Origin of the sequence: Microbaculum marinum, assembly GCF_037855135.1 — a bacterium.
In the GTDB taxonomy this organism is placed as follows: domain Bacteria; phylum Pseudomonadota; class Alphaproteobacteria; order Rhizobiales; family Tepidamorphaceae; genus Microbaculum; species Microbaculum marinum.
Genome location: NZ_JAZHOF010000006.1, coordinates 355,223 through 412,893, shown reverse-complemented (window position 1 = coordinate 412,893; position 57,671 = coordinate 355,223). Strand labels below are relative to the sequence as shown.

Sequence of the window (57,671 nt, the reverse complement as noted above, 5' to 3'; positions counted from 1 at the left end):
GGCGACGGCGAAGAGCATTTCGCCACCTTCCTGGTCTGGTCGCGCGACGGCGGTCGCCGGCAGGCGCTGGAGATCCTCGGCGCGATGACCGCCGTGCTCGACGAGGCGGCGCTGTCGCTGACCGGCCACAGCCTGATCGACCTGCGCGTCGAGCGCACCGAGGCGCGGCGCCAGTCCGACGGGCGCACCTGGCGCGGCCTGATGCGCCTGCGCGCGGTGACCGAGATGGCGTAGGCGCCATGCGCCCTTCGACCTGCCAATAACTCATCCGGAGAACCAGATGACCGCCCAGAAAGGCAAGGACCTGCTCCTGAAGATCGATTCCGACGGGGCCGGGAGCTTCGTGACGGTGGCGGGGCTGCGCACCCGCACGCTGGCGTTCAACGCGCAGGCCGTCGACGTGACGGACATGGAATCGGCCGGCCAGTGGCGCGAGCTGCTGGACGGCGGCGGCATCAAGCGGGCCGGGCTGTCGGGCGCCGGCATCTTCCGCGACGCCCAGTCCGACGCGCTGCTGCGCCAGCAGTTCTTCGACGGTGCGGTCCGCGACTTCCAGGTGACGATCCCGGACTTCGGCACCATCGAGGGACCGTTCCAGATCACCGCGCTGGAATTCGCCGGCCGCCACGACGGCGAGCTGACCTTCGACATGGCGCTGGAATCGGCCGGCGAACTGGCCTTCGAGGCCGCGTAGCGGCGGCGGGACGGCGGGGGGCGGCAGCGCCGGTCCCGGATTACGCCTTCGGCTTCATCCAGGCTACAGGCATGACCGATGAGGACACGCATATGCCCAACCGGATACGCGGAGAGGTGTCGGCGACGCTCGGCGGGCGCAGCTATACGCTGTGCCTGACGCTCGGCGCGCTTGCGGAGCTGGAGTCAGCGCTCGCCGCGGGCGACCTGATGGCGCTGGCCGAACGCTTCGAGGCCGGCCGGCTGTCGGCGCGCGAGGCGCTTGCGGTGATCGGCGCGGGGCTGCGCGGCGCCGGCCACGAGATCTCCGACGCCGAGGCCGCGGCGATGCCGATCGACGGCGGGGCGGCGGGCTACGTGCGGCTGGTGGTCGAACTGCTGGAGGCGACATTCGGCGCCGCCGGCGGCAGCGACCCCGGCGAGACGGGCAGGGGAGGCGTCGCGACCCCGGAAAACCCTACGCGGGCGGGTCCGAGCCGCGAACCGCCGGGGGCTTCCCGTGGGCCGAGCTGATCGGATACGCGGTGGCCGGCCTTGGACTGAGCCCGCGGGAGGCCTGGGCGTCGACGCCGCGCGAGCTGTCGCTTGCCCTCGCCTGGCGGTCGCGGGGACGCAGCGAAGCGCCCGGCCGGGGCGACCTGGAAGCGCTGATGGCGCGGTTTCCGGACTGATCGGGGGTCGGAGACGCGCCGATACCTGAAGGGAACGTTCGCAGGATCAGGCCGTTTGCCTCCGGCAACCAGAAGGCACCGCCATGTCGGAACAGTCGCAACCTCACAACCTGGAGGAAGTCGTCGAGCGCATCGACGATGCCGGCAACGGCACCGACCGGGTCAGCGTCGCCGACATGATCGAAGCGCTCGGCAAGCGGTCCTTCGGGCCGCTGATGCTGGTGCCGGCGCTGATCGTGTTCTCGCCGGTCGGCGGCATCCCGGGGCTGCCGACGGTGATGGCGGTCATCATCGCGCTGGTGGCCGGGCAACTGCTGGCGGGCCGCAAGAGCGTCTGGCTGCCCCGGTTCCTGCTGTCGCGCAGTTTCGGCCAGACGCGGCTGGCGCAGGTGTCCCACTTCACGATGAAGGGGGCGTCCTACGTCGACGCGGTGGTCGGCCCCCGGCTGACATTCCTCACCGACCCGCCACTGGACAGACTGATCGCCGCGTTCGTGATCGCGCTCTGCCTGGTGATGCCGGCGATGGAACTCATTCCATTTGCCAACAGCACCACCGGCGCCGCGATCTCGGTCTTCGCCCTGGCGATCGTCGCCCGCGACGGGCTGCTGGCGCTGGTGGCGATCGCGATCACCGGCGGCGTCGGCTGGCTCGGCCTGTCGTTCCTGCTGTCCTGATCGCCGGGCCGGCGTGTGCACGTCCGCGCCGCGCCGCCCACACCAGTCGATACCGCCCGTCCGCATCTGCAGGGAGACCCGAGGCATGCCCGAATTCTTCTCCGAGGAGCCAGACGGGATCTTGAGTGTCGAACTCGATGCCGATTTCTCCTCCTTCCGGCACGACATCGGCGAGGCGACGCGGCTGGCCCGCAGGTTCGGGACCGCCCTGTCGAGTGCCTTCGAAGGCGCAATCGTGAAGGGGCGGTCGCTGTCCGACGTCCTGAGGGATCTCGCCATCCGCCTCGCCAGACTGGCGCTCGATGCGGCGCTCAAGCCCCTGGCCAGCGGACTGTCGTCGGCAATCGGCGCGGCGCTCCAGGGCGCGCTGCCGTTCGCAGACGGCGGCATCGTCAAGGCCGGCAACGTTGCCGGAGGCGCCGTGCAGGCCTTCGCCAGCGGCGGCATCCTTGCCGGGTCCTCGGGCGCCATTCTCCGGGAGCCGCTGGCGTTCCCGCTGCGCGGCGGCTTCGGACTAGCCGGCGAGGCGGGGCCGGAAGCCATCCTGCCGCTGCGGCGGGGCCCCGACGGGCGGCTCGGCGTGGCCGCCGCGGGCGGACAGGGGCAGGCGCCCGTCCACGTGACATTCAACATACAGACGCCGGACGTCGACGGCTTTCACCGGGCCCGCGGCCAGATCGCCGCGGACCTGTCGCGGGCGCTGGATCGCGGATATCGCAACCGCTGACGCCCCGGCGCACGGCGGTCGCATGGCCGAAATATGGCGAAAATCGTTATTTTTCAAACGGGTAACATTCCGTGAAGCGGTGTGCGGAACGTTGCTGGCAGCATCGGCGTTGTAAGGCCAGCAGCGTTCCAAATCCGATAAAGACTTCCGACAGCCTGTGTCCGGCGTGGGAGGTCGAAGACCAGGAGGTTACCATGAAACTGCACATCAATCCGAACCGCTTCCTCGCCACCTCGGCCATCGTGCTGGCGCTTGCGGCGCCGGCCTATGCGCAGACGCAGACCGACGCCAACGAGACCCCGCCGGCCGCAGTGGAGCAGTCGGGCGAGCAGTCGACCGGCGCCGCCACCGGCGCGCAGACCGGCCAGGACAACACCGGCACCATGACCGGCACCGACACGTCGGATGCCGCCGGCGACATGAAGAGCACGGACCAGACCGCGTCCGACACCAACATGGATTCCGATGCGCCTGAGCTGAAGAACACCATGACGGACAAGCCGGCCGGTGCCGACACCGCCGATGCGTCGAACATGATGGACGACGGCCTGCCGACCGAGCCGATCCTTGCCGAGCAGCAGCCCGGCCAGCTGGTCTCCGACGAGATCATCGGAACCGATGTGCGCAACGCGCAGGACGAGTCGATCGGAACCATCGACGCGCTCGTCATCGACGACAACAACCGCGTCATCGCGGCCGTCGTTTCGGTCGGCGGCTTCCTCGGCCTCGGCGCGAAGGACGTCGCCGTGAACTGGAAGGAATTCACCTTCCAGCCGGAAGAGGAGATCGCCGTCGTGTCGCTGAGCCGCGAGCAGCTCGAGGACGGGCCGGTCTTCCGTGACCGCGACGACGTCCAGGCCGAGCTCGAGGCCGACCAGCAGCGCCAGGAGATGAACACGCAGCCGAATGCTGCGACCCCTGCCGCGCCGGCCGCGCCCGCGGACACGACGAACCAGTAATGGTCCCCAAACGGCTCGCCTTCGAGTAGCCCCCATACCGGCGAGCCGCAGACTCGGGCGGCGGTCACAAGCCTCCTCTCAGACCGCCGCCCGGTCGCCATCGAGACCGGCCTTCCCCCGAAGGCCGGTCTTTTTGCGTCCTGACGTGCTGTGAACGGAGCGCCGCCAAATGGGATTTCACGAAATCCGTTTTCCCTCGGGGATATCGCGTTCGGCGTCCGGTGGTCCCGAACGCCGCACCCAGGTGGTGACGCTGGGATCGGGGCACGAGGAGCGCAACCAGCAATGGGCGGATTCGCGCCGGCGGTACGATGCCGGCAGCGGAATCAAGACCGCCGACGAGCTGCATGCCGCCGTCGCCTTCTTCGAGGAGCGGCGCGGCCGCGCATACGGCTTCCGGTGGCGGGACTGGTCCGACTACAAGTCATGCGCTCCACTCGGGACGCCGGGGCCCGACGACCAGACGATCGGGACGGGTGACGGGACGACCGCAACGTTCCAACTCGTCAAGACCTATGGCGGCGCGCACCTGCCCTGGGTACGAACGATCACCAAGCCGGTCTCCGGAACCGTGCGGGTCGCCGTCGACGCGGTGGAGCAGACCGAGGGAGCCGATTTCTCGGTGGACGCGACGACCGGCCAGGTCACCTTTTCCTCGCCCCCGGCGGCCGGCCTCGCCGTCACCGCCGGCTTCGAGTTCGACGTGCCCGTGCGCTTCGACACCGACCGGCTCGATATCGACCTGGCGGGCCTGCGCCACGGCGACATTGCACGGATCCCGGTGATCGAGATCCGGGTCTGAGGCAGCGGCCGGGGCGTCCGTTTCACACGTCCCACCAAGCGGATCCATTCGATGAAATCCCTGTCCCCCTTGCTGCAGGCGCACCTCGCCGGCCCCGTCACAACGTTGTGCTGGTGCTGGAAGGTGGTGCGCACCGACACAACCGTCCTCGGTTTCACCGACCACGACCGGGCCGTGGCCGTGGACGGCACGACATACGAGGCGGCGACCGGGTTCGTCGCGACTGAGATCGACTCGAGCCTCGGGCTGTCGGTCGACACTCTCGACGTCGAGGGCGCCCTGTCCTCGTCCGCGATCGGCGAGGCCGACCTCAGGGCCGGGCTCTACGACGGCGCGGCGATCGAGGTCTGGCGGGTCAACTGGGCCGATCCCGACCAGCGGGTGCTGATGCGGGCCGGCACGATCGGCGAGGTGCGGCGCGGCGAGCTGGCCTTCACGGCGGAGTTGCGCGGCCTCGCCCAGGCCCTCGACCAGGCGCTCGGCCGGACCTACCGGCGCACCTGCGACGCCGATCTCGGCGACGCGCGTTGCGCGGTCGACCTGGACGATCCAGCGTTCAAGGCCACGGCGACGGTCGTCTCCTGCATCGACGACCGCGTCCTCACCGTGGCGGCATTCGCCGAGGGGGATTTCGCGCCCGGATGGTTCCGGCACGGGCGGCTGACATGGACCGGAGGCGCCAATGCCGGCCAGTCGGTGGAGGTCCGCGAGCATACGGTCGAGGCGGCCGGCATCGTGCTGACGCAATGGCAGCAGGCCGCCTTCACGATCGAGCCCGGCGACACGTTCACGGTCACGGCCGGGTGCGACAAGACGTTTGCGACCTGCAGGACGAAGTTCGCCAACCGGGCGAACTTCAGGGGGTTCCCGCACATGCCCGGCAACGACCGGGCATTTTCCTACGTGGTCGGCGATTCAGGCGAGAACGATGGCGGAAGCTTCTTCAGTTGACCGAAATCGTAGCCTGGATGGAGCGTCAGCGAAATCCGGGTTCACCGCTCCCGGATTGCGCTGCGCTCCATCCGGGCTACAGGCCACCACGCGCGCGGCGATCGTCGCCGAGGCGCGGAGCTGGATCGGTACGCCGTACCGTCACCAGGCGAGCCTGAAGGGCGCCGGCTGCGACTGCTTCGGCCTGGTGCGCGGCGTCTGGCGCGCCTTTCACGGCGCGGAGCCGGAGGAGGTCCCGCCCTATTCGCGCGACTGGGGCAGCGTCAGCGGCAAGGAGACGCTGATCGAGACGGCGCGGCGGCACATGATCGAGATCGATCCCGGCGCGATGCTGCCGGGCGACGTGCTGGTCTTCCGGATCCGGCGCGGCACGGTGGCCAAGCATACCGGAATCGTTTCGGCGCCGGGCCGCTTCATCCATGCCCAGGAGCATGTGCCGGTCTGCGAGGTGGCGCTGTCGGGCTGGTGGCGACGGCATGTCGCCGCCGCGTTCGCGTTCCCGGCGGGGGACCTAGGCTGATCCCCCGCAGGTCGGGCCGCTACTGGTAGGTCACCAGGGTTCCCTGCAGAATGCAGGAGAGCTGAGCGATGTCCTCGGTGCCGTTGACATAGACCCTCATCTCGTCGCCGACGGGCGCGAAATAACGCATCTCGCTGCGCGCCACGTAGTAGTCGACGGCCGCGTTCGTGCCGGCGTGGACGGGCTGGAGATGCTCGTACTCCTGCAGGGTGACGCCGCCCTGGAAGGAAAAGCGGTAGGCATCGCCGGCGAAAATCCGCGCCTGGCAGCTCAGCCCCGCGATCTCCAGCCGCTTCTTCTTCTTGTTCGGGGTCTGGCCCAAGCTGACGTAGCAGGTGTGCTGGCTGCCGGAGCAGTTGCTGTGGCCACTATAGGCGACCGGCTTGCGCAGAACCTCCTCGGAGGTCAGGCCGCCGGCAGCCGCGCCGGGCGGAGCTGCAAGAAGCCCCGTCAAGGCGAGGCCGGCAAGCGCCAGAGGACCGGCGCGACGGCGGGAAGTGCTGGTGTGGGAGGCTACAGACATCTCGTTTTCCTGTTTCTCGATTGGTTGGACGGGCGGCTGTCTAGTCCGCCCGTGTCGCCCCGAGATGTCTCCAGTGTTTCCGTCTTGTTTCCCTGCGGAAGGTGCTGCGGCCGCGCGCCCGCCCTGTCAATTCCAGTCCGAAGGCTCCCGACCCATGGCGACGCTTCTTCTCTCCGCAGCCGGCACGGCGCTGGGCGGGCCCGTCGGCGGCGCCATCGGCGCGCTGATCGGCTCGGCGATCGACAACGCCGCGGTGGCGGCGCTCGGTCCGACGCCGCACAGGGAGGGGCCGCGGCTGACCTCCGTCGACATCACCGCGTCGTCGGAAGGGGCGGCGATCACCCGGCTCGCCGGCCGCTCCAGGGTGGCCGGCCAGATGATCTGGGCGACCCGCTTCCAGGAACTGGCGGTGACGACCGGCGGCGGCAAGGGCCTCGGCGGCACCAGCACCACCCAGTACAGCTACTACGCCAACTTCGCCGTGGCGCTCTGCGAAGGCCCGGTCGCCCGCATCGGCAGGATCTGGGCCGACGGCCGCGAGGTCGATCACGACTACGGCGACGTGGTGATCCGCAAATACCTCGGGACCGAGGACCAGGACGCGGACTCGCTGATCGCGGCGAAGGAGGGCGCCGACAACGCGCCGTCCTACCGCGGCATCGCCTACGTGGTCTTCGAGTCGATGCTGCTGACCGAGTACGGCAACCGCATGCCGATCATCACGGCGGAGGTGTTCCGGCCGGTCGGCGACCTGGAGCCGCTGGTGCGCTCGGTGGCGATGATCCCGGGCACCACGGAGTTCGGCTACGACCCGCTGACGCTCGGCAAGACGGCCAAGGCCGGCTCCTACGTCACCGAGAACCGCACCACCAAGGTCGCGGTCTCCGACTTCGTCGGCTCGCTCGATACGCTGCAGGACCTCGCCCCGAACTGCGACAGCGTCACGCTGGTCGTCGCCTGGTTCGGCACCGACCTGCGCTGCGGCCAGTGCGAGATCGTGCCGAAGGTGGAGAACCGCGAGAAGGTCACGGTCTACTACGGCGCCCCCTATCCGTGGGTGGCGGCGGGGCAGAACCGGCTGACCGCCGACCTCGTCAGCCAGATCGACGGGAAGCCCGCATTCGGCGGCTCGCCGAACGATGCCTCGGTGATCGCGGCGATCCAGGAGATCAGGAGCCGCGGCCTGAAGGTGATGCTCTATCCGTTCGTGATCATGGACGTGGCGGCCGGCAACGACCTGCCGAACCCGTATTCCGACGACGCCGCGGAGACCGGCCAGCCCGTCTATCCGTGGCGCGGCCGGATCACCTGCGCGCCGGCGCCGGGGTTTGCCGGCAGCGTCGACCAGACGGCGGCCGCGGCGAGCCAGGTATCGGACTTCGCCGGCTCGGCGACGGCGGTGCATTTCGCCGCCTCGTCCGGCTTTACCGTCGCCTACACCGGACCGGCGGAGTGGCGCTACCGCCGGTTCGTCCTGCACATGGCAACGCTGGCGAAACTTGCCGGAGGCGTCGACGCCTTCACCATCGGCTCGGAGATGGCGGCGCTGACCGCGGTACGGGACGGGGCGGGCGGCTATCCGTTCGTCGCGACCCTGGTCGACCTCGCCGGCGAGGTCCGCTCGATCCTCGGCGGCGCGACGGCCATTTCCTATGCGGCGGACTGGTCGGAATTTCACAGCCATCGGCCGGACGACGGCTCGGGCGACGTGCACTTCCACCTCGATCCGCTGTGGGCCGACGACGACATTGACTTCGTCGGCATCGACAACTACCTGCCCGCCGCCGACTGGCGCGACGGCACCGACCACCTCGACTTCGACAGCGCCGGGCCGACCTCGATCCACGACATCGGCTATCTGAAGGCCAACATCGAGGGCGGCGAGCACTACGACTGGTTCTATGCCGGCCCGGCCGACCGCGACGGGCAGATCCGCACCCCGATCACCGACGGCGGGTACGGCAAGGACTGGGTGTTCCGCAACAAGGACATCCGCAACTGGTGGCTGAACGCCCATCACGACCGGCCCGGCGGCATCGAATCCGCCACCCCCACGGCCTGGGTTCCGCAGTCCAAGCCCGTCTGGTTCACGGAACTCGGCTGCCCGGCGATCGACAAGGGGCCGAACCAGCCGAACGTGTTCCACGACCCGAAGTCGTCGGAGAGCCACGTGCCGCACTACTCGACGGGCGTGCGCGACGATGCCGCCCAGCGCGCCTACCTGCAGGCGGTGCTCGAGTACTGGGCCGACCCGGACAACAACCCGGCCTCGGGCCTCTATGACGGCCGGATGATCGACGTCTCCCGGACCGCCATCTGGGCCTGGGACGCGCGGATGGCGCCGAGCTTCCCGCAGGACGACGCGGCCTGGGCGGATGCGGCGAACTGGGACACCGGCCACTGGATCTCCGGCCGTCTCGGCAGCGCGCCGGCGCGCGAGACCGTTGCCGACCTGATGGGCCAGTACGGCTTCGCCGCCTTCGACGTTTCGGCGATGGCCGGCGTCGTCGACGCGGTGATCGTCGATCGCATCCTGTCGGCGCGCGGCGTCGTCGAGGCAATCGGCCCGGCCTACCTGATGCAAGCGCACGAGAGCGAGGGGCTCATCCGGTTCCGCTCGCGCGCCGGCGCGCCGGTGGCCGCCGACCTGACGCTCGACGACCTGGTCGAGGCCGAGGCGACGGGGGGATCGGAGCGCTTCGCCAAGACCCGCGCCCAGGAGACCGAGCTGCCGGACGTGCTCAAGCTCTCGCACGGCGAGCCGGCCAACGACGACCAGCCCGGCGAAGTGGAGGCGCGGCGCACCGCTGGCGGGTCGCGGCGCGTCCGGCAGCTGTCGCTGCCGGTGGTGATGGGCGAACAGGCGGCGCGCGCCGTCGCCGAGACGCTGCTGCACGACGCCTGGGCGGGCCGCGAGGGGCTGGAACTGTCGCTGCCGCCGTCGCTGCTGGCGCTCGATCCGGGCGATGTGATCCGCTTCATGGCCGATCCGGCGCTCGGTCCGCAGACCTTCCGGATCTCGGAGATTGCCGACGGAGCGGGCCGCCGCCTGCGCGCCGCGATGACCGAGGCGAGCCTGTTCGCGCCGGCCGCGATGCCGCGCCGCTCGCGGCCCTCGCCGGTGGTGCCGGCGCTCGGCACGCCGCTGTCGGTGTTCGTGGACGGGCCGCTGCTCAGGGACGGCGACGACGAGGCGGCCGGCTACGTCGCGGCCTACCTCTCGCCGTGGCCGGGCGGCATCGCCTTCTACCGCAGCCCGGAGGACACCGGCTTCGCCCTCGACACGACGCTGCCGCGCGCCGCGCGGATGGGTGAGCTGGCGTTCGATTTTTACTCCGGGCCGGCCTGGCGCTGGGACCGGACCGGCGAACTCACCGTCGACCTGTATTCCGGCGCGCTGGCCTCGGCCACCGAACTGCAGGTGCTCGGCGGGACAAACGCGCTGGCGATCGGGAATGCCGACGGCGAATGGGAGATCGTCCAGTTCCGCTCAGCCGAGCTGGTCGCACCCGACCGCTACAGGCTGACGATGCTGCTGCGCGGCCAGCGCGGCAGCGAGCACGCCATGCGCGATCCGGTCGCCGCGGGCGCGCGCGTGCTGGTGCTCGACGAGGCGCTCGGGCAGCCCGACCTGTCGGCCGACGACCTCGGCCTGCCGCTCACCTGGCGCATCGGCCCGGTCAACCGCGACGTGTCCGACGCCTCGTTCGACCAGAAGACGGTGACGGCGCAGGGCAGGGGTCGCCGGCCGCTGGCGCCGGTGCACCTGCGCGGCAGGCGCGACCATGCCACCGGCGACTGGCGGCTGACCTGGATCCGGCGCACCCGCATAGGCGGCGATTCCTGGAACCGGCCCGAGGTGCCGCTCGGAGAGGAGAGCGAAGGCTACGTGCTCCAGATCCTCGACGCGCCGGGCGGCAGCGTCGTTCGCAGCGTGACCCTGTCGGAACCGGAATATCTCTACACCGCCGCCCAGCAGGCCGCCGACTTCGGTTCGGCGCAATGGAACGTGCCGATGCGCGTCTCGCAGGTCTCGGAGGGCTTCGGCGCGGGCATACCGGCGGAAACGCTGGCATTCGACCATTAGCGAGGAACAACATGGCTGAAACCGCCCGCCTTCGTCTTCCGCAGATCGCCGCCGCGCAGGCGCAGAAGCACGTCACCCACAACGAGGCGCTGGTGGCGCTCGACTCGCTGGTGCAGATCAGCGTGCTCGACAAGGACCTCGACACGCCGCCGGGCAGCCCGGCGGAGGGCGACTGCTACATCGTCGCGACCGGCGGCAGCGGCGCGTGGACCGGCTGGGACGGCCGCATCGCCCGCTACGAGGACGGCGGCTGGCGCTCGTTCCTGCCGGGCGCCGGCGGCGGGGAAGGCTGGCTCGCCTACGTTGGCGACGAGGCGGCGTTCTACGTGCTGGACGGCGCCGGAGACTGGGTGCCGCTGGCAGCCGCGCTGGGCCTCGGGAGCCTGGCCGGCCAGGACGCCGACGACGTGGCGATCAGCGGCGGCAGCATTAACGGAATCGCCGACCTCGCCGTCGCCGACGGCGGCACCGGCGCCTCCGATGCGGCCGGCGCGCGGACCAATCTCGGGCTCGGCACCGCGGCGGTGGCGAACACCGGAACCGCCGGGGGGACCGTTCCCCTGCTGAATGCCAGCAACGTCTGGTCGGCCTCGCAGCTCGTCGACAACGGGACCAGCCTCCCCGTTGCCATACGGCAGTACGACAGCGGGCCGGCGGGCGGGCCGTATGTCTCCATCGAGCGCCGGTCCGACAGCCCGGCGGCGACGGACGGGCTCGGCGGCATCAATTTCCGCGGCCGCAGCAGCAGCAATGCGATCCGCGACTACGCCCGCGCCCAGGCGATCATCGTCGATCCGGCGAACGCGGCCGAATCCGGGGAACTGCAGCTGCAGACGGTCCTGTCCGGGACGCTTGCGGCGCGCCTCGTCGTCGGCGCCGGGATCTACACCCCCGGCGCCACCGGCGGCGACCTGGGCGCCGGGACGATCAATGCCGGGGCGGTCTACGACGACGGCGCGCTGCTGACCTGCATGGCGCTGCAGGACGAGTTCCTCGAGCACGGGACCGTCGATCTGGAGGCCTGGGACGCCATGGTGCCGGATATCGAGGTTCCCGACACCGTCGAGGAGGTGCCCGTCGTCGACGAGGTGGAGGCCGAAGTGGTGGTCCGCGACGCGGACGGATCGTTCGTCCGCCGGGTCGAGACGGCCAGGGTCCAGCGCGTCGCACTGGTCCCGGTCTACGACGCGGACGGCAACGGCGTCGACGCGATCGAGGAGGCGGTGACCGAGCCGCTCGTCAGGTCCGGCCGCAGGATCAGGCGCCGGCACGAGGTGGCGCACCTGTTCGCGCGCATGCTCGACGACGGCTTCGACCCGCGCGATCCCGCCCAGTATGTCGCCAGGCTCCGGGCCGACCGGGCGCTGCCGGGCATGCCGCGGCGGGACGAGTGGACGCATAACGGCCTGTCGGTCGGCGAACTGACGAGCCGCAAGTGGCTGGCGCTGGAACTGCTGGCGCTGGTCGTCTGCAACCACGAGGAGCGGCTCACGGCGCTGGAGAGCGCGCCGGAGCGTTGAGGCGTCGACCGCCCGGAGCTTGCGGAGCAAAACGCCCGCACCGGTCCGTCCGGGCCACCCTGTCACGGCCGGTTTCCGGCGTCCGATCAGGACGTTACGTCATGCTCGCCGCTTCCCCTGGGTCAGGTCGGGCAGGACCATCTATCGGGCGAAAATAAGTCAGTATTGCTGCCCTATCCTCGTCACATTCCCCGGACAAGTCGCCCGCACGCCCGGCCCCGAATGGCCGGGCAAGTTGTGTGTGTAACCAGCAATGGATCCCTAAATGGTCAAACTCATGCTGGGGCGAATTGGGGTATTTGTCCCTGCCTTGGCGGCGATAGCGATCGCCGTCCTGGCGTCCGGCGTGCCGGCTTCGGCGCGCGTCATCGATGGCGACCCGTCCGTGGTGTCGCCGAGTGGAGTGGAGCCGCAGGGTGCGGCGGCAGAGTCGTCCGCTTCGACCGCGTCCGCGGGTGTCTCGTCCTTCGGAGGCGGCGGCGGCAAGCAGACGCTGTCGATCGCCAGCCGCTATCTGGGCGGCAACCCGACGGGACGCTCGTCGCAGTGGTGCGCGGACTTCATGAACCTGGTGGAGCGCAAGGCCGGTCGTGACGGTTCCGGCTCGCGGCTCGCCCGCTCCTACCTTGGCTACGGCCAGAAGGTGTCGAAGCCGCAACCCGGCGACATCGTCGTGCTGTCGCGATCCGGCGGCGGCCATGTCGGCTACTTCATGGGCTGGAAGGACGGGCAGATCGAACTGCTGTCCGGCAACCACAGCCGCAAGGTCGGCGTCGGCACCTATCCGACGTCGCGGGTGCTCGGCTACCGCCGACCCTGACGCCCGCCGATTTTCCGGAACGTTTCGAAAGGCCGCCCCGATCGGGCGGCCTTTTTTGATTCCAGAGGAGGAGTCCATGGTCCAGGAGACATTCGACAAGGCGATGCCGCACCTGTTCGGCCACGAGGGAGGCTATGCCGACCATCCCTCCGATCCCGGCGGGGCGACGAAATACGGGATTACCCGGGCGACCCTGGCAGCCTGGCGCGGGCGCAGCGTCTCGAAGACCGACGTCAGGCGGCTGACCCGCGAGGAGGCCGCGTCGATCTACCGGGCGCGATACTGGGCGGCGGTGAAGGCCGACGAACTCCCGGCCGGCGTCGACTATTGCGTGTTCGATGCCGCGGTGAATTCCGGACCCGCGCGCGCGGCGAAATGGCTGCAGGCCGCAGCCCGCGTGCGCCAGGACGGGGTGGTCGGGCCCGCGACGCTGGCGGCCGTGCGCTCCGCGGGTGCGGGACGGCTGATCGAGGACATCTGCGACGTCCGCCTCGCCTTCCTGCGCGGGCTGAGCGGCTGGGCGGTGTTCGGCCGCGGCTGGGAGCGCCGCGTCGGCGACGTGCGCCGTCTGGCGCGGCAGATGGCGGAGGCGTCCGGGAGGGTCGAGGCGCCCGCGACAACCGCTGCGACCCTGCCCGATCCGGATCCCGCAGGGCTGGATCCCGCAGGGCCGGATACCGCAGGGCCGGATACCGGCGGGTCGGGTCGCGGGCTGCTGGCGGCGCTCGCCGCGTTCCTGCGGGCGATCCTGACGGGAGGCCGGTCATGATCGGCGCGCTCGCCCCCTTCATCGGCCCGGTGCTGGAGATCGTCGAGCGGGTGATCCCCGACCCCAAGGAGCGCGCCCGCATCGAGGCCGAGCTGAAACAGGCCGCCGCCGACGCGGAGGCTCGCATGGCGGAGGCGCAGGCGGCGATCATCACCGCCGAGGCGCAGGGCTCGCCCCTACAGCGCAACTGGCGGCCGGTGTTCATGGTGGTCTGCATGGGCCTGCTGGTCTGGCATGCCGTTGCCGTTCCGATCCTGGCGGCGGCGCTCGCCGTGCCGCTCGACGAGGTGGTCGGGCTGAAGGCCGTGCCCGAGGGCCTGTGGACCCTGCTGGTCGTCGGCATGGGCGGGTATATCGGCGGGCGGTCGCTGGAGAAGGTGTTCGCGGGCAAGGGAGGGTGAGGGCGATGCGCTCACACAGAACCCGGCCTACCGCGCAGGGCCTTCGAACAATACAAAATGTCGGCACGTCGTTCAGAACAAACTTCCGTCGGCCATATAGGATGACCGATGTGGTATTCAGTTTGGGAAACACAACGATTGGAGGCGTTTTCCACGGCAGCTCCGAAGACGCCGGTAGCGCCCTGGCGATAAGCGGCCGAATAATATTCAATCTGTCAGACGAGTTCACCGATCCCGTAGACATCCGCGAGAAACTCAAAGAAGAGGGTTTGGGTGAACTGACCGACTATCAGGGAAACATCTGGTCCGGCAATCCATACGCCATCGTGGACGAATGGCTGGGTTCGATAAACGGGCGGGTCGCGAAGGATCGTTCCAACAGCATCTACAAGTATGGCACATAGTGGCGTCCGAAGACCGGTTTGGAGTCGCGTGGTCCGTTATATGGCGGCGGCATTCTGCTTGCTCGTGCTCGCCTACGTGACACTCGGAACCTGGGCATCAGGCAGCGTGTGTATTCAACTGCCTAACGGACTGCTTCTCGGCCGCGAGGCGCTCGTCGATCCGTACACGCCTTATTGGCAACCAAACGTCATCCTGAAATATCCCGACGGAACGCCCGTCCTTTCGGACTGGGTAGACTCCTTCTACTTCACTGAAACGACCGTGTGGGGGGGTACCCTGAACGGCGTGCTCAAAGGCCTTGGCGGCGACGGCCGCGACCATCCCGCATACCGCGAGAGCGTCTTTTTCGCGTATCGGCCCGACGCAGGCCTCGTCTATCTGCACGAAGATCCCGACACCTACGAGAGACTGAAGCAGGAAGCCGGACAGATAATCTGGGTCTTGGGGCCGGAGGTGCACACGAATTTGCTGGGAACCTTCCTGAAGCTTGTGGAAGATCCCGCCAGCAGACGCAAGTTCTGCCCTCTGCCCATCCTGCCGGACCGGCGGCGCGGGGTGCATTGATCGCAGGCCGATCCGCCACGCCGCTATCCCCCGCCATTGGCACCGTTCGCCCGCCGCGCTACCTTCCCGCTCCGCCCCATCGGGTCGCGACCCATTCCCACCTCGCGGAGCGCTTTCCCTTGAACGTCACCGAAGCCGTCCGTTCGCGTTTGTCCTGCCGCGCCTTCCTCGACACGCCCGTGCCGGAATCCGTCGTCCGCGAGATCCTCGATGCGGCGCGCTGGGCGCCGTCGGGCGGCAATCTGCAGCCGTGGCGCGTGCATGTGCTGACCGGGGCGCCGCTGAAGGACCTGATCGAGCGGATCTCGCCGCGCTACCACCTGCTGCCGAAGGGGGAGGGGCCCGACTACCAGGTCTATCCGCATCCGCTGCGCGAGCCCTACCACGGCCGCCGCTTCAAGTGCGGCGCCGACCTCTACGCGGCGCTCGGCATCCCCCGCGAGGACAAGGCCGGTCGCTACCGGCAGTTCGCCCGCAACTTCACGTTCTTCGGGGCGCCGGTCGGCATATTCGTCTCGATCGACCGGCAGATGGGGCCGCCGCAATGGGCCGACGCCGGGATGTTCGTCCAGACGATCATGCTGCTGGCGCGCGAGCACGGCCTGCACAGCTGCGCGCAGGAGGCCTGGACCTACTGGCACGAGACGGTGGCGCAGGTCCTGGACCTGCCCGACGAGCTGATCATGTATTGCGGCATCGCGCTCGGCTACGCGGACATGGACGATCCGGTCAACGGCTGGCGCACGGAGCGCGCGGCCGTCGACGAGCTCGCCGAGTTCCGGGGCTTCGAGGCGGCGCCGGCGGAATGAGCCCGGACCCGGCGATCGGCGGCTGGCTGAACGTTCCGTTCATCGGCGGTTCAGGCAGGCCGCACTAGGGTCCGCGCCATGAAACACGTCCTCACGATCATGGTAGCCGTCCTGGCGATAGCCGCGGCGGGTTCCGTATCCGCGAGCACCGGCGGGGCCCTTGCGTGCCCGACCGGGCTCGGCGACACTTGCGCCGCCGCCGGGGCGGAGGCGGCTAATCCGCTCGGCCCCCGCCCGGCGCCCGTGCAGCTTGCCGCCGGCAACTGCGGGGCGGCCGCGGCGGCCGCCGCCGCCGCGCAGGGCGGTCAGGTCATCGGCGCGCCGCGGGCGGTGCAGCAGGGCGGCCAGACCGTGTGCGTGGTGACGGTGCTGATCAAGGATCCGACGGGTCAGCGGCCGCCGACCCGCCGGCAGGTCACGGTTCCCGCCAACTGACCGGCCGGTTCGCCCGGCCGGGCGGCGAGGCGGGACCGAAACTGGGATGAGATCGCGATGCGCATTCTGGTCGTCGAGGACGACAAGGACCTGAACCGCCAGCTCGTCGAGGCGCTGACCGAGGCGGGATATGCCGTCGATTCGGCGACCGACGGCGAGGAGGGCCACTTCCTCGGCGACACCGAGCCCTACGACGCGGTGGTGCTCGACATCGGCCTGCCGCAGATGGACGGCATCAGCGTGCTGGAGAGCTGGCGCGAGGAGGGCCGCAACATGCCGGTCCTGCTGCTGACGGCGCGCGACCGCTGGTCGGACAAGGTCGCCGGCATCGACGCCGGGGCAGACGACTACGTCGCCAAGCCGTTCCACATGGAGGAGGTGCTGGCGCGGGTCAGGGCGCTGCTGCGCCGCGCCGCCGGCCACGCGTCGTCGGAGATGGAGTGCGGGCCGGTGCGCCTCGACACGCGCTCCTCGCGCGTCACCGTCGACGGCACCTACGTCAAGCTGACCTCGCACGAGTTCCGGCTGCTCTCCTACCTGATGCACCACCAGGGCAAGGTGGTCTCCCGCACGGAGCTGGTGGAGCATCTCTACGACCAGGATTTCGACCGCGATTCCAATACGATCGAGGTATTCGTCGGGCGCCTGCGCAAGAAGCTCGGTACCGACATCATCGAGACGGTGCGCGGCCTCGGCTACTCGATCAACGCCCCGGCCCCGAACGCCTCCGCCGCGGCGGACTGACGGCCCCGTTGGTCGAACGTTCGCCATTGCAGCGTGCCTGCCGCTCTTCGCCGGGGTCCCGGGATGTGCCTTCGGCACCCGATCGACCCGTCGAGGGTCGATCAGGTGTACCCCCCTCCCCGACCCTCCCCCGCAAGGAGGGAGGGGGCGGATACGGCAAGTGGCGCGAGTCGGTGCCGGTGCCTTCCAGGTCTGTCTTCGAACATCGACATCCCGCCGGCCGTATCGCGAGGCGGTTGCCCCACAATTCTCCCTCCCCCCTTGCGGGGGAGGGTAGGGGAGGGGGGTATCGCGTGGCTGGCCCTCGACGGGCCAGGCAGGCGTCCGACCCCGGAGCTTTCGCCACGCCGGGGCGACCATGACACCGGGGCGACCATGACCCCTTCTTCCCGAAGACAGCCCGTGTCGCTGGCGCTGCGGCTGTTCGTGATGGCCGCGGTCTGGAGCCTCGCGGCGCTTGCGATCGCCTACCTGGTGCTGATCACCTTCTACCGCGCCGACCGGGAGCGCAGCTTCGAGGCGATCCTCAACCTCCACCTGTTCAACGTCGTCGCGGCGATCCAGCAGGACGAGGTCGGCCAGATCTACGGCAATCCGCAGCTCGGCGACCCGCGCTTCGAGAGCTTCCTGTCGGGCTGGTACTGGCAGGCGATCCGGCTCGGCGACCGGGACCAGGTGATCACGTCGCCGTCGCTGGCGAACGGTCGCCTCAACCTGTTCAACGTCGAGGAGACGCCGTTCGACGCAAACTTCCAGCGCGTCATGGACATCGACGGGCCGAACGGTGAGCGGCTGCGGGCGATGGAACAGCTGGTGCTGTTCGACCGCAGCGGCGACCGGCTCGCCTTCGCGGTGGCCGCCGACCTCGACGTGGTGGAGGCCGACGTCGCGCGGTTCCGCAACCGGCTGCTGGCGGTGTTCGCGCTGCTCGGGATCGGCCTTGTGGCGATCTCCGTCGTGCAGGTGGCGATCGGCCTGAGGCCGCTGCGTGCCGTCGGCCGGGCGCTGACGGCGATCCGCGAGGGCAGGACGGAACGCATTCCCGGCTCCTATCCGCGCGAGATCGCGCCGCTCACCGAGGAGGTCAACGCGCTGATCGAGGCAAACGCCAAGACGGTCGAGCGCGCCCGCACCCATGTCGGCAATCTCGCCCACGCGCTGAAGACGCCGCTCTCCGTCATCACCAACGAGGCCCGCGCGGCGAAGGGGCCGCTGGGGGAAAAGGTCGTCGAACAGGCGGGGCTGATGCGCCACCAGATCGACTACTATCTCGACCGCGCGCGGGTCGCCGCGACCGGCGGCGTGGTGACCACCGTCACCGAGGTCGAGCCGCTGGCGGCGACGTTCGGCCGGGCGATGGCCAAGATCTACGCCGACCGCGGCGTCTCGATGGACGTCGACATCGAGCCGGGGCTGAGGTTCCAGGGCGAGAAGCAGGATCTCGAGGAACTGTTCGGCAACCTCGTCGACAATGCCTTCAAGTGGGCGAGGTCGCAGGTGCGGCTGTCCGGTCGCAGGATCGCCGACGCCCCGAAGGAGGGCGCGAGGGACGGCGGCGCGGGCGGGCGCGCGATGATCGAGATCGTCGTCGAGGACGACGGGCCCGGCCTGACCGCCGACCAGCGCAGCGAGGCGACGCGGCGCGGCAGGCGGCTCGATGAATCGCAGCCGGGCTCCGGGCTCGGCCTGTCGATCGTCCGCGATCTCGCCGACCTCTACAACGGCAGCTTCGAGCTGTCGGCCTCGCCGCTCGGCGGATTGCGCGCGCAATTGCGCCTGCCTTCGGCGTGACGCCATGCTGACGCCCCATTTGGGCTGAAATTCCACCCCGGGGCCGCAATCTGCGGCGCAGCCGTCCCCATCGCCGTCGCCTTCCCGGCCGGGCGGCGGACGGACGCTTTTCCGGAGTTTCTCGATCCATGCACCTGACGAAACTGGCGGCCATCGCCGTGCTCGGCGCTTCGCTGTCGGCCTGCGACTCCGGACGCAGCACGCCGGGGCCGGGCGCCGCGGCAGCGGGCGCAGGCATCGGGACGCAGGCCGGCGGCCGACCCGAGGCGGGCCGCGGCACCGTCGCCGGAGGCCTGATCGGCAACCGGATCGGCGCCGCCGTCGACGCTGAGGCGCGCAGCCGCGCCATGGAGGCGGAGTACCAGGCGCTGCAGTACGGCCCGGCCGGCTCGCCGGTCGTCTGGCGCGATCCCGACGACAACGTCTACGGCGAGGTCATCCCCGGCGAGACCTACAGCCGCGGCGGCACGGCCTGCCGCGACTACAGCCATGCGATCTACATCGACGGCCGCCAGGACGCCGCCAGCGGCACCGCCTGCCGCCAGCCGGACGGGTCGTGGCTGGCGGAATCGTAGCGCGGGGAACGACTAACGGCCCGCCCCTCACGCAGCGGCCTGTTGCCTTCCATTCGGCGGGAAGCAGGAGGCGGTGCGGCGCACCGCTACTACCCTTGCGGGAACCTGCATGCTACTTTGGAAGCCGGTCCCGAAGGGTGGGCGGAATCCTTGATTATTGCAAAAAAATAATAGAGAGCTCAGCGTATATTTTATCGTGCTTGTTGTAGATCTGAGGTATCAGGAAGTCATTTTTCTCGCCGAAGGGCTTTCCACGGATGACCAGGTCATTCCTTGAGCCGAACCTTATCGGAATAATCTCGCTTTCTTCCATCGGCTCTGTGCCTCTTCACCTTTCGACCATATGGATCGAAAGGCTGTCCGGCGAAGACGGCTTCACCTACACCGAGGCGAACGCGGCGCTATCGGCCTATTTCCTCGGGCAGATAATCGCAGCAGCCGTTCCGGTCCTGCGTCCCGTACGCCTGACCGGACGCGTCGTTCTCGTGCTTTCCGTCCTCCTCGTCTCTTTCCTGTCCCTTTCGAACTCGTCGGCCTCGCCACCGGCTCTCCTGCTGGTCTGGTTGCTGGTGGGCCTGTGTTGCGGTGGACTGATCTATGCCGGGTTCCGGGCGGCCTCCGACGCAGCGAACGTGAAGCGCGTATTCGCCGTGCGGCTGTCGATTTCACTCGTCGTGTCGGGCGTCGTTGCGTTCCTGATCTATGTCCGGGGCGACCAGGCATCGTATCCGAGCGCCATTCTGACGATGATAGTTGTCCTGGTTGCGATCATCCTCCTGTCGGCGCGCAACGCGTCGAAGGCGGAATGGTCCGATAGAAGCAGCGATGCGGCACTGGGACCTGCGCATCTGAACTGGCGCAGCGTGATCGCGTTGACGACCATCTTTGTCCTGTTCGCCGGACAGATAGCGTTTCTTGCGAATGCAGGGCTCTACATCGCGACATCCACCTCGTGGTTGAATGCAACCAGCCTGGCGACCGCGGTCGCCAAAGGGGCTGTCGGTATCCTGTTGATGTTCGCATTCTTCATCTACAGGAAATGGTCGGGTCGCTCCGTGCTGGTTGTCGTTGGCGCCCTGATCGCCTCGATCCTGGCGATGTATTCGGGCAAGGTCTTCGTCATCGTCGTGGCGGGTTTCGTGCTGTTCGAACTCTCGTTCAACATTCTGTCTTCCATCATGTTCGGCGATGTCAGCGACAGGACGAGCGGCTATATGCAGCGGATGATCCTGTTTTCGGCTCTGGCGGGCGGTTTCGCCGGTCCATTCCTGGCGGGCCTGTTCCTCGACAGGGGCCTCGAATTCGCGCCGGTTGCGATGGCGCTGACTTCGGCGGTCGTCGTCCTGTCGTGGAGAAAACTTGCCGTTGCGGACTAGGCAGTCACGACGGACCCTGCACGCCCCGCCGCCCCTTGCGACGGTTTGCCGTTTCGTGAATTGTCGCCCAACCTATATCTAGACACGGACGCCGCTGGCGGCGGCAGGGAAAGGGCAGGGCCGCGCCGCGATGCACGGCGTGCGGCGAACCGGAACGACGAATGCTATTGTGGGTCACCTTCGCGGTCCTGACGGGGATCGCCGTCCTGGCGGTGCTGGTGCCGCTCAGCCGCGCCCGCGCCCGCCAGGTGTCGGGCCGCGAGTCCGACATTGCCGTCTACAAGGACCAGCTCCGCGAGGTCGAGGCCGACCTGAAGCGCGGCGTCATCAACGGCGCAGAGGCGCAGGCCGCCCGGATCGAGGTCGGTCGCCGGCTGCTCGCCGCCGACAGGGCGGCCAGGGATACCGGCCCGGTCCGTTCGCTTGCGCGGCCGGTGGCCGTGGCGGTGATCGTGCTGCTGCCGCTGTTCAGCCTGGCGACCTACCTGCTGCTGGGCTCTCCCGACCTGCCGGGACAGCCGCTGTCGGCGCGGCTCGAGGCGCCGACGCAGGGGCAGGACGTCAACGTGCTGGTCGCCCGCGTCGAGGAACACCTGGCCGAGAACCCGGAGGACGGCCAGGGCTGGGAAGTCGTCGCTCCCGTCTACATGCGGCTCGGCCGCTACCGCGAGGCCGCCGCCGCCTACGCCAACGCGGTCCGGCTGCTGGGCTCGACCGCGGAGCGCGAGGCGGACCACGGCGAGGCGCTGGTGGTGGCCGGCGACGGCATCGTCACCTCCGAGGCGAAGGCGGCGTTCGAGCGGGCGCTCGAACACGCGCCGGGATATCCGAAGGCGCGGTTCTTCCTCGCCATTGCCGCCGAGCAGGACGGCGACACGGAGGGCGCCGTGGCGAAATGGCGCGCCCTGCTGGCCGACACGCCGCCGGACGCGCCGTGGCGCGAAGCCGTGACCCGGCGGCTGGCCGGACTCGGCGAAGACGTCGGCGACGTCGCCGGCGCCGGCGACATGCCGGGACCGTCCGCCGAGGAGGTCGCGGCGGCCCAGGCGATGTCGGCCGAGGACAGGGCGCAGATGATCGCCGGGATGGTCGACGGACTGGCCGGGCGGCTGGCCGAGGACGGCCGCGATCTCGACGGCTGGCTGCGGCTGGCGCGGGCCTACGTGGTGCTCGGGGAGCCCGACAAGGCCCGCGGCGCGCTCGCCTCGGCCCGGCAGAACTATCCCGACGACGTGGCGGCCTCAGAGCGCATCGACGCGGCCGCCCGCGCGCTCGGACTGGAAAGGTCCTGACGGGCGTCGGGGCGCATGCGGGACCGACGTGATATACGGCACGGGGAATTGAGGAGCTGACATGGGCCGCAAGCAGCGTCGACTGGTCCTGATAGGCGTGGCCGGCGCCATCCTGTTCGCCGCCGTGGGCCTGATGCTGGTGGCGTTCCAGGACAATATCGTCTTCTTCAACTCGCCGAGCGACGTCGTCGCGGGCAACCTGGCGCCCGGCAAGCGCATCCGCCTCGGTGGCCTCGTCGAGGACGGCAGCGTCGAGCGGCTCGACGGCACCACCGTGCACTTCACGGTCACCGACACCGCCCACGAGATCAAGGTGGTCTACAGCGGCCTGCTGCCGGACCTGTTCCGCGAGGGGCAGGGCGTGGTGACGGAGGGAATGCTGGGCGCCGACGGCATCTTCGTCGCCGACACGGTTCTGGCGAAGCACGACGAGACCTACATGCCCCGCGAGGTCGCCGACGCCCTCAAGGAGCAGGGCCACTGGATGGGCGAGGAGAAGCCGCAGTGACCGGGGCATTGCGGGTGAGCATCGGCCGTGCGCAATTAGACGGCATCGAGCCGTCCCAGGGTGCTCCAGCCCTCGGCGCCCTGCGCTCCGCCGGAGCGGAGCGCGTTTCCGCCCTGCGAAAGCGTTGCTTTCGCTGCCGCTGCGCGGCACCGGGCTCCAACCCTCGGGCGTTCGTCGTTCGAAACGCGACGCGTTTCGTCCCCTTGCGCGGACCATTCTTCCGGCCCTCGGCTGCGAGCCTCGGGCGTTCGCCCCTGCGAAAGCTGCGCTTTCGCTGCCGCTGCGCGGCACCGGTGCTCACCCCCCTCTCCATCTCTCCCCCACAAGGGGGGAGAGGGGGCCGTGTGGCCTTCGTCCGTCGTGGCTTCATGCCCCGGAATTGCGTGTCCCCGGAGGGGCGGAGCGCGGGCTTTTCGTCCAGGGTAGGCAGCGGCCGGGCTCCGTCAGCCGGCATCGAGCCGGCCGCCTGCGCCGCCGCTGCGCGGCGGACCCCCCTCTCCATCTCTCCCCCACAAGGGGGGAGAGGGGCGCAAGGCGCCAGGCATGGAGACACACTCGTTCTGAAACCGTGCAGCAAATGCAATCGTGGCGGTCCACAACGGGCGGCGGCCGCAATGAACCCTCTCCCCCCTTGTGGGGGAGAGATGGAGAGGGGGGTAAGGCACGCTCCGCGCCAGCGGACGAAACGCGACAGCGTTTCGAGTGCCTTACGCGCGAGGCCCGAAGCCGAGGGCTGGGGAGAATGGTCCGCTCCAGCGGAAACGCGCCGCGTTTCGAGTGCCTTGCGCACGAGGCCCGTCACCGCAGGTCCGGGGGCCGCCGCCGCGGCGGCCGGGCGTTCGGGCCGGAACCAGAGACCCGACCAGGAGGCTGCAACGTGATCCCCGAACTCGGCCACTATGCGCTGATCCTCGCACTTGCGGTCGCGCTCGCGCAGTCGATCGTGCCGCTGTGGGGTGCCAGGCGTGGCGATCCGGCGATGATGGCGGTCGGGCCGAGCACGGCGCTCGCCCAGTTCGTCCTGGTGCTGGTCGCGTTCGTGGCCCTGATCGGGGCCTACCTGCAGTCGGACTTCTCGGTCCTCAACGTCTGGGAGAACTCGCACTCCGCCAAGCCGCTGCTCTACAAGATCTCCGGCGCCTGGGGGAACCACGAGGGGTCGATGATCCTGTGGGTGCTGATCCTGGCCTTCTTCGGCGGTCTGGTGGCGGCGTTCGGCACCAACCTGCCCGACACTCTGCGCGCCACCGTGCTGTCGGTACAGGCGTGGATCTCGGCGGTGTTCCTGCTGTTCATCCTCGGCACGTCGAACCCGTTCCTGCGGATCGCGGCGGCGCCGGCGGAGGGGCGCGACCTCAATCCGATCCTGCAGGACCCCGGCCTCGCCTTCCATCCGCCGCTGCTCTACGCGGGCTATGTCGGCTTCTCGATCGCCTTCTCGTTCGCCGTCGCCGCGCTGATCGAGGGCCGCGTCGACGCCGCCTGGGCGCGCTGGGTCAGGCCGTGGACGCTCGCCGCGTGGTGCTTCCTGACGCTCGGCATCTCGCTTGGGTCCTACTGGGCCTACTACGAACTGGGCTGGGGCGGCTGGTGGTTCTGGGATCCCGTCGAGAACGCCTCCTTCCTGCCCTGGCTGTCGGGCACGGCGCTGCTGCACTCTGCGATCGTCATGGAGAAGCGCAACGCGCTCAAGGTGTGGACCATCCTGCTGGCGATCCTGACGTTCTCGCTGAGCCTGCTCGGCACGTTCCTGGTGCGCTCCGGCGTGCTGACCTCGGTCCATACGTTCGCCTCCGATCCGACGCGCGGCGTCTTCATCCTGGCGATCCTGGTGCTCGCCGTCGGCGGGGCGCTGTCGCTGTTCGCCTGGCGCGCCGGCAGCCTGCAGGCGGGCGGCGTGTTCGCGCCGATCAGCCGGGAGGGGACGCTCGTCCTCAACAACCTGCTCCTGTCGGCGGCCTGCGGCGTCGTCTTCGTCGGCACGCTGTACCCGCTGGCGCTGGAGGCGCTAACCGGGGCGAAGATCTCGGTCGGCGCGCCGTTCTTTGACGCGACCTTCGCGCCGATCATGGTGCCGCTGCTGATCGCCGTGCCGTTCGGGCCGATGCTCGCCTGGAAGCGCGGCGACCTGCTGGCGGTGTCGCAGCGGCTGATGGCGGCGGCCGGCATCGCGCTCGCCGTCATGATCGGCGTCTATGCCTTCTCCGTCGGCGGCCCCGTCCTCGCGCCCGTCGGCATCGGCATCGGCGCGTGGCTGATCCTCGGCGCGGCCTCCGAGATCGTGTTCCGCACCAAGCTGTTCTCCGGGCCGCTCGGGGTCGGGTTGCGCCGCGCAGCCGGCCTGCCGCGCTCGGCCTGGGGCACCGCGCTCGCGCATGCCGGCGTCGGCGTGACCGTGATCGGCATCGTCGCGGTGACCGCCTACGAAAGCGAGAAGATCGTCTCCATGTCGCCCCGCGATACACTGTCGATCGCGGGATACGAGCTGACGCTGGACGGTTTCGCGCCGCGCCAGGGGCCGAACTATCGCGATTCCGTCGCCCATTTCACGATCCGGCGCGGCGGCTCAGAGATCGGCGATCTCGATCCGGCCCGGCGCGTCTACCTTGCGACCGGCCGCCAGACGACGGAAACCGCGATCCGCACCTTCGGCTTCAGCCAGCTCTACCTGTCGCTCGGAGACAGCGGCGAGACGGGATCGATCGCCGTGCGGGCCTACTACAAGCCGTTCGTCACGCTGATCTGGCTGGGCACGGTGGTGATGGTCCTCGGCGGCGTTGTGTCGCTGTCCGACCGGCGGCTCAGGGTCGGCGCCCCGCGCCGCCTGCGCACGGCCTCGGCCGTCCCGGCGGAATAGACGCATGCCCCACCTCACGCGCCCCGTACTGGCCGTCCTTGCGATCCTGGTCTGCCTCGCCGGCCCGCCGGCGCCCGGCGCCCTGGCCGTGCAGCCAGACGAAATCCTCGACGACCCGGCGCTCGAGGCCAGGGCACGTGATATCTCGGAGGGACTGCGCTGCCTGGTCTGCCAGAACCAGTCGATCGACGATTCCGACGCACCGCTGGCCCGCGACCTGCGCATCCTGGTGCGCGAGCGCCTGGAGGCCGGCGACAGCGACGGCGAAGTCGTCGACTTCATCGTCGCGCGCTACGGCGAGTTCGTCCTGCTGAGGCCGACCTTCGCGGCGCACAACCTGATCCTCTGGCTGACCCCGGTCGTGCTTTTGCTGCTCGGCGGCATCGCCGTCGTCATCGCGACGCGCCGCCGCCGCGGCGACCCGGCGAAACTGTCGGCCGAGGAGGAGAAGCGGATCGCGGAACTGCTCGACGCGCGCGACTGAACCCCGGCCGGTCCGGCGTTTCGCCGGCGGCGCCGGTGTTCTACAACCTGTCTCCGGCAACAATCAGGAGGAGACGGCGAGATGGCCATCGGACAGCGCGTGACATTCACCGGGAGCCTCGGCGACGAGCTGTCGGCCCGGCTCGACCTTCCCGCCGGCGAGATCCACGCGTTCGCGCTGGTTGCCCATTGCTTTTCCTGTTCGAAGGAACAGCTCGCCACCTCCCACATCTCGACCGAACTCGCCAAGCGCGGCATCGCCGTGTTGCGCTTCGACTTCACCGGTCTCGGTTCCTCGAAGGGGGAGTTCGCCAATACCGACTTTTCCTCGAACGTCCAGGACCTGGTGAAGGCCGCCGACTGGCTGCGCGAGACCTACGAGGCGCCGCGCGTGCTGATCGGACACAGTCTCGGCGGCGCGGCCGTGCTGGCGGCGGCGAGCGCGGTGCCCGAGGCCGTCGCCGTGGTCACCATAGGTGCGCCGGCTTCCACCGAACACGTGATCAAGAGCTTCGCCGCCGAGGTCGCGGCCATAGAGGAGAAGGGCGAGGCGACGGTCAGCCTGGCGGGGCGCGAGTTCCGGATCCGCAAGCACTTCCTCGACGACGTGCGCTCGCAGGACCTGCTGGACAAGGTGGCGCATATTCGCAAGGCGCTGCTCGTCCTGCACTCGCCGACCGACGATACGGTCGGTATCGAGAACGCACGGCTGATCTACGACGCAGCAAAGCATCCCAAGGGTTTCATCTCGCTGGACGGGGCCGACCATCTGCTGACCCGGCGCAGGGACGCGGCATTCGCCGCCGAGATCATCTCCGCCTGGGTGGCGCGCTACCTCGACATCGCGCCGGCCGCCGAGGCGGTGTCCCACGACGAGGGCGTCACTGTGATGGAATCGGGCGAAGGCGCGTTCCAGCAGTTCGTCCGCGTCGGGCCGCACCGCCTGCTGGCCGACGAGCCGGTCGACAAGGGCGGCACCGACAGCGGGCCGACGCCCTACGACTTCCTCTCGATCGGGCTGGCGGCCTGCACGTCGATGACGCTGCGCATGTACGCCGAACGGAAAAAGCTCGATCTGGGGCGGGTGAGGGTGACCGTCACGCACGGAAAGATCCATGCCGACGACTGCGCGGACTGCGCCGACGGGTTCGTCGGCCGGATCGACCGCTTCGAACGGCACATAAGCGTCGAGGGCGACTATGACGAGGCGACGCAGGCGAAGATCCTGGAGATCGCCGACAAGTGCCCGGTCCACCGGACGCTGGACGGCCGCAGCGCGATCGTCACGAAGCTGGACGGGTGAGGTGGTATGGTCGTCGGCAGGCGTCAGGCGGCACGGAGGGCCCGCTCCACAGCCTCCCGCTCCTCGGAAATGACTTTCAGGTAGGCGCGAACCGCACTATCAGGGTGGGATCGGCCCTGTTCCCAGTCACGCAGCCGGGCCAGGTTGAACCCGTAGCGGGTCGAGAACTCCCTTTGCGTCAGCCGAAGATCTTTCCGAATGGCCCTGACGTCCACTTGCTCCGGAACGTGGACAACATAGGTCGCAGCGTCGGCATTTCCCCGAGAAATGGCAATGGCCTCTTCCAGTCCCGACTTGATCTTTTCAAACGCACGTTTGCTCATGATTTCACTCCGGAGCGTGCTTTCGGTAGGTCTTTGCCAGGATGTCAGTGAGCCTTGCAAGTTCGTTGCGCTCAGACCTGGTGAGGTTTGACTTCTCGTTCTTCCCGAAGACCGTCAACAGGAAGACGGGGTAGTTCCGTCCGACATATGCGGTGATCAGCCGATATCCGCCGCTCTTGCCTTTTCCGCGTCCGGCGATCCGAAGTTTACGGCACCCGCCAGTGCCTTGCATGAGGTCTCCGGACTCGGGCTCCGCGGCCAAAAGGTCGACAACTGCCCGCCGGTCCTCGTCGCTCAAGCCGGCACTCTTTGCGGCACTCAGATAGGCAGCGGTTTCAACGACTGTGTGCACGTATCCAAAAGTACGGAAATTCCGTACTTTGTCAACATGGCTTCAGTGACTCTGCCGCCAGCCTCTCCAATCCTTACCGATAATTAATTCTCCCGACAGGCGGCTGTAAGGCGACCTACCCCATATTCGGTGTCACGGCGGGGGGTAAACATGACCCGCTCGAGATCGATACGAGGAGAATTACATGCCCCATAACCACAGAGCCACCGAGCCCCGGCGTTTCCGTTCCGTGCTGATGGCCGGCACGGCGGCGCTGGCGATTGCCGGTGGTGCCGCGGGCACCGGTCTGCTGACGCCTGATAACGCCTCGGCGGAGAACGTCAGCGCCAAGGTTCAGGCCCCGGCAGTCAATCCGTTCGACTTCGCCGACCTGGTCGAACAGGTCAGCCCGGCGGTGGTCAGCGTCGAGGTCGAGGGCCACAGCGCGGACATGGTCCGCGGCGGCCCCAGCATGCCCGATTTCCGCAGCATGCCGGAATTCAAGGACCTGCCGGACAACTCGCCGTTCCGCAAGTTCTTCAGGGACTTCGAGGACCAGTTCGGCGACCGTGGCCCCAGCCGCGGCCCGCAGTCGCGCCCGACCATGGGCCAGGGCTCCGGCTTCATCATTTCCGGCGACGGTTACGTGGTGACCAACAACCACGTCTCCGACGAAGCCGACAAGATCACCGTCCGCATGACCAACGGCAAGGAATACGACGCCAAGCTGATCGGCTCGGATTCCAAGACCGACCTGGCGCTCCTGAAGATCGAGGCCGACGAGGATCTTCCCTATGTCGAGTTCGCCAGTGACGACGCACGCGTCGGACAGTGGGTGGTCGCGGTCGGCAATCCTTTCGGCCTGCGCGGCACCGTCACCGCCGGGATCGTCTCGGCCGACGGCCGCGACATCGGCTCGGGCCCCTATGACGACTTCATCCAGATCGATGCTCCGGTCAACCGCGGCAATTCCGGCGGTCCGACCTTCAACATCGAAGGCAAGGTGATCGGCGTGAACACCGCCATCTTCTCGCCATCCGGCGGCAATGTCGGCATCGCCTTTGCGATCCCGGCAGACATCGCCCAGTCGGTCATTTCCGAGCTGAAGGAAACCGGCACGGTCAGCCGCGGCTGGCTCGGCGTGCAGATCCAGCCCGTCAACGAGGACATCGCCGAGAGCCTTGGCCTCGACAAGCCGAGCGGTGCGATCATCGCGTCGATCCTGGATTCCGGTCCGGCCCGCAACTCGGACATCAAGGCGGGCGACGTCATCCTGTCGGTCAACGGCAAGACCGTCGAGGATGCCCGGGATCTCGCCCGGAAGATCGGCGACCTCGATCCCAAGGACGACGCGAAGCTGGAAATCTGGCGTGATGGCGACATCGAGAACGTGACCATCGTGCTCGGCGCCCAGCCGTCGGAGAACCAGCAGGTCGCCATGGCTCCGGCCGAAGAGATGCCGGGCGCCGATGTCCGCAACGAGCAACTCGGCCTGGTGTTTGCGCCGGCCGGCGACGACAGCGGCGGCGTGCGCATTACCGAGGTCGATCCGGACGGCGAAGGCGCCCGCAAGGGCCTGTCGGAAGGCGACGTGATCGTCGAAGCCGGCGGCCAGGACATCAAGAACCCCGACGACCTGTCCAAGGCCGTTGCACGGGCCGAGGAGAAGGGTCGCAAGGCTGTCCTGCTCAAGGTCAAGAGCGGCGACAACGAGCGCTTCGTCGCGCTGTCGCTGCCGAAGGCCTGAGGCAGGCAAGGAACGGGACGGTGCGGTCTCCTCTCGCCCCCGCCGCAACGCCGTCTCGGACGGCAGACCGGAACTTCCGGTCTGCCGTTTCCCACGCCGATCGCGTAGACTTCGTCTCCATGAAGATTCTTGTGGTGGAAGACGATCGCGAGGCGGCGCAGTACCTGGCCAAGGGGCTCAACGAGTCCGGCCATAGCGTCGATCTCGCCTCCGACGGCGAGGAGGGCTATGCCCTCGCCAACGGCGGCAGCTACGACGTCCTGGTCATCGACCGGATGCTGCCCAAGCGCGACGGCCTGTCGATCATCACCGACCTGCGGCAGAAATCCGATTCGACCCCCGTCCTGATCCTGTCAGCGCTCGGCGAGGTCGACGACCGGGTCAAGGGACTGCGCGCGGGCGGCGACGACTACCTGGCCAAGCCCTACGCCTTTTCCGAACTGGTCGCGCGCGTCGAGGCGCTCGGACGCCGGCGCGGCTCGCCGGAAGTCGAGACCGTCCTGAAGGTCGGCGACCTGGAACTCGATCGGCTCGCCCACCGCGTCCAGCGCGGCGGCACGTCGATACCCGTCCAGCCGCGCGAATTCCGCCTGCTGGAATACCTGATGCGCCACGCAGGGCAGGTGGTCACCCGCACGATGCTGCTCGAGAACGTGTGGGACTATCACTTCGATCCCCAGACCAACGTGATCGACGTCCACATGTCGCGGCTTCGCTCGAAGATCGACAAGGGCTTCGCCTCGCCGCTGCTCCATACCGTGCGCGGCGCCGGCTACATGATCCGGGACGGCGAGGTCTGAGGATTGTCCTTCCCGGGCCCTTCGAGTCCGAGGGACGCCTCGTACCGGGACGCAAGGCAAACTCGAGCTTCCGCGGCCGCCTGGCCGGACGGCGGACGGGAGCTCGCAGCTTGCTCCCAGCCGCATCCGGATGCATGACCGCCCCATGCTGAAGCTCCTCAAGTCCACGGCATTCCGGCTCTCGCTCATCTACCTGGCGGTGTTCGCCGTCTTCGCGGGCCTGCTTATCGCCTACCTGTCGTGGAACACGTGGGTGATCTTTTCGCGCCAGCTCAACAACACCATCGAGGCGGAGGTCCAGGGGCTGGCCGAGCAGTACCGGATCGGCGGCACCCTGCGGCTGATCCAGGTCATCGACAAACGCACCCGAAATCCGTCCAGCTCGCTCTACCTGGTGCAGGATCCGCAGGGCAACCGGCTGGCCGGCAACGTCGCCTCGGTGCCGCCGGCCACCTGGGACGCCGACGGCGAGGACGAGTTGCGGGTGACCTACGACCGCTTCGACGAAAGCGGTGCGACGCGCCACGAGGCGGTGGTCCAGGTGTTCCTGCTGCCGGGCGGCTTCCGGCTGCTCGTCGGCAGGGACATCGAGGAGCGCCAGCGGCTCCAGGACATCATCTGGCGGGCGACGCTGCTCGCCGCGGTGCTGATGATCGTGCTGGGGGTCGGAGGCGGCTACTACGTCAGCCGCCGCATTCTGGCGCGCATCGACGCGGTGGCCGAAACCAGCCGGTCGATCATGGCCGGCGACCTGTCCCAGCGCATGAGCCTGTCGGGATCCGGCGACGAGTTCGACAGGCTCGCAGCCAGCCTCAACGAGATGCTGGAGCGCATCGAACGCCTTATGCACGGTCTCAAGGAAGTCTCCGACAATATCGCCCACGACCTGAAGACGCCGCTAACCCGCCTGCGCGGCCGGGTCGAGGCGGCATTGCGGGCGGAACCGACGGAGGTCGGCTACCGCGAGGCGCTGGAGACGACGATCGAGGAATCGGACCGGCTGATCGCCGTGTTCAACGGCCTGCTGATGATCGCCCGGGCCGAGGCCGGGGCGTCGGGAGCGAGCTTCGCGACCGTGGACCTCGCCGAGGCGGCCCGCGACGTCGTCGACCTGTACGAGCCGGTCGCCGAGGACGCCGGCCTGACCCTGGAGGTCGACGCGCCGGAGGACGTGTCGATCGAGGGCAACCGCGAACTGATCGGGCAGGCGATCGCCAATCTCGTCGATAACGCGCTGAAATACGGGAGGCCGGACCCCGAAGCGCCCGACAGCGAAGGGCGAGGGGTGACGGTGGCGGTACGCCGTGTAGGGCCGCGCGCGGAGATCGCCGTATGCGACGCCGGTCCCGGCATTCCCCCGGCTGCCCGCGGCAAGGTCGTGGAGCGATTCGCCAGACTGGAGGAAAGCCGATCGGCCCCCGGCGCCGGCCTCGGCCTGGCGCTCGTCGCCGCGGTCGCGCGGCTGCATGACGGCACCTTGCTGTTCGAGGACAATGGACCGGGCCTGAAGGCGATTCTCGACCTTCCCGCGAACGGGGCAAAGCCTGCCGCCAGCTGATCTGCCTGCCTGCCTTCTTGCATCCCCGGCCGGCTCTCGCCATCGTGCCCCGAAACCACATGTGCGGGGAGACTGGTCATGGCAAAGGCGGCGAGACGTCGAACGAAATCCGACGAAACGCTCGCCGCGCGCGTCGCCGCAGCCGGAGACGGCGGCCGTCCCGGCGTCACCGATACGGCAGACGCCGCCGCGTTCCTCGCCGACCTGGCATCGGCTGCCTCGGAGGAAAAGTGCCGGGCGCTGGCGAAGGCGGCGGGCGGCGAGCTGGCGGGCTTCCTGTCCGGCGTTCTGGAAGGCTCGCCGTGGCTGAGGGGCGTGCTGACGGCCGATCCGGCGCTGACCGAGCGGATCCTCTTCTGCGACCCCGACGGGCATCTGAGCGATCTGAGCGCGACGCTGCGCGAAGCGGTCCGCGAGGCGGGCAGCCGGTCGGAGGTGATGCGGCTGCTGCGCCGCTACAAGGGGGAGGCGGCGGCACTGGTGGCACTCGCCGACCTCGGCGGGATCTGGCCGGTAGACCGGGTCATCGCGGCGATGACCGAAATCGCCGACACCGCTGTCTCCGCCTCGGTCGACTGGCTGCTGGCCACCGCGGCGGAGCGCGGAAACCTGACCCTCGCCGATCCCGGGCGGCCGTCGCACGAATGCGGCTACATCGTGCTCGCGATGGGCAAGTACGGCGCCGGCGAACTGAATTTCTCGTCCGACATCGATCTCATCGTCGTCTTCGACCCGGCCCGAAGCAAGGTCGCCGATCCCGACGAAGTCGAGGCGCTGTTCGTCAAGATCACCCGCGACCTGGTCAAGCTGATGCAGGAGTATACCGAAGACGGCTACGTCTTCCGCACCGACCTGCGGCTGCGTCCAGATCCCGGGGCGACGCCGGTGGCGATCCCCCTCGACGCGGCGCTCGAATACTACGAGAGCATGGGGCAGAACTGGGAGCGCGCCGCCCTGATCAAGGCGCGCCCGTGTGCCGGCGACATTGCCGCGGGCGAGGCCTTCCTGCACGAGATCGCCCCCTTCATCTGGCGCAAGTACATGGACTTCGCCGCGCTGGCCGATGTGCATGCGATGAAGCGCCAGATCCACGTCCACAAGGGCCACGGCACCCTTGCCGTCAGGGGACACAACATCAAGCTCGGCCGCGGCGGGATCCGCGAGATCGAGTTCTTCGTCCAGACCCAGCAGCTGGTCGTCGGTGGACGGCATCCGGAGTTGCGAACGCGCCAGACGCTCGATGCGCTCGACCTTCTCGCCGAAGGCGGCTGGATCGAGGAACAGACCCGCGACGAACTGGCCGCCGCCTACCGGTTCCTGCGCCGCATCGAACACCGGCTGCAGATTGTCGCGGACCAGCAGACCCAGACGCTGCCCGACGCCGCGGACGAACTCGCCAGATTCGCGACGTTCTCGGGCTTCGAGACGGAGGAGGCATTCTCCGAGGCGCTGCTGGATGAGCTTCGCACCGTCCAGCGGCACTACGCGCAACTGTTCGAGGACGCGCCGTCGCTGAGCACCGAAGCCGGCAGCCTGGTGTTCACCGGCGACGACGACGACCCGGAGACACTGGAGACGCTGTCGCGCATGGGCTTCAACGACCCGAAGCAGGTGGCGGCGGCGGTGCGCGGCTGGCACTTCGGCCGTGTGCCGGCAACCCGGTCCACCCGCGCCAAGGAGCGCCTCACCGAACTGACCCCGGCCCTGCTGACGGCGCTCGGCGAGACGGCCAATCCCGACGGCGCCTTCCTGTCCTTCGACCGCTTCGTCGCGCAACTGCCGGCCGGCGTGCAGCTGTTCTCGCTGCTCAAGTCCAATCCGCAGCTGCTCGGCCTGCTTGCCGAGATCCTCGGGACGGCGCCGCGTCTGGCCGACCTGCTGGGACGCCGGCCGCGGGTCATCGCAGCGGTGCTGGAACCGGACTTCTTCGATGCGCTGCCGGATCGCGAGAACCTGGAGCATCATCTCGACGAGACGCTGGGCGAGGCGACCGGATACGAGGACGCCCTCGATCGCGCCCGGATCTTCGGCCAGGAGCAGGCCTTCCTGATCGGCGTGCGGATCCTGTCGGGAACGGTGGCCGCGACGGACGCGGGCGTCGCCTTCGCGCGCCTCGCCTGCGTCCTGGTCGATCGGCTGCAGGCGCTTGCCGCCGAGGAACTCGCCCGCACCCACGGCCGCGTCAAGGGAGGGACGGTCGCCGTCGTGGCGATGGGCAAGCTCGGCGGGGGGGAGATGACGGCGAGTTCCGATCTCGACCTGATCCTGCTCTACGACTACCGCGGCGAGGAGCCCGAGTCGGACGGCAGGCGGCCGCTGGCGGCCTCCCAGTACTATATCCGCCTGACCCAGCGCCTGGTTGCCGCATTGTCCGCACCGACCGGAGAGGGACAGCTCTACGAGGTCGACATGCGCCTGCGGCCGTCGGGCCATGCCGGACCTCTGGCGGTCCATATCGACGGCTTCGCCTCCTACCAGGCGGAGGAGGCCTGGACGTGGGAGCACATGGCGCTGACGCGGTCCCGCGTCGTCAGCGGTCCCGACAAGCTCGCCCGGCGGATCGAGAAGGAGATCGGCAAGGTCCTGACCCGCAAGCGCGATCCCGAGAAGCTGCGCGCCGACATCGTCGACATGCGCGAGCGCATCCACAAGGAAAAGGGCAGCAACGATCCGTGGGAGATCAAGGTGGTGCGCGGCGGGCTCATCGACGTCGAATTCATCGCCCAGTACCTGCAGCTCGCCCACGCCGCGAAACATCCGGAGATCCTGTCGCAGAACACGGCAACGGCGCTGGCCGCGGCGCGGCGGGCCGGGGTGATCGACCAGGGCGATGCCGAGACCGTCGAGCAGGCCTGCCGGCTCTACAATGCGGTGACGCAGGTACTGCGGCTCTGCCTGACGGGGCCGTTCGACCCGACCGCCGTGCCACGGGGCCTGTCGAGCCTGTTGTGCCGCGCAGCAGACGTGCCGGACCTGCGCAACCTGGAAGCCCTGCTCGTCGATACCCAGACCGACGTGCGGGCCGTGTTCGATCGGATGCTGGGGACGTAGGGGGCGGCGCCGGAGCCTAGGCCGTACCGGAAATCTCCGCGATCTCCGACTGCGACCCGCGGGCGTCCTGTTCCAGCCGGTCGAGCAGGTCGGGCTGGGTCACCTCCGGCTTCTGGGGCAGGCGGATGGTGACGATGGTGCCCTTGCCGGGTTTCGAGCGGATGCGCAGGGCGCCGCCGTGCAGCTCGACCAGCGAGCGTGAGATGGCGAGGCCTAGGCCGGAGCCCTTGTGACTTCTGGTGAACTGGTTCTCGACCTGTTCGAAGGGGCGGCCGAGCTTGCGGACCGCCGCCTTCTCGATGCCGATGCCGGTGTCCTCGATCGAGATCGTGATGCCGCCGGAAACCTGGCGGGCGCGCACCTTGATCGAGCCGTTCTCGACATTGAACTTCACCGCGTTCGACAGCAGGTTCAGCATCACCTGCTTGAGCGCGCGGCGATCGCCGTTGAGGTTGAGGTTCTTGCCAATGTCCATGGAGGTGGAGATGTTCTTCTCCTCGGCGCGCAGCGACATGATCCGCACGCACTCGTCGGCGATCGAGCCGAGATCCAGTTCCTCGATCTCGATCTGGTAGCGGCCCGCCTCGATCTTCGACATGTCGAGAATGTCGTTGATGACGTCGAGCAGGAACTCGCCGCTCATGCGGATGTCGCGGCAGTACTCGTTGTATTTCTCCGAGCCCAGCGGCCCGAAGGTCCCGGTCTCCATGATCTCCGAGAAGCCGATGACGGCGTTGAGCGGCGTGCGCAGCTCGTGGCTCATGCTGGCAAGGAACTCCGACTTCGACTTGTTGGCGAGCTCGGCGCGGGTCTTTTCCTTGGCGTAGCGCTCGGCGAGGTCGACGAGCTGCTGCGCCTGGACCTCGAGCGTCTGGCGCGAGCGGCGCAGGTCCGCGACGGTCGCCAGCAACGCCCGCTCGCTTTCCAGCAGCCGTTCCTCCTGCTGCTTCAGCGGGGTGATGTCGGTGCCGACGCTGACGAAGCCGCCGTCCTTGGTGCGGCGCTCGCTGATCTGCAGCCATCGGCCGTCCTCGATCTGCGCCTCGTAGACGCGGCCGCCGGCCCCGACCGGTCCCTCGACCTTGCCGTCGAGCTGAACGATCGGCTGCCGGCTCATCTCCATCACGCGCTCGTAGGGCGTGCCGGTTCTGACCACGGGATCGGGGAGGCGGTGCAGCTCCTGGTACTTGCGGTTGCAGAGCACCATCTTGTTCTCCGAATCCCACAACACGAAGGCTTCGGAGGTCGCCTCGATGGCGTCGCGCAGGCGCATGTCGGCGGTGGCGCTGCGCTCCGCGAGACGCTGCTGCTCGGTGATGTCGACGGCGATGCCGACGAGGTGGCGTTCGCCGGTGGCGTGGTCGGGCACGATCTCGGCGCGGGCGCGCAGCCAGATCCACGAACCGTCGGAGTGGCGCATCCGGAACGTGCGGTCGATATGGCCCGATTCCTGCTCCGCCAGCGTGTTGGCGAGGTCGTAGAAGTCGTCCTCGTTGGGATGCAGCATTTCGGAGACGTCGCCGATCGACAGCAGCGCGTCCTTGTCGTAGCGGCCGAGGATCTCGAACATAGAACCGGACCAGAAGATCCGACCGCGAGCGAGGTCCCAGTCCCACATGCCGCAGCGGCCGCGCCGCAGCGCGGTATCCAGCCGCAGCCGGCTCGTCTCGTAGAGCGTCTCGATCCGCCGCAGGTTGTTGCCCTGCCAGCGGAAGCCGAGGCCGATCAGCAGGAGCACCAGGTCGGTGGTGATGAAAACGGTGGTCGGCAGCGCCGCGTTTGCGCGCCAGATCGCCGAAACGATCCGCGTCGGCACGATGACGGCGACGGTTCCCAGCGGACCCGACAGGTTGCGCACGGTGACGAGTGCCTCGTCGCCTTCTGGAAGGGTGGCGGTGAAGACGCCGGCGCGGGCGCCGAAGGTGGTGAGCGGCTGCGCCGGCCCGAGAACGTCGATCAGTCCGGCATTCCGGAAGCCGTAGGCGTCCGGCAGCCCGGCGAGGATGCGGTCGGAGGCGCCCGTCAGCAGGATCGTCGAGCCCTGCCGCTGCATCAGATCGCGGGTCGCATCGGTCAGCGCCACCTGAGCGAACGCCTCGCCCTCGGCCTCGTTGGCGTCCCGGTAGATCGCCTCGAGCCGTGCCGCAAGGATGTCCGCCGACATCGACATCTCGTGCCGCACCGCGGACGCCGCATCCTCGTAGGTCCGCAGGTTCAGCACGACGGTCGCCACGCCGATCAGCAGGAAGAGCACGATCAGCAGCGGTGTGATGAGAAAACGAAACGCCGGCTCCGCCTTTACCAGACCGGCATAGGTGGGGCGCGCAAGTTCCCTAGCGATACCTTGAAATGCAGATACAGTTTCTCCAACGCGCACAAGGCGCTTTACGGACTCCGTCCGTAGCATCTAGACCCCCTTCGGAAAGCTCCAAGCCGTTTCTGCTCCGGAGCGCCGCATCTCTTCCGAATCACACTATTCGAATCAAATGCAGGGTGATTTGTCCAGCGACACTTTGCGTTAACGAAAGGTTTCTTTGCTGTGAGTCGAAATTGTAACGCAGGACTCGCAGGGGTTTTGTGGCGCAATTATGCGCTTTTGGAATGTCCGCGAGTGAAAACCGAGGCTAAATGGAGGCGCCAGGCCGCAACGTTTCGGACAACATGGAAATCGTCGTTTCGTCGAGGTCGAGTCCGTTGGATTCCTCTATTGCCAACCGCTCGAGCATCTCCATCGGCAGCGATGCGAAGAGATCTATGCATCGCCTGATAAGCTGGAAACTTGCTTCCAGTCGCTCCCGCCTGTGCTTGGGATCATCTGGTCCGGCCTCCGGGTCGGGAATGCGCCAGCCGGCGTAGACGGGGCGGCCGGGAAGGGTCGGGCTGGCATCGAGCTCCGCATCGTCTCCGGTGGTGATGACGAGATCGAAAATCGGAGCCTCGGGGCGGTTGAACTCCCAGACGCCCTTGGTGCGCAGGCCGCTCGCCGGCAGGCCATGCGACTGCAGCGTCGCCGCCACCAGCGGCAGTGTGCCCGACCGCGGAGCGAGACCCGCGCTGCAGGCGGCAAACGAGCCGTCGAAGCGTGCGTTGATCAAAGCTTCGGCCATCAGGCTGCGCGCGCCGTTGGAACGGCAGACGAAGAGGACGTTGCATGTCGACGCGGCCAACCGGAGCACCATCGCAGATCCGTAGTTTTCTCAAGTTTCAGCAGTTGGCGAGGCGTCAGCCTACGCGCGTTGGAAAACGAATTCTACTCCAGGCTGCGCTGGACGATGTCCGTGGTGTCCCGCGACAGCCCGTCCCGGGCGGCGATACGCCTGAGTTCGGCTTCGGCCGCAGCGCGGCGGGCCGGTTCGAGGGAGCGCCAGCTGCGGAAGGCCGACAGGAGCCTAGCGGCGAGCTGTGGATTGGCACGGTCGACCGCCAGGACGATGTCGGCGACGAACCGGTAGCCGGCGCCGTCGGGACGGTTGAACTGCGTCGCATTGCCGGCCGCGAAGGCGCCCACCAGCGCGCGCACCCGGTTGGGATTTGCAAGCGAGAAGGCCGGATTCTTCGTCAGGTCGACTATCCTCGGCAAGGCTTCTGGCGTGGGCACCGTGGCCTGGATGGTGAACCACTTGTCGAGAACCAGGGGATCGGTGCGATACCTCTCGAAGAAGTCGGCGAGCGCATCGTCGGCGGCGGCGCCGGGACGCCGCGTGAGGGCGGCCAGCCCGGCCATCCGGTCGGTCATGTTGTCGGCATTCCGATAGTGTCGCTCGACGAGCGCGATGCCGTCTCCGTCGCCGGTCGCCGCCAGCAGGGTCATGGCCGTGTTCCGCAACGCCCGGCGCCCGGCGCTCTCGGCGTCGGGGCTGTAGGGTTCGTTGGTGCCGAGCCGGGAATAGATATCCCGCAACTCGCCGCCGAGACGGGTGCCCAGCAGGCCGCGCAGCCATTCGCCGGCGTCATGAATGGCATCAGGATCGACGTCACGGCCGAGCTCCCGCGCGATGTCGGATTCCGACGGCAGGGTCAGCACCTGCGCGCGGAAGGCGGGATCCAGGTCCCCGTCCTGCGCGGTACGCCTGAGCGAGTCGACGAAACGCGGATCGAGGTCGGGCCGATCGCCGGTTGCGAATTTCGCCTGCGCGTCGACCAGGATGCCGGTCGCCAGAGTCTGCACGGCCTGCCAGCGATTGAACGCATCGCGGTCCTCCCGCGCGACGAACAGCAGATCGTCCCCGGAGAGGTTCGCATTCAGCTTCACCGGCGCCGAAAAGCCGCGCAGCAGCGAGGGGACGGGCTTGCCCGGCAGGTCCTCGAACACGATGGTCTCGCGGGGCGAGGCGAGTTCGATCAGGTTTCCGTTGACGTTGGGGCTCGCGGTCCGGGGCGCTTCGATTTCCTCGCCGCCGGGGCCGATCAGGGCAAAGACGATCGGAATCTGGAGCGGCTCCTTGGTCGGCTGACCGGGCGTCGGCCGGCAGCTCTGCTCCAGTGTCAGTTCGTATCGTTTCGCGGCTGCATCGTAGCGGCCGGTGGCGGTGACCTCGGGTGTGCCGGCCTGCCGGTACCACAACTTGAAGTGGGTCAGATCGCGTCCGGTTGCCTCGGCGAAGCAGGCGAGGAAATCCTCGATGGTGGCCGCGGTGCCGTCATGCCGGTCGAAATACAGATCCATGCCCGCCCGGAAGCCGCCGTCGCCGAGCAGCGTCTTCAGCATGCGGATCAGCTCGGCGCCCTTCTCGTAGACGGTGGCCGTATAGAAATTGTTGATCTCGCGGTAGGTCTCCGGACGGACCGGGTGCGCCAGCGGGCCGGCGTCCTCGACGAACTGGTGCGCCTTCAGGGTCCGCACATCGCCGATGCGCTCGACCGGGCGGGACCGCACGTCGGAGGAGAATTCCTGGTCGCGGAAGACCGTCAGTCCCTCCTTCAGGCAGAGCTGGAACCAGTCGCGGCAGGTGATCCGGTTCCCGGTCCAGTTGTGGAAATATTCGTGCGCGATGATCGCCTCGATATTGGCGTAGTCGGTGTCGGTCGCCGTCTCGGGGCTGGCCAGCACGTACTTGTCGTTGAAGACGTTGAGGCCCTTGTTCTCCATCGCGCCCATGTTGAAGTCGGAGACCGCGACGATGTTGAAGACGTCGAGATCGTATTCGCGCCCGAACGCTTCCTCGTCCCAGCGCATCGATCGCTTCAGGGCTTGGAGCGCGTAGTCGCAGCGGTCCTCCTTGCCGCGCTCCACGTAGATGGCGAGCGCGACCTCGCGGCCGGATGCCGTGGTGAAGGTGTCGGCGACATGCCCGAGGTCGCCGGCGACGAGCGCGAACAGATAGGAGGGCTTGGGGAACGGATCGTGCCAGACGGCGAAATGGCGGTCGCTGCCCGGAATGTCGCCGGTCTCGACGAGATTGCCGTTCGACAGCAGGATCGGCGCGTCCGACTTTCGCGCCTCGATGCGAACCGTATAGACGGCGAGAACGTCCGGGCGGTCGGGGAAGAAGGTGATGCGCCGAAAGCCTTCGGCTTCGCATTGCGTACAGTAGACGCCGTTCGACCGGTAGAGGCCCATGAGCTGCGTGTTGGCGCTCGGGTCGATCCGTGTCGAGATGTCGAGGACGAATGCTCGGTCCGGAGGCGAAGTGATCGTCAGGCCGTCGTCGTCGAGGCGGTAGTCCGAACGGGGCAGGGGGACGCCGTCCAGCTCCAGCGAGACGAGCTCGATGTCCTCACCGTCGAGAAAGAACTCGCCGCGGCCGCCATCCGGGTTGGGTCGCGCGTGCAGCCGGCTGGCGACGCGGGCGTCGTCGGGCTCGAGCCTGACGTCGAGGTCGACGCGATCAACGAGATAGGGCGGAGGCGTATAGTCCTCGAGCCGGATAACCGGCGCCTGGTTCTTTGCCATGTGGCGACACTCCGTGGCTGGCGGAGCGGAGGTTTAGAATCTTCGCCGTGCCCCGCCAACCCCCGAGGGCGCGGGAGCGGTGGCGGTTCGAAGACAGCCGATGTCGCCGGGCGTCAATCACAGGCGGTCCGGCGGGCGTATGTCGGATGACATCGGTACGCCCGGCCTTCCGGGTTCGTCATGGTCGTCCGGCGGCACGATCCGCACGGTCTTTCCGGGGGAAATCTCATGAGGACACATGCCCGTGCGGTGGTGATCGGCGGCGGCGTGGTCGGCGTCTCGACGCTCTATCACCTGGCCCGGAAAGGGTGGTCGGACGTCGTGCTGCTGGAGCGGCGCGAACTGACGTCCGGCTCTACCTGGCACGCCGCCGGACTGCTGCCGCTGTTCAACATGAGCTACTCGGTCGGCCAGATCCACAAGTACTCGGTCCGCTTCTACCAGGAGCTTGCCGAGGAGACCGGAATGGATACCGGCTTCCGCAAGGTGACGAACGTGCGGCTCGCCCGCACCAAGGATCGCTGGGACGAGTACATGTACTACGCGGGCGTCGCCCGTACGCTCGGCGTCGACGTAAAGGTCCTGACGGCGTCGGAGGTCAAGGATCTCTGGCCCTACGTCAACGTCGACGGCATCCTCGGCGCGATCCAGCACCCGGAGGACGGCTACATCCAGCCGGCCGACCTGACCCAGGCGCTCGCCCGCGGCGCCCGCGCGCGCGGCGCCGAGATCAACCGCAAAACGACGGTGACCGGCATCGAGCGGCAGCCGGACGGCGACTGGCTGGTGAAGACGGACAAGGGCGACATCACCTGCGAGCATGTCGTCTCCGCCACCGGCAACTTCGTGCGCAAGACCGGCGAGATGGTCGGCCTCGACATTCCCGTCATCCCGGTCGAGCACCAGTACATCGTCACCGAGCCGCACCCGGCGATCCAGGAGCACCGCAGGAACGGCGGCCTGGAACTGTGCGTGCTGCGCGAATCCGATTCCTCCTGGTACATGCGCGAGGAGGCAGGCGGCCTGCTGCTCGGCCCCTACGAGAAGGGCGCGCCGTGCTGCTACGTCGACGGGCCGGACGAAAAGTCTGAATACGAACTGTTCCAGGAGGACCTCGAACGCCTCGAGCCGCATATCGAGACGGCGATCGAGCGGGTGCCGTATTTCGGCGAGGTCGGCATCAAGCAGGTCTTCAACGGCGCCATCGCCTACACGCCGGACGGCTCGCCGATCGTCGGCCCGGCCTGGGGGCTGAAGAACTTCTGGCTGAACGAAGGCCATTCGTTCGGCGTGACGGCGGCCGGCGGCGCCGGATGGCAGCTTGCCGAATGGATCGTCGAGGGCGAGCCGTCGATCGACATGATGGGCGTCGACCCGCGCCGGTTCGGGCCCTACGCCTCGCGCGGCTACCTGAAGCAGAAGAACGAGGAAGCCTACGCCAACGTCTTCACGCTGCACTATCCAGACGAGGAGCGGGCCGCGGCGCGGCCGCTGAAGACGGCGCCGTGCTACGGCCGGATGGCAGGCCTAGGCGCCGTGTTCGGCTCGGTCTACGGCTGGGAGCGGCCGAACTGGTTCGCGCCGGACGGCTACGAGGTGCCCGCCGACGAACTGGATGTCGACGACACGCTGACCAGCCACAACCACCCGCCGGCCGACCATACCGGCAGGATCCGCGAGCGCTGGTCGTTCCGCCGCTCGAACTATTTCCCCTTCGTCGGCGAGGAATGCCGGAACGTCCACGAGAACGTCGGCGTGCTCGACATGACGGCCTTCGCCAAGTGCACCGTCACCGGCCCGGGGGCGGAGGCCTGGCTCGACTCGATCCTGGCGAACCGGATCCCGAAGAAGGTCGGCCGCCTGACGCTCTGCCACCTTTTGTCCCGGAACGGCGGCGTACGCTCCGAGTTCACCGTCTTCAAGGCGCGCGAGAACGCCTACTACCTCGTCTCCGCCGGCGCCTTCGAGCGGCACGACCACGACTGCCTGCAGAAGCTCCTGCCCGATGACGGCAGCGTGCAGATGGTGCCGATCACCGCGAAGGTCGGCGTGCTGGTGCTTGCCGGGCCGCGCTCGCGCGACGTCCTGCAGAAGCTGACCGACACCGACCTGTCGAATGCCGGCTTCCCCTGGCTGACCGGCAAGCGGATCAGCGTCGGCAATGCGGTTGCCGACGCGATGCGGGTGAACTTCGTCGGCGAGCTCGGCTGGGAACTGCATCATCCAATCGAGATGCAGAACACGATCTTCGACCACCTGATGGCGGCGGGGTCGGACTTCGGCATCAGGCCGTTCGGCATCCGGGCGATGGATTCGATGCGGCTGGAGAAGTCCTACCGGCTGATCCCGCGCGAGCTGTCGATCGAGTACGCGGCGCTGGAGTCGGGCCTCGACCGCTTCGTGCATCCCAACAAGGGCGATTTCATCGGCAGGGACGCGCTGGTCGAGTGGCAGCAGAAGGGGATCCGGAACCGCTTCGTGACCATGGAGGTGCACGGCGTCACCGACGTCGACGCCCGCGGCAACGAGGCGATCTGGCTCGGCGACGACCTCGTCGGCCGGGCCACGTCGGGCGGCTACGGCTGGCGTCTGGGCAAGTCGCTGGCGCTGGCGATGGTGCGGCCCGACCTCGGCGAGATCGGCTCGGAACTGGAGATCCAGATCCTCGGCGACCGCTACAGGGCGACCGTCATCGAGGAATCGCCGTTCGATCCGCAGAACGAGAGGTTGCGGGGGTAGGTCGTGGACTCTAAGCCTTCGGAGCCACAGTCTGGATGCGGCCTGTAGTAGAGCCATGTTCTCAACCGGCACGCCTAACGCTTGGTTTTATGACTGCCGCACCGGCCTCAATCCCTGTTCAACGCCTGACGAGAATCAATCATCAGTGGATGACTAGTCAGTCGTGCGCATGACCGGCAAGCAGGCATCCCAAAACCACAACAGGGACGTGGAACTCAGCAACTTGACGACCAAAACGATGTGCAAAGGCTGCGGTGTCCGGCGCTGCGGGATGCGTTCGGAATATGCCAACTATCATCAGCCCAGACCTGGCCAACCACAGCGCGTCGAACACACAGCTACCCTTCGGGGTTTCTAGTACCTCACGAGCATTAGGTGTGCGGCTAGCGATCATATGGGCACTAGAAAATGGTTGCAGGTCCGAGTAAACTCGCCTTACATAGGTTATTGCTATTTGCTGTCTTCCGGAGGTGCCGGGATGCGTGGAATTGACCTTGTCCGTGCAGTAGCGCCGCTCGCCCGTGAAAATTATTTGGCCGCAATCGAGGCGGGAGACCTTTTGCTCGAAGAAAACGAGATCAATACACCCGCACGTTTAGCGCATTTTCTTGCGCAAGTGCTGCATGAATCTGGTGGTCTTCGGGTGGAATGGGAAAGCATGAACTACCGCGTTGAACGCCTTCTGGCGGTGTTCGGGGTGGGTCGCCATTCCGCCGGTATTGATGAGGCCGAAGCGCGCCGACTTGCTCACAGGCAGGAGGAGATCGCTGAACGCGTCTATGGCCTTGGCAATCTGCACAAGGCCGCGGAACTCGGCAATGTGAAAGCTGGCGATGGTTACAAATACCGTGGCGGCGGGCTGATGCAGACTACGGGACGCTACAACTACCGCCGTATGGGTAGCCTGTCCGGCGTAGATTTTGAGACCAATCCGGAGTTGATCGTCTCAGCCGCGCACGCCCTGAAGCCCGCCGTAGCAGAATGGAGGGAGGGCAGGCTCAATACGTATGCAGACGCCGATGACCTCCTTTCCATTTCTCGGGCTATCAACCTAGGCAACGCTCGTTCGAGAGGCATGCCAAACGGCTTTGAAGATCGCAAGGAATGGCTGCGGAAGGTGCGCACGGTGATTGGTAGAGGCACTGCACCGCCTTCGGCCGGAATGCCGGGACGATACGTGGCAATGGATCTGCGAGAAGTTCAAAATCGGCTTAAGGGGATGGGCCTTTATTTAGCTGAGGTCGACGGCATCTACGGTGCCGCTACGGAAACGGCCATCAAGGCGCTGCTCAAGAACCAGCGCGTGACCGGAATTTCAGAGTGGCCGGAACTGCGCCTGATCATTGCCTCCCTACAGGCCCTCTGCCGCATTGATGGCATCGAGGTCGGAGCGATCGATGGGCTCTTGGGGCCGCAGACGCGTGCCGCCTTTGATATTTATGTGACGCGTATAGCGAACGGCGGCGTCCCGACCGCGGAAGAGAATTGGCGTGACGAGGACAAGGGGGCTACCGACGAGGAAGAAGATGACCGAACCGTTGGTCGCAGGTCGAATGTCGCGCCTGCCTTCACGGACTCTACCGCAAAGTCCAACTGGCCCACGGAATCCGGCGTCCAAGAATATTTCGGGGCACCCGGCAGTAATCAGGTCTATCTGCAGCTCCCATTTCCTATGAAACTCGCTTGGGACCCGGCAAAGATCGTGCGCCAGGTACAATGCCATTCTCTCGTCAGCGAATCCCTCGAGCGGATCTGGACGCGAACCTTAAAGCACTACGGCCTAGAAGAATTGCGTCGCCTCCGCCTAGACATGTTCGGAGGCTGTCTGAATGTGCGTAAGAAGCGCGGTGGGACGAGCTGGTCGATGCATGCCTACGGCATCGCCTGGGACGTGGATCCCGAGCGCAACGCGCTCAAGATGGGGCGCGACGAGGCTGCACTGGATGCACCCGAATATGATGCGTTCTGGGAATTCGTCTATGCAGAAGGAGCAGTCGGCCTTGGACGGGAGCGCAACTACGACTGGATGCACTTCCAGTTTGCGCGCCTGCAATGAGGGCTTAATGACCACGTCTTTGCAGGATAGTAAGTCTTCTTCCTCGGATCAAGCATACGCCGTCGAGGCAGACACGATGCTGCGCTTTTTCCTGAGCAAGCTGGATGTGCGCCTGCATTGGCTGGCAACTGGCCGCGTCCTAAGTGAGAGCGATGCAAAGATTCACGCCGAGGTCAAAGAAGGCCGCGAAAAGCTCCTGAACGTCGTAAGCGTAACGGAGGATGCGGCGTGGACGGAGGCCTACCGGTTAGAGCGTCTTTTGGCGATGATCGAGCCGCCAGAGAGCTTGATCGAGACGATCAGCGAGCGCCTTGACGAGGCGAAAGGTGAAAGGGTCCGGACAGAGCCCGAACTTCGTATCGCGTTCGCTACGGCGAGAGCCGCTGCTCTTGACGATGCCACGCCGCCTTCATTAAAATCGGGCGCTGAAGTTCCGCTTCGATCGTTGCTCCTCAAGATTCTCGAAGAAATACATTGGAGCATACAGCGCAAGTATTACGCGAGGCCCCTCATCCGGGACGTGACGCAGCGCATCGTTCAAATGTGCATCGTTTCGGCGATTCTTTTCCTTCTTCCCTACATCCTGATTTATGCTGATGCCGCCATTTGGGGCACGCCACGTGTCCTGACAAGACTCTATTCAGGTGTCAGTCTTTACGCGGCGCTCACGGCTGGCTTGTTCGGCGCATATTTCAGCAGACTGCAATACGTCGCCACTCGCGGGGACCAGATGACGATTGACGAGCTAAAGACCTCGAGAGGATATTTTTCGTTGTTGTTTCGGGGGTGCATAGGCATGTGCGGCGCTTTGATTGTTTTTTTCTTTCTTCGTTCTGACATGATAGATGGTCGACTCTTCCCTGAATTCGAAGACGCGGGGTTTTCGCAATACAAGATTGATATAATTGAGCCTCAATCCAGCGCCCAACAATCGCCAGCGGGGGTCGGTGGACGGGCGGGAGGCACTGCTTCTGGGTCTGCGCAGGCCCAGACTGCTGAAGGCGGCACTTCGGTCCCCGCCGAAGAAGAGGTCGGGAGCTCCGCCGCGCCAGATACTCATCCATCTACAATCGTCCCGCGCATTAACCCATCAGAAGACGACTACGCTTTAACGGTGATCGTGCCACGCGAGGCATTGGCCTTGCTGGTGTTCTGGTGCTTTCTCGCCGGATTTTCCGAACGGCTTGTTCCCAGCATCCTCAATTCCACTGAGAATACGCTGCAGAGCGCCCTTCGAGAGCGGAGTTTGAGCGAGCCGGGAAAATGACCGCAGAGCGCTGCTCGGACTTCCCGGCAATCCGCGATTGGACGACGGATTTCAGCCAGTCAAAGCGGGGGCAAAGCCATTGCTATCGAGATCAGTATATCCTGCCACCTCGGTGTTCTTCGCAAGAGTAGACTTATATTGCCGTTCAGTGCTATGCACCCCCAACAGGGGTAGTCTCATAACAAGTTCATCGATGACGGCATCATTGCGCTTCAGACTCAAGCGTTGGGTTTCTGAAGGGCACTGACTCAGGATCAGACGCGCCAAAAGGCGCTTACAACTCTGATATCGCGAAGAAGTGCTATGCGGCTTCTGTTTGTTGATGGACCTTCTCGTTCGTTCAGGCCAGTTGGGGCATCGTGGAGGAAGGCCCGCTTGCGCCACTTGGCGACGGTCTTCTAATTGAGCCATATTGGGCCGCTAGCTCTTTGATCGGAGCCGTCGATCGCCGTGTCGCACGCTCGGATGGCGTGCTTCTTGTGGCGCTGCCGTGAAGTACCTGCCCCACAGCTGATCCCGCCAATCCGGGTGATATGAACTGATTTCATCACACCGTGGGACCAATCAGGCGGCCCGCCACGCCCGGGAGAATCCTGCCGGCCTCCCCCTGCCTCACTGGCACCGGCCGTGGCCAAAGCCGTAGCGCCGGCACTCGTAGTAGACCGCGTTGAGGATGTCCTGCCCGAGCAGGACCGCCGGCGGCAGTCCGCCCGCATCGGGGCGCGTGTTGACCGAGACGACGACGCCGAGCTCCAGGTCGGCCATGAAGGTGACGAAGGTGGAGTAGCCGGAAATCCCGCCGTCCTTGGAAACGACCTGTGGCCTGCCGGTCGACCCGTCGCCGGGATGGACCACCCAGGCGTAGCCGCTCTTCGAGCCGTCCGGGCAGTTGCCGGGGGCGGGCGGGCCCATCAGACACACGTAGGGCTCTTCTGAGATCCTGAAGCCCTCCCTGATCCGGGACTTCCGCGCGCCGAGCTTGCCGTCGGCGGCGAAGGCGGCCCGCGTGAAGGCCGACAGGTTCTTCAGGCTCGAGACCAGGAAGCCCGCCGGCGCCATCGACGAGCGGGGAATGGTGGTCCGCTCGCCCGGTGCGATCACGACCGCCAACCGGTCGGCATAGCCCGACCCCGGATCGATGACCCGGACATAGGTGACCGTGCCGCCGGAGACCACCGCCTGAAGCCGGGCCGGTGTGCCGCCGTCCGGCTGGCCGCCGCGAATCGTGACCTGCGGGGCGGCTTCAAGTCCCGAGCCGCCCGCGAGGATCCTGACCCCGACGACCTTGCCGCCCGAAATGATCGCGTCGGCTGCAACGCCGTCAGCGTCTTCGAACGTGATGACGGGCGGAAGCACATAGCCGCTGCCCTGCGTCTGCACCGTCAGCGCGACGACCTGACAATCGGTATCTCCGGCCAGGCACGGGTCGTATTGCGAACAGTCGGCGCTGTCCCTGAGGCACTTGCCGAGCGTGGCGGTGACTTTCGCCCCGCTGCCGCCGCCGATGACCTCGACCTGCGGCGTCTGCGAATAGTTGCTGCCACGGCTGTCAACGACCGCCTTGACGATCATGCCGTTGCTCACGTCCGGCGAAGCCGTGGCCGGATCGTATCCTGCGACCTCGCGCGACCGCTTGCCGGCCGGCACCGTGAGGAAGGTGTCGTTCAGGCGAAGGGGCTTCAGGATGTCCTTCCTGACCGCCCTGAACCAGCCCCGCACCGCCGGGTTGCTCAGGGGCGCGTCCGGCTTGCCGCCGATCAGCAGGCCGATCAGGGCCGCACTGTAGTTGGAGTAGTTGTAGGTGGAGGGCAGGGAGTCGACATAGGGACACCTGGGCGGGCAGCCCGGCGCCTGGTAGTTCCTGGGGAGGATGTTCCGGATGTATTCGGCGAAATCGGGAACCGGATACTCGGCGATACTCGGCAGGGAATTCGGGAAGCAGCCCGGGGGAAGATGGTCGTCATCGCATATCGGCGGCGTGTCGATGACGCCTCCGGTGAAGGTCGCCAGCTGCTGGATCGTCATCTGCGAGGTGAGCGGCTTCATCGTCCCGATCCGGGCCGAGAAGTCCGACAGCGACTGTCCGGGGTCGATTTTTCCTGCGTGCATCCGCTGTCCGAGCAGGTTCATCGTGAAGACCTTGGAGACGGATCCCATCCGGAACAGCGAGCCGGGCCTCAGCGGCCTGCCGGTTTTCGCCACCGCATCGCCGTAGGTGAAGAACCTCGGCCTGCGCGGGCCGTCGATGATCGCGACGCCGACGCCGACGGCCTGGCCGTTGGCGACGAACGACCCAGCGAAGGTATCGGCGATGCCCTTGTAGGTGACGTGATCGGCCAGCGCCGCGTCGGCCGCCAGCCCGAGGGCTCCGGCAAGCAGGAGCCGCAGCGAAGCTCCACGCACCCGCCAGCGCGATGGTCCGATCGAAAGAGATGTCATGAAGGCCGCCCCATTTCCCCACGAGACGCCAGCCTCGCAATCGCAGGGCGGCCGTTGTCAGGCCGCGTCGGTCGTCATTCGCGGTCCCGCCGAATGGATCGACTTGCTGCGCGGATGCTGTCGCCACAGCGTCGCACGAGTCCGGCCGCGCCGACAAGCCGGTTTCAATCGAAGAGAGAAACTCAGCCGCACCACCCTCTCCAGCCAGCCGGCAGGGCGGTCGGGCCCTCAGGCAACAGGATCGTTGGCAATTTCGCTGTCGGGAATCCGGCCGTCCCGAGACAGGATCACCGCAACCGGCCGCCAGGCGGGGATCTGCGAACAGACGATCAGCACGATCACCATGATGGGCACCGACAGGAACATCCCGACGATGCCCCAGACGAAGGCCCAGAACGTCAGCGACAGGATGATGACCAGCGGGCTGAGGTTCAGCGAGCGCCCCATCAGCGCCGGCTCGACGAAATTGCCGATGACGAGCTGGATCGTGCTCACGCCGAATGCGATCACCAGGAACGGACCAAGCGTGTCGAACTGAACCAGCGCCACGATCGCCGGCAGGATGGTGGCGATCGCCGACCCGATGTTCGGGATGAAGTTCAACAGGACGGCCAGCAGCGCCCAGGTTTCCGCGAAATCCAGGCCCATCGGCTTCATCACCGCATAGGCGGCAAGACCGGTCAGGGCGCTGACGAACAGCTTGATCGTGAAGTATCGCTGCACGCTGTCGGAGATGGACAGGATCACCGCGCGGACGCGGCTTGCCTGGTCATGATCCGGCAGCAGGCGGTCGAGCTTCCGCTGGAACGCGCCGCGCTCGACGAACATGAAGCCCATGTAGAGAACGATCAGGGTGATCGTCGTCACGGTCGCTCCCGCCGAACCGACCAGGCCGGGAATGCGGGCCGCCAGATTGATTTCGGACAGGGCCTTCTGAAGATCCTCGGCAATGTCGCGGCCGAAGAACTCGGCGGCATCGGACAACAGCGCCTCGATGCGGGAGATGTAGCGCGGGCTCGCCGCGATCACCGCCTCGACCTGGGAGGAGAGCACGGAGACCATCAGGGACAGCCCGTAGGCAATGATGATCAATCCGATCACCGTGGCCAGCGGCCGCGGCACGGACCACCGTCCGACGTGCAGCTTGGTGATCCAGTCGATCAGCGCGGCGAGCAGGCTGAACAGCACCAGAGCGATGGCGATCGGGATCAGGTATGCCCGTGCCGCCGTCAGGCCCCACAGCATGATCGCGACGACGACGATCCACAGGAACCAGCGCGGAGGGCTCATTCGGCGGCCCCGGTCACGCCACGGCTTCGCGTTCGCGACGTTCCATCAGCGGGGAGCGGCCGTAGAATTCGCGGTAGCACTTGGAAAAGTGCGAGGCGGAAACGAAGCCGCAGGCGACCGCGACCTCGACGACCGGCAGATTGGACTGAAGCAGCAGATGCCGCGCCCGGTCGAGCCGCAGTTCCAGATAGTAGCGCGCCGGAGAACGCCCCATCGTGCGCCTGAACAGGCGCTCGATCTGGCGGCGCGACAGTCCGGCGTAGCGGGCGAGCTCGACGAGCGACAACGGCTCGGCGATGTTGGCCTCCATCAGCTCGATGATAGTGAGAACCTTCGAGTTGTGGATGCCGAGCCTCGCCCGCAGCGGCAGCCGCTGCCGGTCGTGCGGGCCGCGCACCCTGTCGGTGAGCGCCTGCTCGCAGACGCGGTTGACCACCGTCTCGCCGTGATCGGCATCGATCAGGTTCAGCATCATGTCCAGCGAGGCCGTCCCGCCGGCGCAGGTATAGATGTTCTTGTCGACCTCGAAGAGGTCGGCGTAGATCTCGGCTTCCGGAAACGCCTCGGCGAAGCCGGGCAGGTTCTCCCAGTGGATGGCGCAGCGCTTGCCGTCGAGCAGGCCGGCCCTGGCCAGGATCCAGGCGCCGGTGCACATGGCGCCGACCGTGACGCCGCTGCGGTTGAGCTGGCGGAGCCACGAGTTGAGCGACTTGGAGTCGTACTTCTCGACGAACACGCCGGAGCAGACGAAGAACATGTCCGGCCGCTCGTCGGAGTGCATTCGCCGCTTCTCGTCCTCGAGCGAGCCGTCGACCTCGACCTTGACCCCGTTCGATGCGAGGCCGGGCGTGCCGTTCTCGGTGATCAGCCGCCAGGTGTAGAATTGCTGGCCGAGCTGACGGTTGGCGAGGCGAAGCGGCTCGATCGCCGTCGCGAACGCGATCATCGAGAAGTTCGGCACGAGAAAGAAGACGATGCAGCGCGAACGCGTGACGGTTGCGTCCATTAAAGCCCGCTCCTGGACTCCGGTCATGCCGGATCGTACGGCCAGCATTGCACATGTCGCAATCAGGCCACTCATCGCTCCTAGATGACAAAAGGTCCGAACGCAAGAACGGCATGGTGAGCAGCGTGCGAGCCAGTGTGCGAACGCAGGGTGACGCGGGGTTTCGGCGCCTCGTCCCGGCGCTCCCCGCGGCACCGTCACGCAGCCGCAGGGGCGGCGATCTCTGGTTCGGGAGCGGGTGCCAAATGCAGCGCTATTCCGTCTTCTCGCTGATCCGCGAAGGCCTGAACGGCCATCGCGGCTGGCATCGCGTCTGGCGCCATCCCGAGCCGAAGGCCGCCTACGATGCGGTCATCATCGGCGGCGGCGGCCACGGGCTGGCGACCGCCTACTACCTCGCCAAGGAGCACGGGCTCACCAATATCGCGGTGATCGAGAAGGGCTGGATCGGCGGCGGCAATTCGGGCCGCAACACGACGATCATCCGGTCCAACTACCTCTTCGACGAGAGCGCTGCGATCTACAATCACGCGCTCACCCTCTGGAAGACGCTCGGCCGCGAGCTCAACTACAACATCATGATGAGCCATCGCGGCGTGCTCAACCTCGCCCATGACGAGCACGAAGGCCGCCAGCTGAAGCGCCGCGTCGAGGCGAACCGGCTGAACGGCGTCGATTCCGAGTGGCTCGACGCCAAGCAGGTCAAGGACTTCTGCCCGGTCATCAACATCTCCCACGACATCCGCTATCCGGTGCTCGGGGCCACCCTCCAGCGCGACGGCGGCACCAACCGGCACGACGCGGTGGTCTGGGGCTACGCGCGTGCCTGCGACGCGATGGGCGTCGACATCATCCAGCAATGCGAGGTGACCGGGATCAGGACCTCCCGGGGCGCGGTCACCGGCGTCGAGACGACCCGGGGCACGATCAGGACGCCGAAGGTCGCATGCGTCACCGCCGGGCATACCTCGGTGATCGCGTCGATGCTCGATATCAGGCTGCCGATCCAGAGCCATCCGCTGCAGGCGCTGGTGTCCGAGCCGATCAAGCCGCTGGTGCCGTGCGTGATCATGTCGAACGCGGTGCACGTCTATTGCAGCCAGTCCGACAAGGGCGAACTGGTGATAGGGGCGGGCATCGACGCCCACAATTCCTACACGCAGCGCGGCTCCCTGGACATCATCGAGCACCAGATGGCCTCGCTTTGCGAACTGCTTCCGCCGGTCGCGCGGCTGAGAATGATGCGCCAGTGGGGCGGCATCGTCGACACCTGCCCCGACGCCAGCCCGATCATCTCGAAGACGCCGGTCAAAGGCTTCTACATCAACGGCGGCTGGGGCACCGGCGGCTGGAAGGCGACGCCGGGCTCCGGCCATGTCTTCGCCTGGACGGTCGCCAAGGACGAGCCCCACCCGATCGCCGCACCCTTCGCGCTCGACCGGTTCCATTCGGGCGCGCTGGTCGCCGAGCACGGCGCCGCCGCCGTGGCGCATTAGGGGGTAGAGGTAATGGGTTTTTCGCCTGATTTCGAAATCGCCTCCGGCGCTTTCGACGCCGCATTCGCGGCGCCCCCACCCCGACCCTCCCCCACGAGGGGGGAGGGGGTACGACTGTCATGCGTCCCTGACAGCGCCGCTATCGATTCCGCCATGTCCTGCCAAAGGGCCGGAAAACGGAAGGTGCCGATGACACCTCCCTCCCCCCTCGTGGGGGAGGGGCGGGGTGGGGGCGCGAGCCGCAGGCGAGCGGGCGGCTTGTCGATCGAATGCTTCCGTTGCTAGGTGCGCCCATGTTCCTGATCGACTGCCCCTATTGCGGCGCCCGCGACCAGTCGGAATTCTCCAATGCCGGAGAGGCGCATGTCGTGCGCCCGACGAACGGCGAGGACCTGACCGACGAGCAGTGGGCGGACTTCGTGTTCCTGCGCAACAACCCGAAGGGCCTGTTTGCGGAGCGCTGGGTGCATACCGCCGGCTGCCGGCACTTCTTCAACATGCTGCGCAACACCGCGACCGACGAGATCCTGGCGGTGTACAGGATCGGCGAAAAGGCGCCGGCGGTGGAAACGGTCGAACCGGCAACGCCGTCGGGCGAGGCGCCGATCGGGTCCGGCAACGATGCGGTGAAGGTCATCCAGCCGGAGGCGGGCAATTGACCGCGCAACCGTTCCGACGCCCCTCGGGCGGACTGATCGACCGCAGCCGCGTCGTGCGCTTCCGGTTCGACGGCCGCGATTTCACCGGCCATCCCGGCGACACGCTCGCGTCTGCGCTGCTCGCCAACGGCGAACACATGGTCGCGCGGGGCTTCAAGTATCACCGGCCGCGCGGGATATTCGGCGCCGGTTCCGAAGATCCGGCGGCGCTCGTGCAGATCGGCAGGGATGCCGCCCGCACGGACCCGAACACGCGCGTCACCGAGCAGGAAATCTACGACGGCCTCCAGGCGACCGCCCAGAACGTCTGGCCGTCGCTGAAGTTCGACGTCGGCTCGCTGAACGACTGGGTCTCGGCGTTCCTGCCCGCCGGCTTCTACTACAAGACCTTCATGGGGCCGCTCGGCAGCTGGATGGCCTTCGAGCCGTTCATCCGCCGCGCCGCCGGCATGGGCCGGGCGCCGAGCCTGCCGGACCCGGACGCCTACGAGAAGGCCAACCGGCACTGCGACGTGCTGGTGGTCGGCGGCGGCCCGGCCGGGCTGATGGCGGCACTGGCGGCCGGCCGAGCCGGCGCCCGCGTGATCCTCGCCGAGGAGACCGCGGCACTCGGGGGCCGACTGCGTTCGCTGGATCCGGACAAGGTGCACATCGGCGGCAAGGCGCCGACCGCCTGGGCGGACGACGTGCGGGCCGAGCTGGAGGGCATGGACGACGTCACGGTCCTCGCGCGGACGGCGGCCTTCGGCTACTACGCGCAGAATTTCGTCGGCCTGTGGGAGCGGGTCTCCGACCATCTCGCCCCGCACGACCGGCCCGAGAACCTGCCGCGCCAGCGCGTCTGGCGGGTCAGGGCAAAGGAAGTGGTGCTCGCAACCGGGGCCGTCGAGCGGCCGCTGGTGTTCCACGAGAACGACCGGCCGGGCGTCATGCTGGCGGGCGCGGCGCGCACATTCGTGCACCGCTACGGCGTGCTGCCAGGCAAGAGGGTGCTGGTGTTCGCCAACAACGACTCCGCCTGGGAGGCGGCCTTCGACCTGCAGGCCGCCGGCGCCCGGGTCACCGGCATCGTCGACCTGCGCCGCGACATCGACGGCAGCCTGCTGAGCGCGGCGGCCGAACGCGGCATTGCCATCCATCCGGGCGCCGCGGTGGTCGGGACGTCGGGCAATCACCGCGTCTCCGGGGCGACGGTGCGCCGGATGAGCGGAGCTGACCGCGTCGAGGGGCCGGTCACCTCGATCGAATGCGACCTGCTCGCCGTGTCCGGCGGCTGGATGCCGAACATCGCGCTGTTCTCGCAGTCCCGGGGCAAGCTGCTGTTTGACGAGGACCTCGGCGCCTTTCGGCCCGGCCAGTCCTGGCAGCGGGAGCGAACGGCAGGATCGGCGGCGGCGACCTTCGATCTCGAGGGCTGCCTGAAGGAGGGCGCAAAGGCCGGCGCCGAGGCGGCGACCAAGGCGGGCGTTGCCGCCCGGACGATCCGCGCGCCCAAGGTCGAGGGCGGTGAGCGGCCGCAGGGCAGTCCTCGGGTCATGGCCGAGATTCCGTCCGGACGTCCGAAGCACAAGGTGCGGGCGTGGATCGACCTGCAGGACGACGTGACCACGAAGGACCTGAAACTGGCCGTTGCCGAAGGCTACGATTCGATCGAGCACGCCAAACGCTACACCACGTCCGGCATGGGCACCGATCAGGGCAAGGTCGCCAACATGAACGCCTTCGCGCTGGTCGCCGATGCGCTCAAGAAGCCCGCCTGGCAGGTCGGCACGACGACCTATCGCCAGCCCTGGAAGCCGGTCACGTTCGCGGCGCTGGCCGGCCAGCACGTCGGCGCCCATTTCCATCCCCGCCGCACCACGCCGATGCATGACTGGCACAGGGCGAACGAAGCCGTCTTCGAGCCGGTCGGCGACTGGCTGCGGGCCCGAGCCTACATGCGCGACGGCGAGCGCTTCGATGATGCGGTGCAGCGCGAAAGCCTGGCCGCGCGCCAGCAGGTCGCGGTGCTCGATGCCTCGACGCTGGGCAAGATCGACATCCGCGGCAAGGACGCCCGCACGTTCCTCAACCTCGTCTACACCAACGCCTGGTCGAAGCTCGCCCCCGGCAAGGCGCGCTACGGCCTGATGCTGGGCGAGGACGGAATGGTGATGGACGACGGGGTCACCGCGTGTATCGCCGACGACCATTTCCACATGACCACCACGACCGGCGGGGCCGCGCGCGTGCTGACATGGCTGGAGGACTACCTGCAGACGGAGTGGCGGGACCTCGAGGTGTATCTGACGACCGTGACCGAGCAGTGGGCGGTCGCGAGCCTGTCGGGCCCGGACAGCTGGCGCGTCGTCGCCGACCTCTGCGAGGGGATCGACCCGGACCCCGAGACCTTCGAGTTCATGAATTTCTCCGAGGCGACGATCGAGGGAGTGCCGGTCCGGGTCTTCCGGATTTCGTTCACCGGCGCGCTCGCCTACGAGATCAACATCGCCGCGGACTACGGACTGTGGCTGTGGAACAAGCTGATGGAGGCGGGCCGCAAGTATGCGATCCAGCCATACGGCACCGAGGCGATGCACCTGCTGCGCGCCGAGAAGGGCTTCATCATCGTCGGCCAGGAGACGGACGGAACCGTGACGCCGGGCGACCTGCGGATGGACTGGATCGTCTCCAAGGCGAAGGGCGACTTCATCGGCAAGCGCTCGCTCAGCCGCTCCGACACGGCGCGCACGGATCGCAAGCAGCTCGTCGGTCTGCTGACCGACGACTCCAGGCTGGTACTCGATGAGGGCGCGCACATCATTGCCACCGGCACGGAGGCGGCTGCGCCGGTGCCGATGCTCGGCCACGTCACGTCGAGCTACATGAGCCCGACGCTCGGCCGGTCGATCGCATTGGCGATGGTGAAGTCCGGCGGTGCGCGGATCGGCGAGCGACTCTGGGTCTCGCGAAAGGGCGGGGCGCCGATCCCGGTGAAGGTGACCGAAACCGACTTCCTCAAGCTGCGGGAGGACGGCGATGTCTGACGCCCGCCGCCGGTCGCCGCTCGGCCATCGCAAGCCGATCCGGGCCATGGAAGGCGCCGCGCGCATGGTCGAACTGCCGTTCATCGGCAAGCTGGCGCTGCGCGTCGATCCGCAGGCCGACAACGGAGCCGTGAGGCGGGCTCTCGGCGTTCCGCTGCCCGCCGACGCCTGTACGGCGACGCGGCAGGACGAAACGGCGATCCTGTGGATCGGTCCGGACGAGTTCTGGGTCATCACGCCTCGCGACGGCGAGGCAGGGTCGGCGAAGGCACTGGAGAAGGAGCTGGCAACGATCCATCACCAGGTGGTCGACGTCACATCCTACTACACCGTCATCGAACTGGCGGGGCCGCGCGCCGCCGAGATGCTGATGAAGCTGACGACGCTGGACCTGCACCGGCGTGCGTTCGTGGCGGGGCAGGTGGCCGGATCGATGTTCGGCGCGGCGCAGGCGACGTTGTGGCAGGTCGAGGGCGACGAGGTGGACGGCGGGCCGACGTTCCGTCTGTTGGTGCGGCGCACGATGGCCGACTACCTGTGGTGTCTGCTGGCAGAGGCCGGCTTCGAGTGGGGCATGCCGAAACAGGCACCCCTTTCGGGCGAGACCTGGCGCCTCGAAAGGTAGCAGGACCCAACGCGAGACAAGCGCGGCGACAGCCGGAGGGGCCGGCCGCCGCCGCATCTACGGGCCCTGGGGGGGGGGGGGGGGGGGGGGGGGGGGGGGGGGG

Annotated in this window: 48 protein-coding genes (1 of these 48 cut by a window edge); 39 read left to right on the top strand and 9 right to left on the bottom strand. The window is 67.6% G+C overall.

Features of this window, described 5'->3' with window-relative positions:
- The 10 genes from V3328_RS16645 to V3328_RS16600 all read left to right on the top strand — a co-directional run.
- Positions 1-234, top strand: partial view of a DUF3168 domain-containing protein gene (locus V3328_RS16645; RefSeq protein WP_340330813.1) — the 3' portion only. The gene continues 168 nt to the left of window position 1, outside the view; the window shows 234 of its 402 coding nt (coding positions 169-402); the start codon falls outside the window, past its left edge; the stop codon is at positions 232-234.
- Between the two features lie 46 nt (positions 235-280).
- Entirely contained in the window at positions 281-694 is a 414-nt protein-coding gene (locus tag V3328_RS16640; protein ID WP_340330812.1) for a phage major tail protein, TP901-1 family, read from the top strand.
- Between the two features lie 71 nt (positions 695-765).
- The gene (locus V3328_RS16635) at positions 766-1,206 is read left to right on the top strand and encodes a gene transfer agent family protein (RefSeq protein ID WP_378759062.1); all 441 of its coding nucleotides are present in this window, start codon (positions 766-768) and stop codon (positions 1,204-1,206) included.
- 11 nt (positions 1,207-1,217) lie between these two features.
- Complete coding sequence (locus tag V3328_RS16630) at positions 1,218-1,364, top strand: phage tail assembly chaperone (protein WP_340330811.1); 147 nt, start codon at positions 1,218-1,220, stop codon at positions 1,362-1,364.
- Between the two features lie 83 nt (positions 1,365-1,447).
- Positions 1,448-2,041: an exopolysaccharide biosynthesis protein gene (locus V3328_RS16625; RefSeq protein ID WP_340330810.1), complete on the top strand. Its 594-nt coding sequence runs from the start codon at positions 1,448-1,450 to the stop codon at positions 2,039-2,041.
- Between the two features lie 85 nt (positions 2,042-2,126).
- Positions 2,127-2,768, top strand: a complete 642-nt coding sequence (locus V3328_RS16620) for a phage tail tape measure protein (protein ID WP_340330809.1) — start codon at positions 2,127-2,129, stop codon at positions 2,766-2,768.
- 194 nt (positions 2,769-2,962) lie between these two features.
- Positions 2,963-3,727, top strand: coding sequence for a PRC-barrel domain-containing protein (locus V3328_RS16615; protein ID WP_340330808.1), 765 nt, complete (start codon positions 2,963-2,965; stop codon positions 3,725-3,727).
- Between the two features lie 169 nt (positions 3,728-3,896).
- Positions 3,897-4,529, top strand: coding sequence for a phage distal tail protein, Rcc01695 family (locus V3328_RS16610; RefSeq protein WP_340330807.1), 633 nt, complete (start codon positions 3,897-3,899; stop codon positions 4,527-4,529).
- A gap of 51 nt (positions 4,530-4,580) precedes the next feature.
- A complete protein-coding gene (locus V3328_RS16605) occupies positions 4,581-5,480 on the top strand; it encodes a DUF2163 domain-containing protein (protein WP_340330806.1) in 900 nt (299 codons plus the stop codon).
- Positions 5,481-5,535: 55 nt separating this feature from the next.
- A complete protein-coding gene (locus tag V3328_RS16600) occupies positions 5,536-6,000 on the top strand; it encodes an NlpC/P60 family protein (protein ID WP_340330805.1) in 465 nt (154 codons plus the stop codon).
- Between the two features lie 19 nt (positions 6,001-6,019).
- On the opposite strand, the gene V3328_RS16595 is transcribed toward V3328_RS16600, so the two are convergent.
- Positions 6,020-6,523, bottom strand: coding sequence for a hypothetical protein (locus V3328_RS16595; RefSeq protein ID WP_340330804.1), 504 nt, complete (start codon positions 6,521-6,523; stop codon positions 6,020-6,022).
- 154 nt (positions 6,524-6,677) lie between these two features.
- Between V3328_RS16595 and V3328_RS16590 the strand changes: the two genes are divergently transcribed.
- The 18 genes from V3328_RS16590 (at position 6,678) to V3328_RS16505 (ending at position 27,262) form a co-directional block, all read left to right on the top strand.
- Positions 6,678-10,610, top strand: a complete 3,933-nt coding sequence (locus tag V3328_RS16590; RefSeq protein ID WP_340330803.1) for a baseplate multidomain protein megatron — start codon at positions 6,678-6,680, stop codon at positions 10,608-10,610.
- 11 nt (positions 10,611-10,621) lie between these two features.
- On the top strand, positions 10,622-12,130 hold the full coding sequence (locus tag V3328_RS16585; protein ID WP_340330802.1) for a DUF2793 domain-containing protein: 1,509 nt from the start codon (positions 10,622-10,624) through the stop codon (positions 12,128-12,130).
- Positions 12,131-12,395: 265 nt separating this feature from the next.
- Complete coding sequence (locus V3328_RS16580; protein WP_340330801.1) at positions 12,396-12,950, top strand: TIGR02594 family protein; 555 nt, start codon at positions 12,396-12,398, stop codon at positions 12,948-12,950.
- 76 nt (positions 12,951-13,026) lie between these two features.
- A complete protein-coding gene (locus tag V3328_RS16575) occupies positions 13,027-13,719 on the top strand; it encodes a glycoside hydrolase family 108 protein (protein ID WP_340330800.1) in 693 nt (230 codons plus the stop codon).
- Positions 13,716-14,120, top strand: coding sequence for a 3TM-type holin (locus tag V3328_RS16570; protein ID WP_340330799.1), 405 nt, complete (start codon positions 13,716-13,718; stop codon positions 14,118-14,120). Before V3328_RS16575 ends, V3328_RS16570 begins: the two co-directional genes overlap by 4 nt.
- Positions 14,121-14,221: 101 nt before the next feature.
- On the top strand, positions 14,222-14,524 hold the full coding sequence (locus tag V3328_RS16565) for a hypothetical protein (protein WP_340330798.1): 303 nt from the start codon (positions 14,222-14,224) through the stop codon (positions 14,522-14,524).
- Positions 14,525-14,552: 28 nt separating this feature from the next.
- Complete coding sequence (locus V3328_RS16560; protein WP_340330797.1) at positions 14,553-15,089, top strand: hypothetical protein; 537 nt, start codon at positions 14,553-14,555, stop codon at positions 15,087-15,089.
- 119 nt (positions 15,090-15,208) lie between these two features.
- Positions 15,209-15,898: a nitroreductase gene (locus V3328_RS16555; protein ID WP_340330796.1), complete on the top strand. Its 690-nt coding sequence runs from the start codon at positions 15,209-15,211 to the stop codon at positions 15,896-15,898.
- Between the two features lie 78 nt (positions 15,899-15,976).
- The gene (locus tag V3328_RS16550; protein ID WP_340330795.1) at positions 15,977-16,333 is read left to right on the top strand and encodes a hypothetical protein; all 357 of its coding nucleotides are present in this window, start codon (positions 15,977-15,979) and stop codon (positions 16,331-16,333) included.
- Positions 16,334-16,390: 57 nt separating this feature from the next.
- Positions 16,391-17,077, top strand: coding sequence for a response regulator transcription factor (locus V3328_RS16545; protein WP_340330794.1), 687 nt, complete (start codon positions 16,391-16,393; stop codon positions 17,075-17,077).
- Between the two features lie 402 nt (positions 17,078-17,479).
- Entirely contained in the window at positions 17,480-18,868 is a 1,389-nt protein-coding gene (locus tag V3328_RS16540; protein ID WP_340330793.1) for an ATP-binding protein, read from the top strand.
- A 128-nt stretch (positions 18,869-18,996) separates the two neighbouring features.
- Positions 18,997-19,443, top strand: coding sequence for a hypothetical protein (locus tag V3328_RS16535; protein ID WP_340330792.1), 447 nt, complete (start codon positions 18,997-18,999; stop codon positions 19,441-19,443).
- Positions 19,444-19,700: 257 nt separating this feature from the next.
- Positions 19,701-20,819, top strand: coding sequence for a hypothetical protein (locus V3328_RS16530; protein ID WP_340330791.1), 1,119 nt, complete (start codon positions 19,701-19,703; stop codon positions 20,817-20,819).
- Positions 20,820-20,980: 161 nt separating this feature from the next.
- The gene (ccmI, locus tag V3328_RS16525) at positions 20,981-22,111 is read left to right on the top strand and encodes a c-type cytochrome biogenesis protein CcmI (RefSeq protein WP_340330790.1); all 1,131 of its coding nucleotides are present in this window, start codon (positions 20,981-20,983) and stop codon (positions 22,109-22,111) included.
- Between the two features lie 61 nt (positions 22,112-22,172).
- Positions 22,173-22,619 (top strand): cytochrome c maturation protein CcmE, encoded by a 447-nt coding sequence (ccmE, locus tag V3328_RS16520; RefSeq protein WP_340330789.1) that lies wholly within the window; start codon positions 22,173-22,175, stop codon positions 22,617-22,619.
- A gap of 877 nt (positions 22,620-23,496) precedes the next feature.
- Positions 23,497-25,476 carry a heme lyase CcmF/NrfE family subunit gene (locus tag V3328_RS16515; protein WP_340330788.1) on the top strand — a complete coding sequence of 660 codons (1,980 nt, stop codon included), beginning with the start codon at positions 23,497-23,499 and terminating at the stop codon, positions 25,474-25,476.
- Between the two features lie 4 nt (positions 25,477-25,480).
- Positions 25,481-25,960 (top strand): cytochrome c-type biogenesis protein, encoded by a 480-nt coding sequence (locus V3328_RS16510; RefSeq protein WP_340330787.1) that lies wholly within the window; start codon positions 25,481-25,483, stop codon positions 25,958-25,960.
- 81 nt (positions 25,961-26,041) lie between these two features.
- The gene (locus tag V3328_RS16505; protein ID WP_340330786.1) at positions 26,042-27,262 is read left to right on the top strand and encodes a bifunctional alpha/beta hydrolase/OsmC family protein; all 1,221 of its coding nucleotides are present in this window, start codon (positions 26,042-26,044) and stop codon (positions 27,260-27,262) included.
- Between the two features lie 23 nt (positions 27,263-27,285).
- On the opposite strand, the gene V3328_RS16500 is transcribed toward V3328_RS16505, so the two are convergent.
- Positions 27,286-27,585 (bottom strand): helix-turn-helix domain-containing protein, encoded by a 300-nt coding sequence (locus V3328_RS16500; RefSeq protein ID WP_340330785.1) that lies wholly within the window; start codon positions 27,583-27,585, stop codon positions 27,286-27,288.
- 4 nt (positions 27,586-27,589) lie between these two features.
- A complete protein-coding gene (locus V3328_RS16495) occupies positions 27,590-27,937 on the bottom strand; it encodes a type II toxin-antitoxin system RelE/ParE family toxin (RefSeq protein ID WP_340330784.1) in 348 nt (115 codons plus the stop codon).
- 184 nt (positions 27,938-28,121) lie between these two features.
- On the opposite strand from V3328_RS16495, the gene V3328_RS16490 reads away from it, so the two are divergent.
- From V3328_RS16490 to V3328_RS16475, 4 genes are all read left to right on the top strand, one after another.
- Positions 28,122-29,663 (top strand): DegQ family serine endoprotease, encoded by a 1,542-nt coding sequence (locus tag V3328_RS16490; protein ID WP_340330783.1) that lies wholly within the window; start codon positions 28,122-28,124, stop codon positions 29,661-29,663.
- A 119-nt stretch (positions 29,664-29,782) separates the two neighbouring features.
- Positions 29,783-30,463 carry a response regulator transcription factor gene (locus V3328_RS16485; RefSeq protein ID WP_340330782.1) on the top strand — a complete coding sequence of 227 codons (681 nt, stop codon included), beginning with the start codon at positions 29,783-29,785 and terminating at the stop codon, positions 30,461-30,463.
- A gap of 145 nt (positions 30,464-30,608) precedes the next feature.
- Complete coding sequence (locus tag V3328_RS16480) at positions 30,609-32,021, top strand: ATP-binding protein (RefSeq protein ID WP_340330781.1); 1,413 nt, start codon at positions 30,609-30,611, stop codon at positions 32,019-32,021.
- 78 nt (positions 32,022-32,099) lie between these two features.
- Positions 32,100-35,072: a bifunctional [glutamine synthetase] adenylyltransferase/[glutamine synthetase]-adenylyl-L-tyrosine phosphorylase gene (locus V3328_RS16475; protein WP_340330780.1), complete on the top strand. Its 2,973-nt coding sequence runs from the start codon at positions 32,100-32,102 to the stop codon at positions 35,070-35,072.
- 16 nt (positions 35,073-35,088) lie between these two features.
- Here V3328_RS16475 and V3328_RS16470 read toward each other — a convergent pair whose 3' ends face one another.
- The 3 genes from V3328_RS16470 to pepN form a co-directional block, all read right to left on the bottom strand.
- Positions 35,089-37,326 carry a PAS domain-containing sensor histidine kinase gene (locus V3328_RS16470; RefSeq protein WP_340330779.1) on the bottom strand — a complete coding sequence of 746 codons (2,238 nt, stop codon included), beginning with the start codon at positions 37,324-37,326 and terminating at the stop codon, positions 35,089-35,091.
- Between the two features lie 370 nt (positions 37,327-37,696).
- Entirely contained in the window at positions 37,697-38,251 is a 555-nt protein-coding gene (locus tag V3328_RS16465; protein WP_340330778.1) for an arsenate reductase/protein-tyrosine-phosphatase family protein, read from the bottom strand.
- Between the two features lie 71 nt (positions 38,252-38,322).
- Positions 38,323-40,965 carry an aminopeptidase N gene (pepN, locus tag V3328_RS16460; RefSeq protein ID WP_340330777.1) on the bottom strand — a complete coding sequence of 881 codons (2,643 nt, stop codon included), beginning with the start codon at positions 40,963-40,965 and terminating at the stop codon, positions 38,323-38,325.
- A gap of 228 nt (positions 40,966-41,193) precedes the next feature.
- Between pepN and V3328_RS16455 the strand changes: the two genes are divergently transcribed.
- The 3 genes from V3328_RS16455 (at position 41,194) to V3328_RS16445 (ending at position 47,027) form a co-directional block, all read left to right on the top strand.
- Positions 41,194-43,704, top strand: a complete 2,511-nt coding sequence (locus V3328_RS16455) for a GcvT family protein (RefSeq protein WP_340330776.1) — start codon at positions 41,194-41,196, stop codon at positions 43,702-43,704.
- A 478-nt stretch (positions 43,705-44,182) separates the two neighbouring features.
- Positions 44,183-45,760 (top strand): peptidoglycan-binding protein, encoded by a 1,578-nt coding sequence (locus V3328_RS16450; RefSeq protein ID WP_340330775.1) that lies wholly within the window; start codon positions 44,183-44,185, stop codon positions 45,758-45,760.
- A 7-nt stretch (positions 45,761-45,767) separates the two neighbouring features.
- The gene (locus V3328_RS16445; RefSeq protein WP_340330774.1) at positions 45,768-47,027 is read left to right on the top strand and encodes a hypothetical protein; all 1,260 of its coding nucleotides are present in this window, start codon (positions 45,768-45,770) and stop codon (positions 47,025-47,027) included.
- Between the two features lie 612 nt (positions 47,028-47,639).
- Here V3328_RS16445 and V3328_RS16440 read toward each other — a convergent pair.
- The 3 genes from V3328_RS16440 to V3328_RS16430 all read right to left on the bottom strand — a co-directional run bounded on the left by V3328_RS16440 (position 47,640) and on the right by V3328_RS16430 (position 51,762).
- The gene (locus V3328_RS16440; protein WP_340330773.1) at positions 47,640-49,466 is read right to left on the bottom strand and encodes a serine hydrolase domain-containing protein; all 1,827 of its coding nucleotides are present in this window, start codon (positions 49,464-49,466) and stop codon (positions 47,640-47,642) included.
- A 228-nt stretch (positions 49,467-49,694) separates the two neighbouring features.
- Positions 49,695-50,756 carry an AI-2E family transporter gene (locus V3328_RS16435; protein WP_340330772.1) on the bottom strand — a complete coding sequence of 354 codons (1,062 nt, stop codon included), beginning with the start codon at positions 50,754-50,756 and terminating at the stop codon, positions 49,695-49,697.
- A gap of 13 nt (positions 50,757-50,769) precedes the next feature.
- A complete protein-coding gene (locus V3328_RS16430; RefSeq protein ID WP_340330771.1) occupies positions 50,770-51,762 on the bottom strand; it encodes a GlxA family transcriptional regulator in 993 nt (330 codons plus the stop codon).
- Between the two features lie 245 nt (positions 51,763-52,007).
- Here V3328_RS16430 and V3328_RS16425 point away from each other — a divergent pair, with 245 nt between their 5' ends.
- From V3328_RS16425 to V3328_RS16410, 4 genes are all read left to right on the top strand, one after another.
- Positions 52,008-53,258 carry a sarcosine oxidase subunit beta family protein gene (locus V3328_RS16425; RefSeq protein ID WP_340330770.1) on the top strand — a complete coding sequence of 417 codons (1,251 nt, stop codon included), beginning with the start codon at positions 52,008-52,010 and terminating at the stop codon, positions 53,256-53,258.
- Between the two features lie 293 nt (positions 53,259-53,551).
- Positions 53,552-53,917 carry a sarcosine oxidase subunit delta gene (locus V3328_RS16420; RefSeq protein ID WP_340330769.1) on the top strand — a complete coding sequence of 122 codons (366 nt, stop codon included), beginning with the start codon at positions 53,552-53,554 and terminating at the stop codon, positions 53,915-53,917.
- A complete protein-coding gene (locus tag V3328_RS16415) occupies positions 53,914-56,943 on the top strand; it encodes a sarcosine oxidase subunit alpha family protein (protein WP_340330768.1) in 3,030 nt (1,009 codons plus the stop codon). Before V3328_RS16420 ends, V3328_RS16415 begins: the two co-directional genes overlap by 4 nt.
- Positions 56,936-57,568, top strand: a complete 633-nt coding sequence (locus V3328_RS16410) for a sarcosine oxidase subunit gamma (RefSeq protein WP_340330767.1) — start codon at positions 56,936-56,938, stop codon at positions 57,566-57,568. Before V3328_RS16415 ends, V3328_RS16410 begins: the two co-directional genes overlap by 8 nt.
- Positions 57,569-57,671 lie beyond the last annotated feature (103 nt).

Coding starts and splice junctions, on each gene's coding strand:
- V3328_RS16640 (WP_340330812.1), top strand. CDS start 281: ATGACCGCCCAGAAAGGCAAGGACCTGCTCCTGAAGATCGATTCCGAC.
- V3328_RS16635 (WP_378759062.1), top strand. CDS start 766: ATGACCGATGAGGACACGCATATGCCCAACCGGATACGCGGAGAGGTG.
- V3328_RS16625 (WP_340330810.1), top strand. CDS start 1,448: ATGTCGGAACAGTCGCAACCTCACAACCTGGAGGAAGTCGTCGAGCGC.
- V3328_RS16620 (WP_340330809.1), top strand. CDS start 2,127: ATGCCCGAATTCTTCTCCGAGGAGCCAGACGGGATCTTGAGTGTCGAA.
- V3328_RS16615 (WP_340330808.1), top strand. CDS start 2,963: ATGAAACTGCACATCAATCCGAACCGCTTCCTCGCCACCTCGGCCATC.
- V3328_RS16610 (WP_340330807.1), top strand. CDS start 3,897: ATGGGATTTCACGAAATCCGTTTTCCCTCGGGGATATCGCGTTCGGCG.
- V3328_RS16605 (WP_340330806.1), top strand. CDS start 4,581: ATGAAATCCCTGTCCCCCTTGCTGCAGGCGCACCTCGCCGGCCCCGTC.
- V3328_RS16595 (WP_340330804.1), bottom strand. CDS start 6,523: ATGTCTGTAGCCTCCCACACCAGCACTTCCCGCCGTCGCGCCGGTCCT.
- V3328_RS16590 (WP_340330803.1), top strand. CDS start 6,678: ATGGCGACGCTTCTTCTCTCCGCAGCCGGCACGGCGCTGGGCGGGCCC.
- V3328_RS16585 (WP_340330802.1), top strand. CDS start 10,622: ATGGCTGAAACCGCCCGCCTTCGTCTTCCGCAGATCGCCGCCGCGCAG.
- V3328_RS16580 (WP_340330801.1), top strand. CDS start 12,396: ATGGTCAAACTCATGCTGGGGCGAATTGGGGTATTTGTCCCTGCCTTG.
- V3328_RS16575 (WP_340330800.1), top strand. CDS start 13,027: ATGGTCCAGGAGACATTCGACAAGGCGATGCCGCACCTGTTCGGCCAC.
- V3328_RS16570 (WP_340330799.1), top strand. CDS start 13,716: ATGATCGGCGCGCTCGCCCCCTTCATCGGCCCGGTGCTGGAGATCGTC.
- V3328_RS16565 (WP_340330798.1), top strand. CDS start 14,222: ATGACCGATGTGGTATTCAGTTTGGGAAACACAACGATTGGAGGCGTT.
- V3328_RS16550 (WP_340330795.1), top strand. CDS start 15,977: ATGAAACACGTCCTCACGATCATGGTAGCCGTCCTGGCGATAGCCGCG.
- V3328_RS16545 (WP_340330794.1), top strand. CDS start 16,391: ATGCGCATTCTGGTCGTCGAGGACGACAAGGACCTGAACCGCCAGCTC.
- V3328_RS16535 (WP_340330792.1), top strand. CDS start 18,997: ATGCACCTGACGAAACTGGCGGCCATCGCCGTGCTCGGCGCTTCGCTG.
- V3328_RS16530 (WP_340330791.1), top strand. CDS start 19,701: ATGACCAGGTCATTCCTTGAGCCGAACCTTATCGGAATAATCTCGCTT.
- ccmI (WP_340330790.1), top strand. CDS start 20,981: ATGCTATTGTGGGTCACCTTCGCGGTCCTGACGGGGATCGCCGTCCTG.
- ccmE (WP_340330789.1), top strand. CDS start 22,173: ATGGGCCGCAAGCAGCGTCGACTGGTCCTGATAGGCGTGGCCGGCGCC.
- V3328_RS16510 (WP_340330787.1), top strand. CDS start 25,481: ATGCCCCACCTCACGCGCCCCGTACTGGCCGTCCTTGCGATCCTGGTC.
- V3328_RS16505 (WP_340330786.1), top strand. CDS start 26,042: ATGGCCATCGGACAGCGCGTGACATTCACCGGGAGCCTCGGCGACGAG.
- V3328_RS16500 (WP_340330785.1), bottom strand. CDS start 27,585: ATGAGCAAACGTGCGTTTGAAAAGATCAAGTCGGGACTGGAAGAGGCC.
- V3328_RS16490 (WP_340330783.1), top strand. CDS start 28,122: ATGCCCCATAACCACAGAGCCACCGAGCCCCGGCGTTTCCGTTCCGTG.
- V3328_RS16485 (WP_340330782.1), top strand. CDS start 29,783: ATGAAGATTCTTGTGGTGGAAGACGATCGCGAGGCGGCGCAGTACCTG.
- V3328_RS16480 (WP_340330781.1), top strand. CDS start 30,609: ATGCTGAAGCTCCTCAAGTCCACGGCATTCCGGCTCTCGCTCATCTAC.
- V3328_RS16475 (WP_340330780.1), top strand. CDS start 32,100: ATGGCAAAGGCGGCGAGACGTCGAACGAAATCCGACGAAACGCTCGCC.
- V3328_RS16465 (WP_340330778.1), bottom strand. CDS start 38,251: ATGGTGCTCCGGTTGGCCGCGTCGACATGCAACGTCCTCTTCGTCTGC.
- pepN (WP_340330777.1), bottom strand. CDS start 40,965: ATGGCAAAGAACCAGGCGCCGGTTATCCGGCTCGAGGACTATACGCCT.
- V3328_RS16455 (WP_340330776.1), top strand. CDS start 41,194: ATGAGGACACATGCCCGTGCGGTGGTGATCGGCGGCGGCGTGGTCGGC.
- V3328_RS16450 (WP_340330775.1), top strand. CDS start 44,183: ATGCGTGGAATTGACCTTGTCCGTGCAGTAGCGCCGCTCGCCCGTGAA.
- V3328_RS16445 (WP_340330774.1), top strand. CDS start 45,768: ATGACCACGTCTTTGCAGGATAGTAAGTCTTCTTCCTCGGATCAAGCA.
- V3328_RS16440 (WP_340330773.1), bottom strand. CDS start 49,466: ATGACATCTCTTTCGATCGGACCATCGCGCTGGCGGGTGCGTGGAGCT.
- V3328_RS16435 (WP_340330772.1), bottom strand. CDS start 50,756: ATGAGCCCTCCGCGCTGGTTCCTGTGGATCGTCGTCGTCGCGATCATG.
- V3328_RS16430 (WP_340330771.1), bottom strand. CDS start 51,762: ATGGACGCAACCGTCACGCGTTCGCGCTGCATCGTCTTCTTTCTCGTG.
- V3328_RS16425 (WP_340330770.1), top strand. CDS start 52,008: ATGCAGCGCTATTCCGTCTTCTCGCTGATCCGCGAAGGCCTGAACGGC.
- V3328_RS16420 (WP_340330769.1), top strand. CDS start 53,552: ATGTTCCTGATCGACTGCCCCTATTGCGGCGCCCGCGACCAGTCGGAA.
- V3328_RS16410 (WP_340330767.1), top strand. CDS start 56,936: ATGTCTGACGCCCGCCGCCGGTCGCCGCTCGGCCATCGCAAGCCGATC.